This window comes from Bradyrhizobium sp. WYCCWR15520, from assembly GCF_056174665.1.
This window is the reverse complement of sequence record NZ_JBWBWM010000013.1, coordinates 112,283-166,508: the sequence shown is the minus strand read 5'-3', so window position 1 is coordinate 166,508 and position 54,226 is coordinate 112,283. Positions and strand designations below refer to the sequence as shown.

Sequence of the window (54,226 nt, the reverse complement as noted above, 5' to 3'; positions counted from 1 at the left end):
GGCGCGCGAGACGACACTGTCGGCGAAAGAGAGCAGGCCGCTCAACCTTGCCATCAGCCACTCGTATGGCTGCGGCCACAGCAACAGAACGCCAAAGCTGCCGAGCAGGATGACGGAGATCTTCCGCAAGGTGTCGTGCGACAAGCCAAGCACGGTCGAGAACGAGCCGAACAGGATCGCAAAACCGGAAAACGTCAGGACGAAACCGGCCACAAGGAAGAGCGGTCGCCGCCGGTCTTGCTGGCCAATGGAGGCGCCCAGCAAGACCGGCAGCAACGGCAGGATGCAGGGCGCTGCCACCGTCAGCAAGCCGGCCGCAAATGCCAACGCAATCTCAATCATCTCGGACTCTCCTCGTGGGCCGCGGCTATCACTTCACCAGCGTGAGGAGCGGCTTGCCCTTTTCGACGATGTAGGTGGCGAGCTCGCTCCCGGTGACGCTGCCGGGATTCCTGGCCGAATGGACCGTTCCGGCGGGAATGAAGAGCACGTCGCCGGCCTTCAGCGTGACGGGCGGCTTGTCCTCGATCTGATATTCGAGCTGGCCTTCCAGAACATAAATCACCTCTTCGCCGGGATGCGTGTGCTTGCCAAACGCCACCCCGGGGGCAAGGTCAACCTTGACCTGGATGGCCTCACGTCCGGGCGCGCTGAGATCGTGCCGCTGCAGATCGGTTCGCGTGACCCCGCTCTGCTGCGCTTGCGCGCCCAACGGCGCCAGAACGGCTCCAGCGACAAGCGCCGCCATCGCCATGAATTGCATTTTCTTCACCGTGGTCATGTTCAGCTCCTTGGTTTGAGGTCCGTCACCGGCGGGCTCGCCGCCGATGACGATGACAGCTTCCCTTGCTCATGCGGCCTGCTGCTGGCCATGCTGTTCGTTGACGATGTAGTCGGCGTACCAGTCCGGCCAGTTTTCATCGTGCTTGTCGCCGTTCCGCTTTTCGTATTCGCCATGGGCGGCGGCCGCCCGGCGGAATGCGGCGGCGAGATCGGCCGACGAGGTGAACGAGGTGCCGCTGCCGTCGATGCGTCCGGGCAATCGCGCGGTGACTTCCTGCAGCAACCAGCCATTGCCGTCGGGATCGCTGAACGAGGCATACGAACGGTAGCTGCCGCGTTCCGGATCCGGGCCGCTCAGCCGGACCCGGCCGAACAGATACGGCTCGTCCGAGCCAACGTGCACGTCACCGGCGGCGTGAAACGCTTCACTGATCGCGACGCCGCGGCCGAGCAATTCGCTGCGAGCGGCCTCGATGTCGGAGACGACCAGGTACAGGCCCTGCGCGGAGCCGGGCGCGGCAGAGGTGACGTTCTTGCCGAAGATGACCGAGGCGTTGGAGCCGGGCGGGGTGAACTGGATCACGCGGTAGTCGTCGGGGCCGACGAAATCTGCGTCGAGCCGCCAGCCGAGCTTCGCGTAGAATTGCTTCGCGCGTTCGACGTCGGAGACGGGGATAACGACGATTTCGAGCTTCAGGTCGACGGCCGGCGCTTTCGAGGTTTGGTTTGCAGTGGTGGTCATGGCGTTCTCCTTTGGTTAAATCGTGTACGATATATTCGTGTGCGTGCTATAAATGCCTGAATCGGCCGACTGTCAACCCTTCCGATTTAATCGGATACGATATATATGGGTGCGAGACTTCACATGTTCGTGTCGGAAAGGATGACCCCATGAAGCCCAATGATGCGCCTGGATCCGGCCCAAAGTCCGGTTCCAGGGACAATTCCCGAGACAATTCAAAGTCTACTGCGAAGCCGAAATCGCCCGGGGGTGACCGGCGCCTCGGCGACTTCCTGTGCTTTGCGGTCTATTCGGCCAACCTGGCCTTCGGGCGGGCCTACAAGAAGGGCCTGGACGAACTCGGCCTGACCTACCCGCAATGGATCGCGATCGTGGCGCTATGGGAGCAGGACGGCCAGACCGTGAGCGAACTCGGGGCGAAGATGTTTTTGGAATCCAACACGTTGACCCCGATCCTGAAAAAGCTCGAGGCGGCGGGCTATTTGCGCCGGCAGCGCGATCCGGCGGACGAACGGCAGGTGCGCATCAGCCTGACCGAATCTGGCCGGCGGTTGCGCGAAAAGGGCATGCACATGAACCTGGTGAGCGCGACCGGATTGAAGCCCGACGAGTTCGCGCGGTTGCAGGAAAACGTCGTCACGCTTCGCGACAATCTGATCAGGGCTACGGCAGAGTAGGCATGACAACGCGCTCGATCGGCGCTTCGATATGATCGAACGGCGGCGAGTGAAGGAGAACGTGCGATGAATGTTGCGTCACATGAGACTTCGCTTCGCGGACGTATCGCCGTCGTGGCAGGCGCGACGCGTGGCGCTGGACGTGGCATTGCGGCAGCGCTCGGCGAGGCCGGCGCGACGGTCATCTGCACGGGGCGCAGCAGCGCCCGCGCGGATGCACCAACGCGGTCGGACTATGACCGGCCGGAGACAATCGAGGAGACCGCCGAACTCGTGACCAGCCTCGGCGGCAAAGGCATCGCTATTCCCGTCGACCATCTCGAACCGGCGCAGGTCGCGGCGCTGGCTGAGCGTATCCGTGCCGAGCATGGCCGCATCGATGTGCTCGTCAACGACATCTGGGGCGCCGAAGTGCTGAAGGGCGGACCGCCGCAGTGGAATACGCCGATCTGGAAGCTCGACTTGCAGAAGGGCTTGCGAATTCTGCGGCTCGGCATCGAGACGCATCTGGTCACCTCGCATTACCTGCTGCCGCTGCTGGTCGCGCAGCCGGGAGGCCTGCTGGTGGAAGTCACCGACGGCACTGCCGATTACAATGCAACGCATTATCGCATCTCGGTGTTTTACGATCTCGTCAAGCAGAGTGTAAACCGGCTTGCATATTCGCAAGGTCACGAACTCGCGCCCCACGGCGCAACAGCGGTAGCGGTCACGCCCGGATGGCTGCGCTCCGAAATGATGCTGCAAAATTTCGGCGTCACTGAAACGAATTGGCGCGAGGCGCTGACGGAGCGGGGAGGCGGCAAGCACCAGGCGCCGCCGGATTTCGCGCTGTCGGAATCACCGCGCTATGTCGGCCGCGCCGTGGCGGCGCTGGCTGGCGATGGCGATCGCGCGAGGTGGAATCAGAAGTCAGTCAGCTCCGGCGAGCTCGCACGCCACTACGGCTTTACGGATATTGACGGCTCGCGGCCCGACATCTGGCGCTACACCGCCGAGGTGCGGGAAGGCGGCAAGGTGGCGGACCTCAGCGACTACCGTTAGGGTTGCATGCCATCGAGTACGAATGAAAGCAGCCTGATGTCCGTTCACAACAACTCCAGTCATCCCCTCGATCATCCGATCTGGACCGCACTGACGACCACGCAGCAGTCGTTGGCCGAAGGCGACGCCCGCGCGCGGCGTTATCCAACGGCCATCACGCCATTCGCCGACATGCCGGATCTGTCAGCCGAAAACTTCGCCGCGCTCGCGGCCATGATGTCGTCCACCGACATCGCCGTGCTGTTCACGCCGGAAGCCGTGAAACCGCCCGCAGAATTCAAGGTCGTGCTGGCTGATACCGGCGAGCAGATGATCGGGACGATCCTTGAAACGCCGGCCAACGGCGTCGACATCGTCACCCTCGGCGTCGACGACGTTCCGGCGATGATCGAGCTGACCGCGCTCACCAAGCCGGGCCCGTTCAGCACCCGGACCCATGAGCTCGGCACCTTCCTCGGCATCCGCGTCGACGGGCAACTCGTGGCGATGATCGGCGAGCGGATGAAGCCCGCGCAATATACCGAGATCACCGCTGTCTGCGTGCATCCCTCCCACCGCGGCCGCGGCTATGGGCAGATGCTGCTATCCGCCATCTCGCGCCAGATCGTGGAGCGTGGCGAAATTCCCTTCCTGCACGTGTTCACCCACAATCACTCCGCCATCGCGCTCTACCGGCGGCAGGGGATGGAAATCCGCCGCCGCCTGCACGTGACGGTGTTGAAGAAAGAGGATCGATAGTCCGGCGATGAAGGCCTCGACCGCTGCCATCCTTACGCGTTGCGCGTGCCGTTCGGGCCGCGATCGGGACCCGGATCCTGGCCGGCGGCAGCCAGCGTCAGCCTGCCAATATAGTGCGCCCATCCCTTGGCGTGGCTTGCCTGATGCGTCGCGCTGGGAAGGCCGCTATGGGTCATGCGCAGCAACGTGCCACCATCGTGCTCGATCAGGTCGATCTCGATCAGGCCTGATCCCGGCGGGACCTCATCATTGCCTTCCCAGCCAAAGCTGTAGGCGAGGCGATGTACCGGCACGACCTCGCGGAACGTGCCGCGCGCAGTGGCGCTGCCCACGCCCTTCAGGAGATACAGCCCACCGGGATGCATCTCCGTCACGGCCTCGCTACCCATCCATTGCACGATCTTCTCGGGGTCGGTCAGGAAGGCGAACACGCTGGCGCGCGGCGCGGCGATCTGGGTCTCGCGCTGGACCACAAACGACTCTGGCATCGAAAACCTCGCTGCTCATTGGCATGACGGATCGTGCAACCCGCACGAGAACATATGCCGGCGCGGGGATTTACCAAGTGCCGATGATGACGATCGATTGTTCTTGCCGGATGATCGGCCAATGCAGCTGAGCTCGACGCTGACATGGCTGGTCGATGCCGCCAGCGCTTCGCCGGGTGCCGAGCGGTTCCTCAGCGAGCTCGGCACGCGCCTGATCGCGGACGGCGTGCCGCTTGCCGGCGGGGCGCTGACGCTTGCCGTGCCGCATCCGATCATCGCGCGCCGTACATGGCTGTGGCGGGCCGCGAACGGAGAGGTGATCGAGGCGGTGGGATTTGCGCCGGCGGGATTGGGAGGGGCAGGGCGTTCATCCGGCGATGCGGGGCGGAGCTGGTTGGCGGGGCTCGCGGGCGGTGCGGTGCATGAAGACAGCGTCGGCGCGGGAGAAGGCGGACCGCTGCTCGGCTGGATCGGACCGCGCCGTTTCACGGAAGCGGAAGCCAATCGATTGCGCGAGGCCGCCCGCTTTGCCGCAGCGCCACTCGCCGCCCTCTCGGCGCGCGCAACGCTGTCGGTCGCGCTCGAGGCTTATCTCGGCCGGCGCAGCGCTGCGCGCGTGCTCGCGGGCCCGCTGCGGCGCGAAGTCGGCGAAACCATTCGGGCGGTGTTGCTCTTTGCCGACCTGCGCAGCTTCACCGCGCTGTCCGAGGCGGAGCCTGCAACTTCCGTCATCGAAGCGCTGGGCTCCTGGTTCGACTGCATCGCCGGCTCGGTTCACGCCTTCGGCGGCGAGGTGCTGAAATTCATCGGCGACGGCGTGCTCGCGATCTTCCCTGTCGGCGAGAGACCGCGCGACGCCTGCGACGCGGCCGTACGCGCCGTCGCTTCCGCCAAGGCCGGCATGGCGCATCTCGACGTCGAGCGGAAAGGGCAAGGGCTGCCCTCGCTGTCGTTCGGCGTCGCGCTGCATCTTGGTGAAATTCTGTGGGGTAATGTCGGTGCGGCTGACCGGTTGGATTTCACCGCGATCGGGCCCGCGGTGAATCTGGTCAGCCGACTCGAAGGGCTTTGCCGCCCGCTCGGCCGGACAGTTCTGATCTCAAGTGCGGTTGCGGCCGAAACCACGGCGACCCTGGTTCCGCTGGGAACACATGTGCTGCGCGGCATTGAAGCGCCCTGCGTCGTTTACACCGTGCCGGATAGCTAAAACCGGATCACGAAAACGTTAAACCGAACGGTTGACTGTTTGTCTCGCGCAGCTATATTAAACCGTATGGTTGAACAAAATCTCGACGCCGTTTTTCATGCCCTCGCGGATCCCACGCGGCGGGCGATGCTTGGACAATTGGCCGAACGCGAACGCACGATCGGGGAACTGGCGACGCCGTTCCACATGAGCTTCGCCGGCGCCTCGAAACATGTGCGGGTGCTGGAGAATGCCGGCCTCGTGAAACGCACGATCCGCGGCCGTACCCATCTGTGCCGGCTCGAAGCGGCCCGGCTCGCGGAAGCCGATGCGTGGCTCAGGCGTTATGAGCGTTTCTGGAGCGACAATCTCGACCGATTGGAAGCGCTGTTGCGGGCAGAAGACGGGGCGAAGGCCAGGAAGTGAAGGAGTGGACACCGATGAATTCAACGAGAAAGCCTGAAGCCTATGGCGAATTGCCCGAGCCCAGGACGCTGAAAATCCAGCGGCTCTTGCCCGGGCCGATCGAGCGCATCTGGGCCTATCTCACCGACAGCGAACTGCGCCGCAAATGGCTGGCCGCAGGCGATATGGATGCGAAGGTCGGCGCGCCCCTCGAACTCGTCTGGCGCAACGACGAGTTGACGGACCCGCCCGGCGAGCGCCCGGCCGGCTTCGGCGGCGGCGAGCATCGAATGCAGAGCCGGATTACCGAATTCGATCCGCCGCGAAAATTGTCGATCACCTGGAACAGCACCGGTGATGTCACGTTCGAACTGGAGCCGAAAGGCAAGGGCGTGCTGCTCACGATCGTCCATCGGCGCTTCCCCGACCGCGCCACGCTGCTCAAGCACATGGCCGGCTGGCACATGCATCTCGATGTCCTGGTCGCCCGTGCAAGCGGTGAAGAGCCGGCGCCGTTCTGGGATGGTTGGAGCGGCCTCATGAAGGAATACGACGCCCGTCTGCCGGCCTGATGCCGCAAATCGCACCACTCAAGCAACGAGCATCACAACAAACAGGAGGTTAGCCATGCAGATTCACACCGTTTCGGCGCAGGAATGGGAAGCGGCACGCCAGCAATTGCTCGCGAAGGAAAAAGAAGTGACCCACGCCCGTGACGCGCTCGCCGCCGAGCGAAGGCGGATGCCGTGGCTCGCGGTGGAGAAGGAATACAAGTTCGAGGGCCCCAACGGTGAGGCGAGCTTGCGTGACTTGTTCGAAGGCCGCCATCAACTGATCGTCTACCGGGCGTTCTACGAACCCGGTGTGTTCGGCTGGCCCGAACATGCCTGCCGCGGATGCTCGATGGTGGCCGACCAGGTCGCGCATGTCGCCCATCTCAACGCCCGCGACACCACGCTCGTGTTCGCCTCGCGCGCGCCGCAGGCGGATATCGCGCGGCTGAAGAAGCGAATGGGATGGGAGATGATTCCCTGGGTTACCGTCACCGACAGCTTCGATGCCGACTTCGGCGTGGACGAGTGGCACGGCACCAACGTGTTCTTCCGCAACGGCGACAAGATCTACCGCACCTACTTCATCAACAACCGCGGCGACGAGCAGATGGGAGGCACCTGGAACTACCTCGACATCACGCCGCTCGGTCGCCAGGAGGTGTGGGAGGATTCGCCGGAAGGTTATCCTCAGACTCCGACCTACAAATGGTGGAATTGGCACGACAGCTACGTTGAGGGCGCTGCGCCCGACAAGAGGTGGGTCGAGGTGTCGGATGCCGGAGAGGCCGCGTTCCGGAAGCAGAGCGCGAGTACAAAGACATGAGCCAATCCTGCTCCGGCGGGTCCGGCGGCGGCGCGCCCCGCCGGAACGAGGCTGCGCGGCAGGCGGCCAATGCGCTCTATCTCTCGGCCGCGCCGACCTTCGCGGCAATGGCGCTACTGACGGGCGTGCTGGGCGGCGGATCACCGGATGCGTTGTGTTCGACCGCGAGTGCATCACCTCTCGGTGGAATGGTCCCGATGTATTTGCTGATGAGTGCCTTCCATCTGGCGCCGTGGCTGAAGCTTATGTCCAGCCGCACGCGGATGTCGCAGAACGGCGTAAGCCGGGCATGAGACGCGCCGCGGCGCATTGGAAGGGATCGTGGTCCACCCGTGTTGTTTTATCGAAGGAGAAAGAACTTGAGCGACGCCTATACCGGCGGATGCGCCTGCGGTGCGATCCGATATGAAATCTCTGCCGAGCCGATTGAGATGAACGACTGCCAGTGTCGCCAATGCCAGCGCAAGAGCGGCACCGGCCATGGCTCCTATTTGACATTCCCACGACCAGCCGTGAAGGCCGACGGCGAGGCAAAACATTGGGACGTGGTCGGTGACGGCGGAACGGTCAAGTCCCGCGCCTTCTGCCCGACATGCGGCTCACCGGTCTATCTGACATTCCCCGGCATTCCCGAGATCTTCATCGTCCACGCAGGAAGCCTCGACGATCCCAGCCGATACAAGCCGCAAAAAGTGCTCTGGACTGCCGCCGGCCATCGATGGGACCATCTCGATCCGGCCGCCACGAAATTCGACAAGATGCCGCCGGGGTAACACGCGATGAGCGCAAAGATTTAAACATGGATGGACTTGTGGTTCGGCTGCGCGACGCCAATCTTAGCGGACAGTATCTGTTACCAACGAACGCGTGATGCCGGAAGTCAGGTTAATTCAATCCATCGAGCGCGCGGCCGCGATCCTCGAAATCATCGCCCAGGAAGGCGGCGCCGCGCGGCTGCAGCTTATTGCCGAGCAGGCGAAGCTCGGCAAGACGACCGCGCACAATCTCCTGAAAACGCTGGACGAGCTTGGTTACGTGCACCGCCGCGTCGGCGATGCGCGCTATTATCTCGGCGGCCGCATTCTGAATCTGGCGCGGATTGCGGGAGACGATGGCGCGCTTCGCAGCCGCCTGCGCCCGGCGCTTGAAGCCATCGCAAGGCGTACAGGTGAGATGGCCTATCTGGCGGTTCCGAGCGGTGACGAAGTCTATTATCTCGATGCGATTGAATCGTCTCACGCATTGAAGGCCGGTGCATGTCCCATCGGTGTGCGCGAGCGGCTGGAGGGATCGGCGGTAGGCCTTGTGTTCCTTGCCTTCATGCCCGGGCTCGGCAAGCGCGTGCTCGCCAGCCGTACCGACGCGCTCGGTCCGCAGATTTTATCCGAGATCAAGGCGGTGGCGACGCGCGGCTTCGCGCTCGATCTCGAGAATTACCGGCGCGGTCTCCATTGCGTTGCCATTCCCTGGCGTGAGGGTGGCGAGGTTCGGGCGAGCGTCGGGCTAAGCGGGCCGGCCGAACGCCTGTCACCGCAGGCGTTGACGGACATGGCTTGGACGATGATGAAGGAAGTCGAGCGTGCCTGAGTTCAGCATTGCTGAACATTTGGCGTTTTCAGATTTCGATCGTTCGCATTTGTAGAATTTGCCCACCATGTTGGGGCCAGCGCGCCGCGCCGTGCGTTTTCGCGAGGCCTCAACAGGAGCAACGTCTTGAGCAAAGTTCTAATCGTCCATGCCCATCCGGAACCGAAATCACTCACCACCGCTCTAATGAATCTGGCGGTCGAAACGCTCACCGGGCAGGGCCACGCGGTGCAAGTCTCCGATCTCTATGCTGCCAACTGGAAGGCGGTCGCCGATCGCGGAGATTTTTTCGAGCAGGCGCAACCCGACCGCCTCAGCTATGTCGCGGAGTCGCGTCATGCCTTCGCTACCGGCACTCAAACTCCGGATGTCGAGGCGGAGCAGCAGAAGCTCCTGTGGGCCGACGCGGTTCTCCTGAGTTTTCCGATGTGGTGGTTCGGCATGCCGGCCATCCTGAAGGGTTGGGTCGACCGCGTCTTCGCCTACGGCTTTGCGTATGGCGTCGGTGCCCATGGCGGCGAAAGATGGGGCGATCGGTACGGGGAAGGTACTCTAAGCGGGCGTCGAGTGACGATCGGCGGCCGCGCGCCGCACTATGGCGAGCGCGGAGTGAATGGGCGGCTCGACGACCTGCTGTGGCCGATACAGCATGGCATGCTCTTCTATCCGGGCATGGAGATCATGCCGCCCTTCGCCGTCTATCAGAGCGACAGGCTGACCGACGCCGAGTGGCCCGCCATCGCCGAGGCCTACAAGCGCCGTATCGTGGGCCTCTTCAGCGACCGGCCAATCGCATACCGCACCCAGAATGGCGGACATTATGACGGTCAGCAGGTTTTGAAGCCCGGTCTGGGCGCCGGCGCGAGCGGCACGCGCATCCACCTGGTTCAGCCGGGCGACCCAACGGAGATTCTTGATAACGCCAACCCTGCGGCGCGAGAAATGGAGACTGGTTCGATCCCATGAGGAAAGCTCGCTGATGGATCGGCTCGGCGCAGGCGGCCTTTCGGTCAGCGATTTATCGCAACGCCCTCGTCAGACAGGGGTAATCCGTTCGAAAAGATGCTGATAGCGAAGCACCAGGTCGCGCCTATCCAATTCGAGCTCCGCCTCAAAACCTGCCGAGACCCCGAGATCTACGTAACGTACCCGATCTGGACCGAGACGGTCGTATCGCTGACGGGAGCGCTGGATCGTCATGGCTGCGCCATCCACGAAGCAGGTATCGAGTGTGCGGCTCTGTCCGGCGCCGGCAGGTGTCCGGCGGATAGGGAAAGTGTTGCAGAAGGGGGTGACCGAAAGGTCGGGCTCCTCCGCGCCGTCGAGGTCGGGACGATGTTGGCCGTTAACGCGCCACCCGCTATCCGTCCGCTCAAGGGTGAGGTGAGCGTGCCCGACCGGGCCCCATCGCTCCACGTCCAACGATTGAGCCCGCCAGTCAGGCGTCAGTCTCCAGCGGTGGTCGAGGCGAAAGCCGCCGTCCTCCGCGCAGATTACGGTCGATTCCGCCAACACGGCATCAGCGGAAACGTGGAGCGCCAGCCGCTCCAGGCCGGTGACGTCCGTTCGGCGCCAGAATAGAATCTCGGATCCGTCTTGCACGATTGATCCTCGGATTGCACCCACACCGAGAACGGTTTTAGGCGATATCGGTTCCTGCAACGCACCGGTCGGTGCGGGTTGCATTCGGGCTAATCTTACTCCGTCTGTGCTCGCGTGAATCGTGAACGGCTGATATGTCTGTCACTTGAACGGAAACAGTATGGGAAAAGCTATGGCACGTGTGCGCTGTATCACCGAAATGGGCATGGGTGTCGACGTTCACGGTCGCGATGCCACCAAGGCCGCCAAGCGCGCTGTCTCGGACGCCATTCGCCACTCCAGTTTGGGCTTCTTCCGAATGCTGGGGAAGACCGCCAACGACATGTTCGTCGACGTCATGATCGCCGTGCCGGATCCGAGCGGAGTGGATACTGCGGCGGTCGCCAAGGAGTTGCCGTATGGCACCGTGAAAGTAACGGCGGTGAATGGTGGGCTGGAAATTCCGGCCGAGAGTGGCAGTGACTCCATCCTGATTGCGAATGCCGCCGTGATCGTCAGTTTTGACGACGGCAAGACTGCCTAACCTCGTTCAGTGCCAATCAGGCCGGACGCCGACGTCCGCGCATTCAATGAGAAGACCTGGAGCACGTCATGACAACGCAAGACAGCAGCACCTATTGGAAGAGAGGGCGGGTTGAGTTGCGCGCCGCCGGATTCGATCCGGATCGTGCAGCGCAGACCAATGCAGTGGTAACGATCGCCAGCGCCTGGACCAACGCCCATCGCTGCAACAACCGCGTTCGCACTATCGCCGATCTCCTGGTGGAAATCCTCGCCGAGCGCGGCGGGCAGGGGCTGGTCGTCGGTGCGCCGGCGGTATCTGATGCCTTGACCCAGGGCACGCCGACGGCGGGTTATAGTCTCGCTTCGCGCGACGTCGTCGCCGATTGCTTCGAGATCGGCCATTACGCTCATCACGGCGATGCCATGATCGTGATTTCCGGCTGCGACAAAACAGGAGCCGCCGCGCTGATGCCGCTGGCGCGCACCAATGCCTTCGGGCTTGTGCTCTATCCCGGCACCAGCACGCCCGGCCGCGTGTCGTTCGGGGCGTGGGCAAGCAAGGGCAACAATCTGACAATCATGGATTACGCCGAGGCGCGCGCCGCCAACGAGTCGGGCCGCCTGTCAGGCGAAGAGCTTTTGGAAGTCGAGCGCAACGTGATGCCCGGCAGCGGCACTTGCGGCGCGATGTTCACGGCCAACACCATGAGCACGATCGCGGAATCGATCGGCATGATGCTGCCGCGCGGCGCCTCTCATCCCGCCGATTACAACGCGGGCAGTGACATTCACGCCGACGTCCGCGCCCAGGCGCGCGCTTCGGTCGATGCGCTGTACCGGCTGATGGCGGCCGGCATCCGGCCGCGCGACATCATGACCGAGCGCGCGTTCGAAAATGCCATCACGACCATCTATGCGATGGGCGGTTCGACCAACATGTATCTTCATCTGCTGGCGGTCGCGCGCGAGGCCCAAGTGCCGATCACGATCGAACGCATCCAGGCGGTCGGTGAGCGCGTCCCGCTATTGGCCAACCTTCAACCGCACGGTCCCTTTGCGATGGGAAGCCTGCATGCGATTGGCGGCGTGCCCGTGGTCATGAAGGAATTGCTGCGCGCCGGCTTCCTGCATGGCGATGTCATGACGGCGACCGGCAAGACGCTGGTGGAAAATCTCGCGGATGTTCCGACGCTGGAGCAGATGCCGCCGCAAGGGATCGTTTCCCCGGTGTCGAAACCGCTCGCGCCGGCCAACAATCACATCAGCGTCCTCAAGGGCAATCTGGCGCCGGAGAGCTGTCTGCTGAAGCTCTCGGGCAAGACCCTCGAGAAGGGGCAGTTTCGCGGCACCGCGCGCGTATTCGAGTCCGAAGCCGATACGATGGCCGCGATCCGCGCCGGTGAGATCGTCTCGGGCAATGTCATCGTGGTGCGCAATGTCGGCCCGGTCGGCGGGCCCGGCATGCCCGAGATGGTGATGCTGACGATCCAGTTGCAGGGGCGGGGCCTCGGCGAGGACGTTGCACTGATTACCGATGGCCGTTTTTCCGGCGTCTCGCATGGCATCCTGATCGGTCACATCTCGCCGGAGGCCGCGCGCGGCGGCCCGATCGCGGCGGTGCGCGACGGCGACACCATCGTGATTGATCCCGGCGCCCGGACCCTTACTCTCGAGGTGCCGGCGGAAGAGATCGTGCGCCGCATGGCCGACTGGCGCGCGCCGGCATCGGTGGCGCAGGTGCGGCCCGGCTCGGTGCACGACAAATACATCCGCCTGGTGTCATCGGCGCATTACGGGTGTGTATTGTAAGATCACAGGAATTTGGCAAAGGTCAGTTGTATTCTTGCCTTGCTACAATCTTATGTTCATGATCTGTTCTAATTTATCATGGACAAGTTTGCAAGCTGTGGTAGTGGCCGGCTATTCCTCGCGACACTTCCGGACGCAGCCACGGCGGAGCGAATTCACCGGCTGGCCAGCGTGCTGAAGCGCGCTCATCGCTTTGACGGCAAGCTCATCGCATCAGACCGGCTGCACGTCTCGCTGTTCTCTCTCACCGGTTTGCCGGATCGCCAGATTTGCGCGGCGTGCGAGGCGGCGACCGATTTTCGGACGGAGCCGTTTGAGGTGTCGTTCGATCGGACGGCGAGCTTCCGGGGCGGGCCAGGCAATCGTCCCTTTGTGCTGGTCGGCGAGAAGGGACTACGCCGGCTGCAGTCATTTCGGCAGATGCTCGCTGCTGCGCTGACGCGAAGTGGTTTGAGACGGCTGGCCAACACGAACTTCACGCCGCATGTCACGCTGTTGTATGACGCGCGAAGCGTGGACGAGTACCCGGTCGAGCCGGTCGCCTGGACCGTCGCCGAGTTTGTGCTCGTCCATAGTATGAAGGGCCATCACCACCTCGAACGGTGGTGCTTGCGGGCATAACAGCCACCGGCTGCGAAGTGCGGCGGGAAGCTTCGCCCACCGCTAATTCTATGTGGCAAGCCGCTCGGTCATCTCTTCAATCGAGTTGAACAGATGCGTCGGTCCCGCGGCTTGCAGCGCAAAAGGGAGGGCATAGCCCCAGGCCACCGCGCCCGAATCCATCTCGGCGGCTTTCGCGGCCTCGATATCGCGGATTTCATCGCCGATGCAGATTGTCTCCGATGGCTTGACCCCAAGTTGCCGGGCGACGCGCCGGAATTTCCGGTGCTTGCCGAATATCGCGGCGCCGCAGTCGAAGCGGGTGACGAGAGTGGTGACGGGACCAAGCACTTGCCGGACAGAGGCCTCGCTGTCCGAGCTGACGATCGCGATCTGGATGCCGATGCGCTGAAGCTCGGCCAGCGTTTCCGGAATGCCTGAAAACAGCGAAGTTTCACCCGCCGCGGCGAGCTTGCGTTTTCGCATGTCGTTGACGATGGCCGGAAGCTGCCACGTGGATACGCCAAGCCGCGCCATGATTTCCCGCGCGGACAGCCCGCGCAAATCTTCTAGCTCCTCCGCCGTGACCGGTTTGAGATCGAAACGTGCGATCACGTCATGAAAGGAAGCGCGAAACCAGTGAAGCGTGTCGGCGAGCGTGCCGTCAAAGTCGAAGATGGCGAGGCGATAGCGTGTCATGGGAGATCGGCTTTCGGCGGGTTATTTGTCGTCGCCGCCGAAATAGGCTGGCTTGCCGGTGGTCCAGGTTTCGCCCCAGAGCTGGCCGCCGCCATCGACGGTCAGCGTTTCGCCGGTGACGAATTTGGCCGAAGGGCCGGCGAGGAAGGCGGTGGCTTCGGCGACTTCCCAGGGCGAGCCGACTCGCATCATCGGGTTCGAGCGCGGGTAGGCTGCGCGTGCCTCCGGCGTATAAACGCTCCAGCCCTCGGTCTCGATCGCGCCGGGCGCCACGCAGTTGACGCGGATGTTCAGCGGCGCCCATTCGACCGCGACGGCGCGCGACAGCCCGATCACGCCGCTCCGCGCCGCAATCGTGTGGGCGATGCCGTAGAGGCCGTGCGTCGTCACCACCACGATGTTGACGATGCTGCCGGGATGCTTGTGGTCGCGCCAGCGCTGCGCGGCGGCCTGCATCATGTACCAGGTGCCGTTCAGATTGGTGTTGATGACGGCATTCCAGCCCTTCACGGAAAAATCGATCGCAGCCTGCGGAAATTGTCCGCCGGCGCTGTTCACGAGGGCGTCGACGCGGCCTTGCGCAGCCCAGATCGCATCGAACAGGAGATTGACCGCATCGGGCTCCCTGATGTCCGCGACATGCGCTGACGCCTTGAGGCCACGCTCCGCCAACTGGGCCACGAGCGCATCCAGCTTGCCGCCGTCGCGCCCGACTACGGCGACATGCGCGCCCAATCGCGCGAATAACCATGCGATGGCGCGTCCTATGCCGCCGGCGCCGCCCGAGACGACGACGACCTGATCCATCAGCGCATCACTTGCGAAGACCGTCGGATGAACCGCAAGCTCCGCGTCGGTGAGGCCGAGCTTTGATGGTGATGGATGGTCAGTCATGGATCGGAGCAGGTCTTGTTATATGCGACATCAGCCGTACATTAGCCTGACAGCAGAAACCAAGCAAAAGAACGAGTTTAATGCCCGATCTCTCCGCTTTCCCAATCACCAAGCGCTGGCCCGCCAAACACCCCGACCGTCTTCAGCTCTACTCGTTACCGACGCCGAACGGCGTCAAGGTCTCGATCATGCTCGAAGAGATCGGCTTGCCCTATGAGGTGCATCTGGTCGATTTCGGCAAGGATGACCAGAAGACGCCGGAATTCCTGTCGCTGAATCCGAACGGCAAGATCCCGGCGATCCTCGATCCCGATGGGCCCGGCGGCAAGCCGCTGGCGCTGTTCGAGTCCGGGGCGATCCTGCAATATCTTGCGGACAAGACCGGCAAGCTTCTGCCTGGTGATCCGGCGCGGCGATACCAGGCCATTCAGTGGCTGCACTTCCAGATGGGCGGCATCGGGCCGATGTTCGGCCAGGTTGGCTTCTTCCACAAATTCGCCGGCAAGGAATATGAGGACAAGCGGCCGCTCGAACGCTACGTCGCCGAATCCAAACGTCTGCTCGATGTGGTGGAGACGCGCCTTGCCGGGCGGCAATGGATCATGGACGACGAATACACCATCGCCGACATTTCCATGCTCGGCTGGGTGCGCAACCTGATCGGCTTCTATGGTGCGCGCGATCTCGTCGCGTTCGATACGCTGAAGCAGGTGCCGGCATGGCTGGAGCGCGGGCTGGCCCGGCCGGCGGTGCAGCGCGGGCTCGAGATACCCAAGCGGCCTACTTGAGCAATTCGTAAACGACGGGGTTATCAGCGCAGGCGCCGAAGCCGCATTCCAGCAGTGTCGTTACCACGTTCGCTGCCGCCAGCGCGATCACGAGCCACACTGCGATCTAGGCGAACGCGCCGCCGGTGGGCGGCAGTACGGCGCCGTCGTCCTTGAACTGCCGGTCGAACAGCATGACGACGGCAATCAGGATGATCGCTGCAATGAAGCCGATCAGCGCCCAGGTGTAATAATGATAGCCCAGCAACGCCGAGCCATAGCCGGCGTCGCCGGGCAGGATGTGCAGCAGCACCTGCCGGGTCGACGCGACGGCGCCCGCGACCGCCGCCAGCAGCGACATCGCATAATGGCTGGGGCGCGGGCCGAAGCGGATATTGAGGATCGGGCCGACGGCGAGCGCCGCGAACAGGATTCGCTGCAGCAGGCAGAGCGGGCAGGGAAGCTCATTCAGGATGAACTGCGCCGCATAGGCCGCCGCCAGCACCAGCGCGACCGCGTAGAGGCCGAGTGCGTTCAGCGTGATGGCGCGGGTCTGGGTCATGCGTCCCTCAGAACGACAGTTTCAGCGTATCAGTCGCGTGGTGCAGATAGGTCGCGGCGCATGCGATCATGACCGCCCCAAACAGGCCGAGCGCCAAGGGACGCGACCCGCGCCAGGCGACCAGCATCACGATGGCCACAGCCAAAAATAAAAGGGTGAATTCCATTGGCGGACCCGGGTACGAGTGACGCCACAATCTATGATAGATTCGTCGGCGGGTTTGTAAAAAATCGATCTGCTTGGGACGAAATCGCCGCGGCGCTGGCGGCGACGCTTTCAGTCGTGCCCGACATACCAATCGAGTCGATCGCCATCTTGGTCGGGATAGACAAGTTCATGAGCGAGTGCCGGGCGCTGACCAACCTCATCGGCAATGGCGTCGCTGCGTCGTCATCAGCCGCTCGGAGGGCGAACTGGACAAAGACAAGCTGCACGAGACAATGGCTCATCCGATCGAACTGGGAGAGGCGCTCGAGCGGGGCGCATCCACGAGATAACGAATCACTGGATCAACTTTGGCGGGGCTGGAATGACAAAACCCATCACCATCTACGGCATCAAGAACTGCGATACCATGAAGAAGGCGCGCGCCTGGCTGGACGATCACGGCGTGGCTTACGACTTTCACGACTACAAGCTTGCCGGCATCGCCAAGGACACGCTCAAGCAATGGTCCGACGACATCGGCTGGGAAACGCTGCTCAACCGCGCCGGCACGACGTTCAAGAAGCTGCCGGAGAGCGACAAGGAAGGCCTGAACGAGCGCAAGGCGCTGGCGCTGATGCTGGCGCAACCTTCGATGATCAAGCGCCCGGTGCTCGATCTCGGCGGCAAATTGCTGGTCGGGTTCAAGCCGGATATCTACGCCAAGGAAGTGGCGGCGAAGTCGCGCGGACGGAAGGTCTAATCGAATTCGAGCACATCGCCGGACGGAATGCGGCCGGGGGCACGGTGGAACAGATCGCGGTCGATGATGGTGCGCAGCGTCGGCACCGGCAGCTTGTCATTGCCCCGAATGAGGTTCTTGATCTCGAAGCCGCCGTCTTCGCTGATGGTCTTCAGCGAAGCGATGATATGGCTGACGCTATCCTTGTCGGCGAATGGCAGTAGCAGCCGCTCATAGGCGACGAGACGCCCGTAGATATCGTTCATGTCGGCGATGGTGTAGGCGGGAAGGCGGCGGGCGATGCACTCATAATAAACCGGCATCACCATCGGAGCGAGCCTTGCGCCGAGATACTCGTCGAGATAGCGCCCCTTGCCGGTGTTTCCATATGCCGTCGACATCCGGGTGCCGTCGCTCTGGATGGTCAGGCGCGGCGGCCGTGACTGGGCATCGACGGTATAGAACACCAAGTCCGGAAATTCGTCCTCGATGCGCGCCGGCTGGTATTCGGACATGCGCGGGATCGACTGGTTGCGGGCGTATAGTCGCAGCCAGGTGTTGAGCAGGTCGCGCTGTTTGATCGATTTGACGACGGACGGTTGGGCGCTCTCAAATTCCAAGGCGGCAATTCCTTGCTGTCTAAATCGCGTGATGATGCGATTGCGGCGGAAATATTCTGGGAAAGCGGCTGATTGCAGCAGAACACCGTTAATGATGGCTTGCCGGGACGAAGATCACGGCTGAACGCTGGCGGTGCGCGGGCCCGAGCTCGGCGGCCGGCGCATTCGACTTATGGCGCATCCGGAACCAGGTCCCCGGCTTTTCCCCGTGACAGCTTTCCACCTTGCCTAATCCATCGCGTTGACGGCATATTCCGGCCCGGAGGCGGCGGGCTCGGTACGGATTCCTAGGACGTCCAGGAGAGCCCGCCCGAACAGGGAAAAAATGGCCGCGCGCGAACGGCTTCGCGGAGACGGCTTACGGGGGAATTTGTTTGGCTGATGAGTTTATTCTCGAAACCCACGGATTGACCAAGGAATTCGCGGGTTTCTTCGCCGTTCGCGATGTCGCCCTCAAGGTGCGCCGCGGCAGCATTCATGCGCTGATCGGGCCGAATGGCGCCGGCAAGACGACGTGCTTCAACCTGCTGACCAAGTTCTTGAGGCCGTCGGCAGGCCAGATCCTGTACAAGGGACAGGACATCACCGCGATGGCGCCGGCCGACGTGGCCCGCCTCGGGCTGGTGCGTTCGTTCCAGATTTCGGCGGTGTTCCCGCACCTGACCGCGCTGGAGAACGTCCGCGTCGCGCTCCAGCGCCAGCATGGATCTTCGTTCGATTTCTGGCGCTCCAAGAGCGTGCTCGATCGCTTCAACGGCCGGGCCATCGAACTCCTGAATGACGTCGGCTTGAGCGAGTTCGCCAATACGCCGGCGGTCGAGATGCCCTATGGACGCAAGCGTGCGCTGGAGATCGCAACGACGCTGGCGCTCGACCCGGAAATGATGCTGCTCGACGAGCCGATGGCCGGCATGGGCCATGAAGACATCGACAAGATCGCGGCGCTGATCAAGCGCATCTCGGCAAAGCACACCATCCTGATGGTCGAACATAATCTCTCCGTGGTGGCCAACTTGTCCGACATCATCACGGTGCTGACGCGCGGCCAGGTGCTGGCGCAAGGCAATTACGCCGAGCTCTCAAAGGACGAGCGGGTCAAGGAAGCTTATCTGGGAGCCGGTCATGCCTGAGTTGAAAATGGCGGAAGCTGCCGCCAAACCGGCCGGCGCCGAGGTGCTTTCCGTTTCCGACCTGCAGGCCTGGTACGGCGAATCCCACATCCTTCACGGGATCAACTTCAATGTGAAGGCCGGCGAGGTGGTCACGCTGCTCGGCCGCAACGGCGCCGGCAAGACCACGACGCTGAAGTCGGTCATGGGAATTATCGGCAAGCGCACCGGTTCGATCCGTTTCAACGGTCAGGACATCACGCGCGCCTCGTCCGACAGGATCGCACGCCAGGGCATCGCGTTCTGCCCCGAGGAGCGGGGCATTTTCGCAAGCCTCGACGTGCGCGAGAATCTGCTGCTGCCGCCCGTCGTGCGCAGCGGGGGACTGTCGCTCGACCAGATCTTCGAATTGTTTCCGAACCTGAAGGAGCGCCTCAACAGCCAGGGCACCAAGCTCTCGGGCGGCGAGCAGCAGATGCTGGCGATCGCCAGAATCCTGCGCACCGGAGCTCGCTTCCTGATGCTGGACGAGCCGACCGAAGGCCTGGCGCCGGTCATCATCCAGCAGATCGGCCACACCATCGCGCGGCTGAAGTCGGAAGGCTTTACCATCCTGCTGGTCGAGCAGAATTTCCGCTTCGCCTCCACGGTGGCTGACCGATACTACATCGTCGAACACGGCAAGGTCATCGACGGTTTTGCGAACTCGGAGCTGTCAGCCAATATGGACAAGCTCCACACCTATCTCGGCGTTTAATCGGTAATTTGGCTGCACTCTGGATTAATGGAGATACTATGAAACATCGGATTTCAGCTCTCTTCCTCGGCACCGCGCTTGCGCTTGCCGCAGGCAGTGGCGCCCTGGCGCAGGACAAGACCGTCAAGGTCGGCGTCCTGACCGACAATTCCGGCCTTTACTCCGACCTCGGCGGCGCGGGCTCGACTCTCGCCGCCCAGATGGCGATGGAGGATTCCGGCCTCGCGGCCAAGGGCTGGAAGATCGACATCGTCTCCGCCGACCACCAGAACAAGCCCGACATCGCCACAACCATCGCGCGTCAATGGATCGACGTCGAGAAGGTCGATATCTTCGTGGACGTGCTGAACTCCGGCGTTGCGCTGGCAGTCAACAATCTGGTGAAGGAAAAGAACGCGGTCATGATCAATACCGGCGCGGCGACGTCGGACCTGACCAATGCCCAGTGCTCGCCGAACACGATTCACTGGGTCTACGATACCTACATGCTCGCCAACTCTACCGGCCAGGCGCTGGTTAAGGCCGGCGGCGACACCTGGTACTTCCTGACCGCCGACTACGCGTTCGGTCATGCGCTTGAGCGCGACACAACAGCGGTCGTGGTGAAGTCGGGCGGCAAGGTTATCGGCACCGTCAAGCATCCGCTGAATTCGTCGGACTTCTCCTCGTTCCTGCTGCAGGCGCAGGCCTCCAAGGCCAAGATCATCGGCATGGCGAACGCCGGCGGCGACACCACCAACACCATCAAGCAGGCCGCGGAGTTCGGCATCGTCGCGGGCGGCCAGAAGCTCGCGGGATTGCTGCTGTTCATCAATGACGTTCACTCCCTCGGTCTCAAGGTTGCGCAGGGCCTGAACTTCACGGAAACATTCTACTGGGATCTGAACGATGGCACTCGCGCGTTTTCGAAGCGCTTCTCCGAGCGCATGAAGAACAAGGCGATGCCGTCCATGGTGCAGGCCGGCGTTTATTCGGGTCTGATCCACTATTTCAAGACGATCGACGCGATGGGCGGCAACCCGCATGACGGCGTCAAGGTCGTGGCAAAAATGAAGGAAGCGCCGACCGATGATCCGCTGTTCGGCAAGGGCACGATCCGCGCCGACGGCCGGAAGATTCATCCGGCCTACCTGTTCGAGGTCAAGAAGCCCGCGGAATCCAAAGGGCCGTGGGACTATTACAAGCTGATCGGAACCACCCCGGGCGACCAGGCCTTCCGGCCGCTCTCGGAAAGCGCCTGTCCGCTGGTCAAGAAGTAAGAACAACGGCCCGCGGGGCATTGCGCCCGCGGGCCACTTTCGCCCAACAACGAGATCGAGTGCCAAGCCGATGCAAGCTCTCTACGCCCAGCTCCTGGTCGGACTGATCAACGGGTCGTTCTACGCGCTGCTCAGTCTCGGGCTGGCCGTGATCTTCGGCATGCTCAACATCATCAACTTCGCCCATGGCGCGCTCTACATGATGGGCGCGTTTACCGCGTATTTTCTGCTGCATCTCACGGGAATTGGATACTGGTGGGCCCTGATCATCGCGCCGATTGTCGTCGGCATCTTCGGCATGATCCTGGAACGGACCATGCTGCAGTGGCTGGCGGGTCTCGACCACCTCTACGGGCTGTTGTTGACGTTCGGCATCGCGCTGATCGTGCAGGGCGTGTTCCAGAATTACTTCGGCTCCTCCGGCCTGCCGTACGCGATTCCTGATTATCCGGAGATCGGCGGCTTCCGCGGATTACAGGGCGGCATGAATCTCGGCTTCATGTTCCTGCCGATCTACCGCGGCTGGGTCGTTGTCTTCTCGCTGGTCGTCTGTCTCGCGACCTGGTTCCTGATCGAGAAGACGCAGCTCGGCGCTTACCTGCGCGCCGCGACCGAAAACCCGACGCTGGTGCGGGCGTTCGGCATCAACGTTCCCCGGATGATCACGCTGACCTATGGGCTCGGCGTCGGTCTGGCGGCGCTGGCCGGCGTGTTGTCGGCGCCGATCAACCAGGTGCGGCCGCTGATGGGCGCGGACCTGATCATCGTCGTGTTCGCGGTGGTGGTGATCGGCGGCATGGGATCGATCATGGGATCGATCATCACCGGCTTCGCGCTCGGCGTGATCGAGGGGCTTACGAAGTATTTTTATCCCGAGGCCTCCAACACCGTGGTGTTCGTCCTGATGGTGCTGGTGTTGCTGGTGAAGCCAACGGGACTGACGGGACGGACGGCCTGACATGAGCGCATTGACTGACGATACACTGCCGGTAACGCCGCGCGCGATGCGCGACGAGATGATCGTGTTCGCCGCGATGGCGGTGCTGCTGGGGCTCGTACCCCTGACGGGCATTTATCCATTCTTCGTGATGCAGGCGCTGTGTTTTGCGCTGCTTGCCTGCGCCTTCAACCTCCTGATCGGCTATGGCGGCCTGCTGTCGTTCGGCCACGCCATGTTCTTAGGCACCGCGGGCTATTGCTCGGCGCATGCGCTCAAGGTCTGGGGTGTAACGCCGGAAGTCGGAATTCTGGTCGGTGTCGCCGGCGCCGCGGCGCTCTCCGTCGTCACCGGCTTCATCTCGATTCGCCGGCAGGGCATCTATTTTTCGATGATCACGCTGGCGCTTTCGCAGCTGTTGTTCTTCATCTATCTGCAGGCACCGTTCACCCATGGCGAAGACGGAATCCAGGGCATTCCGCAAGGCTATCTGTTTGGAATCTTCAATCTGGCCAAGCCCACCGTGCTCTATTACGTCGTGCTGGCGGGCTTCCTTGCCGGCTTCCTGCTGATCTTCCGCACCATCAACTCGCCGTTCGGCGAGGTCTTGAAGTCGATCCGCGAGAACGAGCAGCGGGCGATTTCGCTGGGCTACAAGACCGACCAGTACAAGCTGCTCGCCTTCATTCTGTCCGGCACGCTTGCGGGCTTTGCCGGCTCGCTGAAGGTGTTCGTGGCGCAGAACGCCTCGCTCACCGACGTGCACTGGACGATGTCGGGTGAAATCGTGCTGATGACGCTGGTCGGCGGCCTCGGGACCATCTTCGGCCCGGTCGTCGGGGCCTTCGTCATCATCGCCATGCAGCAGTATCTGGCCGGGTTCGGCCAGTGGGTGACGGTGATCCAGGGTGTGATCTTCGTGGCCTGCGTGCTGACCTTCCGCCGCGGTATCGTCGGCGAAGTCGCGCATTATTTCCGCCGATCCCTGTAAAACGGCTGGTTTTCGCGCCGTTTTCGGCTTCACAAAGCGGTGGATGGCCCGGTTCCCGGGTCCCGCCGTGGCGCGTTTTTCCTGCGAATGGTCTATGACAGTTTTGTGACAGGCCGCTCCCCGCGGCTGTTTCTGAACGACGGAAAATACCCATGCTGCGCTGGTTTCGTGCCTTTTTGCCCAAGGAGGAGCGGTTTTTTGACCTGTTTGCCCGCCACGCCCAGACGGTCGTACAGGGCGCGCTGGCGTTGCAGGACATGCTGCGCGGCGGCGAGGAGACGCCGGTATTCTGCCAGCGCGTCAACCAGTTCGAAAACGACGCCGACGGCATCACCCGCGAGGTACTGACCGCGGTCCGCCGCACCTTCATTACCCCGTTCGACCGTGGCGACATCAAGAACCTGATCACAGCGATGGACGACGCCATCGACCAGATGCAGCAGACCGCGAAAGCGGTGGTGCTGTTCGAAGTCCGCACGTTCGAACCCCCGATGCGCGAAATAGCCACGCTGTTGGTCGAATGCGCCAATCTGGTCAGCCGCGCGCTGCCGCTGATGCAGTCGATCGGCAACAACGTCGCGATGCTGACTTCCATCACCGAGGAAATCGGAAAGCTCGAGGGCCGTATCGACGATCTCCACGACATCGGGTTGAAGGAGCTGTTTCTCAAGCACCGCAACGGCAATTCGATGGATTTCGTGGTCGGCGCCGAGATCTACAAGCATCTCGAAAAAGTGTCCGACCGCTTCGATGACGTCGCCAACGAAATCAACTCGATCGTGATCGAACAGGTATAGGGCAGGGCCAATTCAGTGGACGCCTCGCTTGGTCTTCCGATTCTGATCTTTCTGATCGCGGTCGCGCTGCTCTTCGACTTCCTCAACGGGTTGCACGACGCCGCCAATTCGATCGCCACGATCGTATCGACCCGCGTGCTGCGCCCCCAATATGCGGTGCTCTGGGCGGCTTTCTTCAATTTCATCGCCTTCCTCTTCTTTGGGCTGCACGTCGCCAATACGATCGGCAAGGGAATCATCGAACCCGATGTCGTCGATGCGGCCGTGATCTTCGCTGCACTGATCGGCGCCATCGTCTGGAATCTGATTACCTGGGGGCTCGGCATTCCCTCATCGAGCTCGCACGCCCTGATCGGCGGGCTGGTCGGCGCGGGCATGGCCAAGGCCGGGATATCAGCGGCGGTCTGGAGCGGTCTGTCGAAAACGCTGCTGGCGATCGTGCTGTCGCCGCTGGTCGGGTTCCTGCTGGCGCTGCTGCTGGTGGCGATCGTGTCCTGGCTGTCGGTGCGCTCGACGCCGTTTGCGGTCGACCGCGCCTTCCGCATCCTGCAATTCGTCTCGGCCTCGCTCTATTCGCTCGGCCATGGCGGCAACGACGCACAAAAGACCATGGGCATCATCGCGGTGCTCCTGTATTCGCAGGGCCACCTCGGGGCGGATTTCGCGATTCCCTTCTGGGTCGTGATCTCCTGCCAGGCGGCCATGGGGCTCGGCACGCTGATGGGGGGCTGGCGGATCGTCCGCACTATGGGGCTGCGGATCACCAAGCTGACGCCGATGCAGGGCTTTTGCGCTGAAACAGGCGGGGCGGCGACCCTCTTCATGGCCACCTATCTCGGGGTTCCCGTTTCCACGACCCACACCATCACCGGCTCCATCGTCGGCGTCGGTGCCGCGCGGCGGGTCTCGGCGGTGCGCTGGAACGTGGCAAGTTCGATCGTCTACGCCTGGGTGATCACCATTCCGGCGTCCGCGATTATCGCGGCGCTGACCTATTGGGCCGTGCTGCTGCTACGCTGATCCGGTGACGAGCTTGAGCCCGATGATGCCCGCGACGATCAGTCCGATGCACGCGAGGCGGGCGGCGGTCGCGGGCTCGCCGAACAGGAAGATGCCCAGGACTGCCGTTCCGACCGCGCCGATGCCGGTCCATACCGCGTAGGCGGTTCCAATCGGCAGCGCTTTCAGGGCAAGACCAAGCAGGAGGATGCTGCCGGCCATGCAGGCGAGCGTCAGGACCGATGGAATGAGCCGGGTGAAACCTTCGGTATATTTGAGGCCGATCGCCCAGCCTATTTCCATGAGGCCGGCGACGAACAACACGATCCAGGCCATGACAACCCTCCTGATAAGGCAGGGTCGTCCCCGCGGATGAGCTGTGAATGGAAGGCCGTCCTTCCGCTGCCGATATGGGACTGGAGAGCCGCCACTGCAACCACCAAATGAGGCTTGATTAGCCCCCCTTTCCCTGCCAAACGCTCGAGCCTCATGTCCGATATTGCTGCTACCGCCGAATCGCAACCCCGCACGCCGCTCTCAGATGAAGTGGCACGGCGGCGCACGTTTGCGATCATCTCCCACCCGGATGCCGGCAAGACCACGCTGACCGAAAAGCTCCTGCTGTTCGGCGGCGCCATCAACCTGGCGGGGCAGGTCAAGGCCAAGGGCGAGCGGCGCAACACCCGGTCCGACTGGATGAAGATCGAGCGCGAGCGCGGCATCTCGGTCGTGACCTCGGTGATGACGTTCGAATTCCAGGATCTCGTCTTCAACCTGCTGGACACGCCGGGCCACGAGGACTTCTCCGAGGACACCTATCGCACGCTCACGGCCGTCGATTCCGCCGTCATGGTGATCGACGCCGCCAAGGGCATCGAGGCGCGGACACGAAAGCTGTTCGAGGTGTGCCGGCTGCGCGACATCCCGATCATCACCTTCATCAACAAGATGGACCGCGAGAGCCGCGATACGTTTGAGCTCCTCGACGAGATCGAGAAGACGCTGGCGCTCGACACCACGCCGATGACCTGGCCGGTCGGCCGCGGCCGCGACTTTCTCGGCACCTACGACGTCGTCAATGGCGGCGTGCGGCTACTCGAAGGCGGCGGCGCCAAGACCGGCGCGACCGAGCAGATCGATATTGCCGATCTCGCCGGCCGCAACGCCAATCTCGACGTCGCCGAGATCAAGGATGAGCTCGCGCTGGTGTCGGAAGCCTGCAAGCCGTTCGAGCTCGAGGCGTTTCGCGAGGGCCATCTCACGCCGGTCTATTTCGGTAGTGCATTGCGCAATTTCGGCGTCGGCGACCTCTTGGAAGGTCTCGGCAAGTTCGCGCCCGCGCCCCGCGCGCAGGACTCGAACGTTCGTAAAGTGGAGGCTGCCGAGCCGCGCATGAGCGCCTTCGTGTTCAAGATCCAGGCCAACATGGATCCGAATCACCGCGACCGCATCGCCTTTGCGCGGCTGTGTTCCGGCAAGCTCAGCCGCGGTATGAAGGCAAAGCTGGTGCGCACCGGCAAGAACATGTCGCTGTCGTCGCCGCAGTTCTTCTTCGCCCAGGACCGCTCGGTGGCGGACGAAGCCTTTGCCGGCGATGTCGTCGGTATTCCGAACCACGGCACCTTGCGGATCGGCGATACGCTGACGGAAGGCGAGGACATCACCTTCGTCGGCGTCCCGAGCTTTGCGCCGGAAATCGTCCGTCGCGTGCGCCTCACTGACGCCATGAAGGCAAAGAAGCTGAAAGAGGCGCTGCAGCAGATGTCGGAAGAGGGTGTGGTGCAGGTGTTCCGGCCGCGCGACGGCGCGCCGGCGCTGGTTGGCGTCGTCGGCCCACTGCAGCTCGACGTGCTGAAAGCTCGCCTCGATGCCGAATATTCGCTGCCGGTGGAATTCGAGGTCTCGGAATTCCAGCTCGCGCGCTGGATTTCCTCCGACGACCGCAAGAAGCTCGACGCCTTCGTTGCCGCCAACAATTCCGGCATTGCCGACGATGTCGATGGCGATCCCGTCTTCATGGCCAAGAACGAGTTCTATCTCGGCTATACCCGCGAACGCGCCGAAGGCATCAACTTCTCCAACGTCAAGGACGTGAAGAAGAAGGCGTAGCGCTGTGTCCCAGCCTTCACTGTCGTCCTCCGCGAAAGCGGGGGACCCAGTACGCCGCGGCTTGTCCGTCAATCACTACCGTCCCTGGAATACTGGATCGCCCGCCCCAGTGCGCAATTGCGCACAAGGCGGGCGACGACGGCTGAGGCTGCGGCTCGCTGTTTGCCTCACATATGCATCCAGTGGATGCCCGCATGCATCCCGAGCCCGGACAAATCTCTTGCGCCGTCGAGCCGTGTCCGAAAGTATCCACTGGATGCTTTTAGAAACAACAGGGGAGACCGCCCATGACTGACCTCGCGACCTATTCCCGTTCGGGCCCGGTCGGCACCATCGTGATCGACGACGGCAAGGCCAATGTGATGTCGCTTGCCATGCTCAACGCCCTGCATGCGGCGTTCGACCGGGCGGAAAAGGACAAGGCCGTCGTGCTCCTGAAGGCCCGCGGCAAGCATTTTTCTGGCGGTTTCGATCTCGGCGTCTTCGCCAAGGGCAGCGCCGAGGACCAGTATCAGATGGTGAAGGCAGGTGCGGAGTTGGCGCTGCGCATCCTTTCGTTCCCGACGCCGGTGGTGGCGGCCTGTCAGGGCAACGCCTATCCGATGGGCGCCTTTCTCATCATGTCCAGCGACCATCGCATCGCCGCCGAGGGCGACTACCGGATCGGCATGAACGAGGTCGCGATCGGCCTCACCGTGCCGCGTTTCGCCATCGAGATCGCGCGGCAGCGACTAACGCCGGCCTATTTCAGCAGGGTGGTGATAACAGGAGAGATGTTCGGCCCCGCAGAAGCCGTCACCGCCGGCTTCTTTGACCGTGTCGTTCCGGCCGATACGCTGGAGCGCAGCGCCGAGGAGACCGCGCAAAAGCTCGCCACGCTCAATATGGCAGCCCATGCCGCCACCAAGGCGCGGGCGAGGGGGGCGGCGATCAGGATGATCCGCAGCATGATCGACGAGGACATTACGCCGCAATATGGCGAGGACCGCGTGGCCAAGCGGGCATCTGCGTGACGGAAAACGTCGGCGCCGGGCAGGGGCGTTGCGTCCCGTGGCTTTGTATGAAGGAGACATGACCGCGACGCCGCGCCGGGCGACCTATCGTCATGGCAATCTGAAGTCCGCAGCGCTGAAGGCCGCCACCCGTCTGGTGGCTGCGGCCGGCCATGAGCAGTTGAGCCTGCGCGAGGTCGCCGACGCCGTCGGCGTCGCGCATCGCTCGCTGTACAATCATTTTGCCGACCGCGAAGCGTTGCTGGATGCGGTCGCGACCGAGGCCTATACGCGGCTCGCCGCCATCCTCGTCAAGGCAGGGACGCCGCAGGATTACACCGCCAAATACGTCCGCTTCGCGCTGGCCAATCGCGCGCTCTACGCCCTGATGACCAGTCGCCCGCACGCCACCATGAGGCACAATCCGCCGCTACAGGCCGCGGTCCATAAGGTCATCGCCCAGGCCATGCGGATCTTCTGCCAGGATATTGAGAGCCCCGCCGAGCGTCGCCGGGCGGTGATGAAGGTCTACATCACGCTGTATGGCGGCATCTCGCTCTATACGGCCGGCGTCCTCGACCAGCCCAGCGAGAAGGCCCTGATTGCGGAACTGTCTGCCATGAACGCGGGGATGTGAACACGGCCCGTCTTGATAGCGGCCAGGACGTGCATCAATTTAATCGGGTCGTTCCAGGACCCCGCGCATGTTTCGGCTTGCCATCGTCTGCCTGATCGGCCTGTTCGTCGGGATCGGCGTCGCCGACGCCCAGTCGCGTCGCCAGATCGACGCCACGCCGTTTTCGCATGCGCCCTGCAGCGTGCTCGACGGGCAGCCCTGCACGCCGTCGTTCTGCAGCGTGTTCAACGACGGTCCATGCATTCCCGAGATCGACTATCCGTACGGCCAGAACCTGCAACTCACGATCGAATCCGCACCTTCACAGGATCAGGCCGCGAAATACCGCAAGCCGGACCATGATCTCGATACGATCGGCGACCTGTTCGCGGCGCTACGCTCCTGTTGGTCGCCGCCGCCTTCCGACGTCGCGCGCGCGGGCATGCAGATGTCGGTTCGCTTCAGCTTCAAGCGCTCGGGCGAGATCATCGCCACCCCGCGCGTGACCTATGCCACGGCAGGCGTTCCCGCGGATACCCGTTCGACCTACCTGAAGGCGATCAACGCGTCGCTTGCGGCCTGCACACCGTTGAAGCTCACCAGCGGACTTGGCGGCGCGCTTGCGGGGCGGCCGATCGCGATCCGCTACGTCGACAACCGCGATCTGGGCAAGCAGGCGGAGAAGCCGTAGGTGGTGGCCGCGTAGCGCATTGCGCACCAAGCCATTAAGATGATACGCGGGATATTCCGGAACACCAGCCGCGCAACGGGAGGGACATCATGGGACTGTGGGTGATGATCCTGGGCCTGGTCCTGTTCTTCGGCGTCCACACCCTCACCATCCAGCGCAAGTTGCGCGCGCAGGTCATCGCCGCAACGGGCGAGGGCGGCTACAAGATCGGCTATGCGCTGGCCTCGTTGGTCGGCCTGGCGCTGATCATCTGGGGCTTTGCCAAGTATCGTGCGACGGGCTGGATCGATGTCTGGAACCCGCCGGTGGCGCTCAAGCACATCACGGTGGCGCTGATGCTGCCTGCGGTCATCCTGGTGGTCGCTTCCTACATCCGTGGCCGGATCTATACGACGCTGAAACATCCTATGCTGACCGGCATCAAGCTGTGGGCGGCGGCGCATCTGCTCGCCAATGGCGATCTCGGCTCGATCATCCTGTTCGGCTCGTTTCTCGCCTGGGCGGTCTATGACCGTGTTTCGCTGAAGCATCGTTCCGACGCCGGCGCGCCGCCGATTCCCGTCGGAGGTCCCGGCAACGACCTGATCGCGATCGCGGTCGGCGTCGTCGCCTATCTGGCGCTCGCATTCGCGTTCCACCCGGTCGTGATCGGCGTCCCCGTGGTTGGAGCCTGACATGTCCGTTCAATCTGCCATCAAGCGCAAAACGGCGCCGGACATCCGCGCGCGAAAGCACGGCGAGCCGATCGTGATGCTGACGTCCTACCACGCGCACACCGCCGCGCTGGTGGATCGCCACTGTGACGTCATTCTGGTCGGGGACTCCCTCGGCAATGTCATGCACGGTCTCGAGACCACCGTGCCGGTGACGCTGGACATGATGATTCTGCAGGGGCGCGCGGTGATGCGGGGTTCGAAGCACGCCCTGGTCGTGGTCGATATGCCGTTCGGCTCCTATGAAGCCTCGAAGGAGCAGGCGTTTCATTCCGCGGTGCGGATATTGAAGGAGACCCATTGCGGCGCGGTCAAGCTCGAAGGCGGCGTGCGGATGGCGGAAACGGTCGAGTTCCTGTCCGAGCGGGGCGTGCCGGTTATGGGACATATCGGACTGACGCCGCAATCGATCAACACGCTCGGCTCATTTCGTGCGCAGGGCCGCGACGAGGGCAGTTGGGATCCGATTCTGAACGACGCCAAGGCGATTTCCGACGCCGGCGCCTTCTCCGTCGTGATCGAGGCAGTGGCCGAGCCGCTGGCGCGAAAGATCACGGAGACCATCGCCATTCCGACCATCGGTATCGGCGCCAGCGCGGCCTGTGACGGGCAGGTGCTGGTGCTGGAGGACATGCTCGGCCTATCGCCGAGGACGCCAAAATTCGTTCGCCGCTACGGCGAGCTCGGCCCCGCGATCGAAGCGGCAATCCAGGGCTACGCCAGCGACGTGCGTTCGCGCGCCTTCCCCGGACCCGAACACGTCTACGAGATGAAGAAGAGCTGACAAGGCGCGCCATGGACTGGTCGCAGCACTCCATTCCGGCGATGCGGCTCGAGCCGCGCTTCGGCGACCGTATCGTTCCGGTCTTTTGCGAACGGCCCAGGAGTATTCCGGCGATGGTCGCCGAAGCCGTGGCGCGAAACGGCGATGGTGAGGCGCTGGTTTGCGGCGCCACGCGAATGACATGGCGCGAAGTCGCGCAGCGATCGGCGCAAATCGCAGCTGGATTGCAGAACCTCGGCCTGCAGCGCGGTGATCGCGTCGCGGTGCTGCTCGGCAACAGAACAGAATTCGTGCTGACGATGCTGGGGGCGGCCCATGCCGGGCTGGTGACGGTGCTGCTTTCGACCCGCCAGCAAAAGCCGGAAATCGCCTATGTGCTCACCGATTGCGGAGCAAAGCTGCTGATCCACGAGGCCGCGCTGGCCGACCGCGTGCCCGATGCCGGTGACATTCCCGACGTGACGCACCGGATTGCCGTCGACGACGATCCGCGGCTCTCGCGCTTTTCCGATCTGGCCGATCACGCGCCGCTGACGGCGCCCGTCGAGGTCGGTGAAGAGGATACTGCCATGATCCTCTATACCTCCGGAACGACGGGGCGGCCAAAGGGTGCGATGCTCGCCCATTGCACCATCATTCATTCGTCGATGGTGTTCGTGTCGTGCCTGAAGCTGACAGCGGCGGATCGGTCGATTGCCGCGGTGCCGCTCGGCCATGTCACGGGCGTGGTCGCCAACGTCATGACCATGGCACGCGCCGCCGGCGCGCTGATCATCATGCCGGAGTTCAAGGCGGCGGAATATCTGAAGTTGGCGGCGCGAGAGCGTGTCACCTACACCGTGATGGTGCCGGCGATGTACAATCTCTGTCTGCTGCAGTCGGATTTCGACAGCTATGACCTGTCGAGCTGGCGGATCGGCGGCTTTGGCGGCGCGCCGATGCCGATTGCTACCATCGAGAAGCTCGCCGCGAAAATCCCCGGCCTGCAACTCGCCAATTGCTATGGCGCGACCGAGACGACCTCGCCCTCGACGATGATGCCCGGCGCATTCGTCGTGAGCCACATCGACAGCGTCGGGCTGCCGTGCCCCGGCGCCACCATCATCGCCGTCGATGCCGAGGGCCGCGAGCTGCCGCGCGGTACGATCGGCGAAATCTGGATTCACGGCGGCTCGGTCATCAAGGGCTACTGGAATAATCCGAAGGCGACGGCGGAGAGTTTTACCGCCGGCTTCTGGCATTCCGGCGATCTAGGTTCTATCGACGAAGCGAACTTCGTTCGCGTGTTCGATCGGCAGAAGGACATGATCAACCGCGGGGGCTTGAAGATCTATTCAGCAGAGGTCGAGTCAGTGCTGGCCGGCCACCCCGACGTGGTCGAGAGCGCGATCATCGCAAAACCGTGCCCGGTGCTCGGCGAGCGCGTACACGCCGTGGTGGTCACGCGTAACACGGTCAGGGCAGAGGCGCTGCGTGCCTGGTGTGCCGAGCGACTGTCCGACTACAAGGTGCCGGAAACCATGGATCTGCGCACGGACCCGTTGCCGCGCAACGCCAATGGCAAGGTGATGAAACGCCAACTCCGCGAGGCTTTCACAGCGGCCTGAGCGAGGAGCCGATCAAGTCGAACTTCTGTCGACGAATTCCTCGAGATAGGGGGGCACCTCACGCCCATCGATGTCGCATCGACAGCGGATTTCTCTCGCGACGTCCTTGGAAAGATCGTCGGTCCAGTGCTCCAGCGTGTTGAAGGCGACTACCTCGATCGGATCGTTGAATTGTCCCGACAGGAGATCGGCAATGACCGTCTCGATGTCAGCGCGCTCGGTTTGCCGAGCAATACCATGCTGCCCTGGACCTTCCACGACCAGATAGATCGTCTGATCGGCGCCATACGGCACACTCGGCGGAAATTGGCGCATTGTCCGATCCTCCATCGAACTTGGATTTCAATTGCAGCACAGGGGAAAGGTTCCTATCACGCGGCGGCATTTCAAAAACGCTGCGACGGTGACGATGCCCAATGCCGTCCCTCATTACCGCGCGTCGGCGCGCGACAGGACTAGAGCTTCGGCGCGCTGCCCTTGGGCATCGCGCTCTCGCCTTGCCCGGAGGTGAGTGCAGCGCTGTCGATCGCAGCGGCGCTGACGAGTTGCTTGACATCAAGCAGGGTGAACTGCGCGATGCCAACACGATCGGCCGGCGTGCCCGGAACGAGCTGCACGCTCAACACGCCGTCGCAATTGGCGCCCCTGGCCTCGGCGAGCATGGCGCGCGGATCCTTGGCTTTGGTCTGCGCGCGCTTGACGACCGCCACGCAACTGCCGCGGACGGTGTCGCCGTTGAGCTTGACGGCTGCCCTCGGGTCGAGCGGCTTGTCGATTGCTTCCAGCGCGGTCGCTTCCTTGTACTTGGCGCCGACCGACATGATCGAGCCCTTGCGGTAGATGTAGTACAGGTGCTGATCGCCCACGATGGTGGGCACGCCGTATTTGCCCATGATCTCCTTGATCATGTCGGCCTTCGACGGCTGCTGGTCCTGCGCGAAGGTCAGATTGCGCGCGAGGAAATAGGCGCGGTTGGCGCTTGCGGGCGAGGAGAAGCTGGCCGAGAGCATTTCGCCGTTCTGCTTCGGACCGGCGGGAAGATTGAAATTCAACGCGGCGACGTAGCCGGCGCCGCCATTGCCGAATTTCTGCTGCTGGATATCGGTCTTGGTGTCGGTCCGGCCCTTGAACAGCGAATCAAAGACGGCGCGCGCCGATTCGGCGTTTGATTCGGTTGACATGCCCAAAATGTCAGGGCGCAACTTGCCCGAGAACGCCGTCTCGGGCGTCTTAGGCGCATTGGGCTTGACGTCATCGGCCAGTGACGCTGCGGCCAGGGATACCAGGCCCATGGCAAGCGTCATCGAAACCAGCGCATGGCGAGGCATGAAACACCTGAAAAATCGGGTAGAGTCGAGAATTGCAACGGCCGGGATTACGCCAAGCTTTGAACCGCGATGTCAACATTGGCAGCCGGTTTCGGAGGTGCCTGGGAGGCGCTGTTAACGCTTTGATCCGCCTCGCTTTGCCTTGCCACCGCCATATCGATAGGCTACGCCCCGGCCATGCGGGGATCGGGTGCGCGATACGGCCGCCCAAGTCGCGGTTCCTCGGGGATGGGATATCTTTAAGTGTCTGAATTATTTGACGAAGTCGATGAGGAGGTACGTCGCGAACAGCTCAAAAAGCTGTGGGACAAATATTCGCTTCTGATCATTGCCGGCTTGATTTTGATCATCGCCGCCGTGGGCGGCTGGCGCGGCTACCAGTATCTGGAGGCCAAGAAGGCGGCCGAGGCGGGCGCTGCGTTCGACAAGGCGGTCGAGCTTTCGGAAGCCAACAAGCATGCGGAGGCTGAAGCAGCCTTTGCCGATCTGGCTGCGAAGGCGCCGTTCGGATATCGCGTGCTGGCACGGCTACGGATGGCCGCAGAAGTCGCCGAACGCGATCGACCGGCTGCGGCAAAGCTGTTTGACGAGATCGCCGCCGACCGCAGCGTCGGCGTGGCAGAACAGGATCTGGCGCGGATTCGCGCCGCCCAACTACTGCTGGAAACCGCCACCTATCCCAACATGAAAGAGCGCCTCGAAGCCGCTGCTGCGCCGGGCGCCACCTTCCGCCATACTGCACGTGAATTGCTGGCGCTGTCGGCCTGGCGTGCGAACGATACCGCAGCGACGCGGCAATGGCTGGACATGATCGCCAACGACGGCGAGACGCCGCCGAGCCTGCGCTCGCGTGCCGAAGCGCTGCAGGCCCTGCTGCCGCCGGTCGCCAAGAGCTGACACCAGCACAACGAGTTGGAAACTTGATATGCGCCGCCCGCAACGTTTGATCGCAACGGCCGTCCTCATCGCGCTTTCGGGTGCGCTGGCAGGCTGCGGCAGTACGGCCAATTTCGACCCAAGCGATCTGCTCGACTTCCTTGATACCAAGAAGAAGCTGCCCGGCGACCGCAAGCCGGTGTTCCCCGAGGGCGTGCCGGGCCTCGAGCAGGGCGTGCCGAAGGATCTCTATCGGGGCGCGCGTCAGCAGGCTGACGACCCGAACGCACAGGCGGCCGCTGCCCCTCCGCCGGCAGAGGAACCGAAATCCAAGCGTGGCGCCAAGTCCAAGGGCAAGCAGGCTGCCGCCCCCGCTGCCGTGGACCCCGACGCCGCGCCCGAGGAGGACAGCACCGCCGCAGCGCCGCCGGCGCCCAAGCCGGCCAAGATCGTGCGCAAGCGCACCACCGCGCCGCCGCCCGATCAATCGGCCGCGCCGGCACAATCCCAGCAATCGGCATTCCCGGCCCCGATGCCGAGCGGCAGTTTCACGCGCTGATTTCTTGTTTTCGTTCAATTGACACGCCCTTCAAAAAAGGGCGTTTGGATCATTTATGTCCTTCACGATCGCCATCATTGGCCGGCCCAATGTGGGTAAGTCGACGCTGTTCAACCGGCTCGTCGGGCAGAAGCTTGCGCTGGTGGATGACGAGCCCGGTGTCACCCGCGACCGCCGCGAGGGCAGTGCGCGTCTCGGCGACCTCGAATTCACCGTGATCGATACCGCCGGCCTCGACGAGGGCGCCAGGGGCTCGTTGACTGCGCGGATGCAGGAGCAGACCGAAACCGCCATCGGCCTGGCCGATGCGTTGATGTTCGTGATCGACGCCCGCGCCGGGCTGACGCCGAATGATCGCGCCTTTGCCGATTTCGCCCGCCGCGCCAACAAGCCGGTGGTGCTGGTCGCCAACAAGAGCGAGGGCAAGCACGGCGAACTCGGCGCGATGGAATCCTATGCGCTGGGGCTCGGCGATCCCATCCAGATTTCAGCCGAGCATGGCGAGGGCATGAGCGATCTCTACGACGCGCTCGCCGCGCTGATGCCGGAGCCGGCCGAGGAGCCTGAAGAGTTCGACGACGATGACATCATCTCGGACGAGGATCTCGCCCAGCGTCCGATCCGCGTCGCCATCGTCGGCCGCCCCAATGCCGGCAAATCCACGCTGATCAACCATCTGCTCGGCGAGGAGCGACTGCTGACCAGCGCCGAGGCCGGCACCACGCGCGATTCCATTTCGGTGGAGATCACCTGGCAGGGACGCGATTTCCGCGTGTTCGATACTGCGGGTTTAAGGCGGCGCTCGCGGATCGAGGAGAAGCTGGAAAAATTGTCGGTGGCGGATGCGCTGCGCGCGGTGCGCTTTGCCGAAGTCGTCGTGATGATGATGGACGCGCAGAACCGGTTCGAGGAACAGGATCTGCGCATCGCCGACCTGATCGAGCGCGAGGGGCGGGCGATCGTGCTCGCGGTCAACAAATGGGATCTGATGGAGCGCAAGCCTCATCTCATCTCGGCGCTGCGCAGCGATGCCGACCACTGGCTGCCGCAGGTCAAGGGCGCCCCCATCGTCGCGGTGTCCGGCCTGATGGGCGAGGGCATCGATCGCCTGATGACCGCGATCCAGGACGCCTACGCCGTCTGGAACAAGCGTGTGCCGACGGCCGCGCTCAATCGCTGGTTCGAGCAGGCGGTCGACGCCAATCCGCCGCCGGCGGTGTCGGGCCGCCGGCTGAAGCTGAACTACATCACCCAGACCAAGGGGCGTCCGCCGAGTTTCGTGCTGTTCTGTTCGCGCGCGGATGCGGTGCCGCAATCCTACTTGCGCTATCTCACCAACAGCCTGCGCGAAGCCTTTGATCTGCCGGGTACGCCGATCCGGATCACGCTGCGCGAAAAGGCCAATCCGTTCGCCCACAAGCGCAAGCGGCCATCATGAGCGAACAGGCGTCCACCGCTGTTGCCGACGACAGGCCGCCGGTACGCAGTGGCGCGGCGGCCTTCATCTTCGTCACCATCCTGCTCGACATGCTCGCGCTCGGCCTGATCCTGCCGATCCTGCCCAAGCTAGTGGAAAGTTTCGTCGACAACGATACCGCAACCGCTGCGCGGATCTTCGGGCTGTTCGGCACCGCCTGGGCGTTGATGCAATTCCTGTTCTCGCCGATCCTCGGCGCGCTCTCGGACCGCTTCGGCCGGCGGCCGGTGGTGCTGCTGTCGAATTTCGGGCTGGCGCTGGATTATGTGCTGATGGCGCTGGCGCCGTCGCTTGTGTGGCTGTTCATCGGCCGGGTGATATCGGGCATCACCTCCGCGAGCATCTCCACGGCCTTTGCTTACATCGCCGACGTGACGCCGCCGGAGCGGCGCGCCGCGGTGTTCGGCAAGATCGGAGCGGCGTTCGGCGCCGGCTTCATTCTCGGTCCCGCCGTCGGCGGCCTGCTCGGCGGCATGGACCCGCGCCTGCCGTTCTGGATCGCGGCCGGCTTAAGCTTTGCGAACACGCTTTACGGCTGGCTGATCCTGCCCGAGTCGCTGCCGCCGGAACGGCGCGCTCCGTTTCGCTGGAAAAGCGCCAGTCCGATCGGCGCACTGCATCTGTTGCGCTCGAACCGGATTCTCGCAGGCCTGTCGCTGGCAAATTTCTTCGGGCAAGTCGCGCATGTGGTGCTGCCGTCGACGTTCGTGCTCTACGCGACCTATCGCTATGGCTGGGATACGAAGACGGTTGGCCTTACGCTGGCGTTGGTCGGCATCTGCGCCATGGTGGTGCAGGGCGCGGGCGTCGGGCCGATCGTGTCACGCCTTGGCGAGCGCCGGGCGCTGCTACTCGGGCTTGCCAGCGGCGCGCTGGGATTCTTCATCTATGGCGCGGCGCCGACCGGGCCATTGTTCTGGGTCGGCATTCCCGTAATGGCGCTGTGGGGGGTGGCGGGTGCGGCGATCCAGGCGCTGACGACGCAACTCGTTACACCGGATCAGCAAGGCCAGTTGCAGGGCGCGACCAACAGCGTCAACAGCATCGCCCAGATGGCGGGACCATTTCTGTTCACGCTGACATTTGCCTATTTTATCAGCGATCAAGCGCCGGCGAAAATGCCGGGCGCGCCGTTTCTTTTGGCGGCGGCGTTGCTGGCGCTTGCGCTGGCGATCGCGTGGCGGACGCTGAAAAGGTAGGGTGGGCAAAGCGAAGCGTGCCCACCATTCGCGACGTGCATTCGGAGCGAGATGGTGGGCACGGCGCTTGCGCGCCTTTGCCCACCCTACGCGATCTGTTACGCCGTTACTTCTTCACCAGCGGGCAATCGCTGGCTTCGAGCGGCTTGGCGGCATCCTCTGGCGAGATCATGGCGATCTGCTTGTAATAATCCCACGGTCCCTTCGACTCTTCCGGCTTCTTCACTTCGAACAGATAAGCCGGAATGAGGCGGCGGCCGTCGGCGCGCAGCGGGCCCTTGCCGAACAGCGGATCGTCGGTCGGTAGCTCCTTCATCTTGGCGACGACCTTGGCGCCGTCACGCGGATTGCTGCCGAGCGCGTCCATCGCCTTCAGGTAATGCAGGATCTCCGCATAGAGGCCGGCGACGGTCATCGAGGGCATCGCGCCCTTCGGCGAGAGCTTCTGGAAGCGCTTCGACCATTCGCGGGTGTTGTCGTTGAGATCCCAGTAGAAGGATTCCGTAAACGTCAGGCCTTGCGCGGTCTTCAGGCCGAGCGCATGCACGTCGTTGATGAAGAGCAGCAGTGCGGCGAGTTTCTGACCACCCTGGACGATGCCGAACTCGGCCGCCTGCTTGATCGAGTTGGTGGTATCGCCGCCGGCATTGGCAAGGCCGATGACCTTGGCCTTCGAGGACTGCGCCTGCAGCAGGAAGGAGGAGAAGTCGGAGGTGTTGAGCGGATGTCTGACGGTGCCCAAAACCTTGCCGCCGGTCTGGGTGACCACGTTGCCGGTGTCGCGCTCCAGCGCATGGCCGAAGGCGTAGTCGGCGGTGAGGAAGAACCAGGTGTCGCCGCCGGCCTTGGTCAGCGCCTTGCCGGTGCCGTTGGCGAGCATGTAGGTGTCGTAGGTGAAAGAGATGGTGTTGGGATTGCAGGCCTTGCCTGTGAGGTCGGCGGTGGCGGCGCCCGAGTTGAGCAGCACCGAGTTCTTTTCCTTCACCAGATTGCTCACGGCGAGCGCAACGCCGGAGTTCGGCGTATCCGCGACCGCGTCCACCTTGTCGGCGTCGATCCACTGCCGCGCGATGTTGACGCCGATATCGGGCTTGTTCTGATGGTCACCGCTGACGACATCGATCTTCCAGCCCTTCTTCAACAGGCCGGAATCCTCGACCGCCATCTTGACCGCAACCACCGAATTGGGGCCGCCGATGTCGGCATAGAGGCTCGACATGTCGTTGAGCACGCCGATCTTGACGGTCTTGTCCTGGGCCAGTGCTGGCGTTGCGAGGGTAAGGGCGGCAAGCGCCACGGAGGCGGCGAAGCGCCGCGCAGTTCTAGTCGTCATGATACTCCTCCTCCAGAAATGGTTGTTCGCCGGCTCTCTTCTCGGAACCTGCCAGCGCTTTTGCGATAGTCCTTCTCGAAAGCGCGGGCAATGCACCTCGTAGCGCGTCCGAGGTCAGCTTGAACTTCTGGATCCGCTTTCCGGTGTCGACCTCGGCTGTATAGACATTGCCCTTGGCATCCACGGCCATGGCGTGAACCCAGTGGAACTGCCCGGCATTGCGGCCGCTGCGGCCAAAACTGCCGACTACGGTACCATCATCCCGTTTGAGCACCCGGATTTCATTATTCTCGCCGTCGGCGCTCAGCAGATAGGTCTGCTTCGGGTCGGGCCAGATCGCGATATCCCACACGGCGCCGTTGCCGCGCGTGGTCTTTTCGTAAAACCATTCCTTAACGAAGGTTCCATCTTTCCTGAAAACCTGGATACGGTTGTTCATGCGATCGCAGACATAGAGCAACCCGTCATTGGCGAGCTTCACGCAATGCACGGGGTTGGCGAATTGCTGCGGGGCCGGTCCATTGGGATCGTAGGGCGGCTGTTTTTCATCGCTCGGCGGTTTGCCGTAGGCGCCCCAGTGCCGCTTGTAGGCACCGGTGGTGGCGTCGAACACGATGACGCGGCGGTTGCCGTAACCGTCCGCGACGAAGATTTCGTTGGCGTCCTTGTCGACCGCGGTCTCGGCGGGCTTGCCAAGCTGCGTCGTGTCGCCAGAACCCTTGCTCGGTGCGATCTTGCCGATCTGCATCACGAACTTGCCGTCGAGCGTGAATTTCAGGATCGCATTGTCATTGTCGGCATTGCCGCCGATCCACACGAAACCTTTCTCGTCCACTTCGATGCCGTGCTCGCGGCCGACCCATTCGTAGCCCTCGCCGGGGCCGCCCCAGGAGCGCAAGAGATTGCCGTCGGCATCGAACTCCAGCACCGGCGGAGCGGAGACGCAGCATTTGGAACGGGGCGGGTTCAGCGCCGCGCCCTTTTCGTCGTCGGTCAGCGAGCGCGGACGGTGAATGACCCAGATGTGGCCTTGCGAGTCGACAGTGATGCCGCCGACCTGGCCGAGGATCCAGTTGTTCGGCAGCGGTTTTGGCCAGGACGCATCGACGGCGAAGGTCGGGATGTCGGCGGCGTGTGAGGATGCGGGTGCTATCAGAATTGCGGCGGCGAAGCAGGCGGAAATGGCTTTGGAAAGATAGTGGCGGGCGCGATTACGCGTTGGCGTCATAGGTGCCTCCCGATGATTTTCTTGGCGGGTTGTCCCGCTTGAGAATGCAGTCAATCGTGGGCAGGCGACCGAGTCAATCATTGTCACCGTCATTGCGAGGTCACCGTCATTGCGAGCGCAGCGAAGCAACCCATGTCTCGACAAGCGGCATGATGGATTGCTTCGCTGCGCTCGCAATGACGGAAGAGCGCGCGAGAGTTCACTCCGGTGCGCGGAAGCTCATCAACTTATGCGTCTTGTAGTCGTAGAGCTTGCCGGTCTCGTCCCACTCCGGCGCGCACATCGGCACGATGAACTCCGCGGCCTGCTCCGGCGTATCCAGCGTCATCGGGTCTTCGCCGGGAAATATGCTGGCGCGCATGCGGGTGCGGATCGGGCCGGGGCTGAACAGGTTGACGCGCAGCTTCGTGCTCACGGTCTCATTGGCCCAGGAGCGCACCAGCGTATCCAATGCGGCTTTCGAGGCGGCGTAGGGACCTTGGTAGGCGTTGGCCTTGCTGGCCGCGCCCGAGGTCACGAACACGGCGCGGCCGGCGTCCGAGACCCGGAGCAGCGGATCCATGCAGCGGATGAGCTGGAAGTTCGCGGTGACGTTCACCGCGATCACATCGTTCCAGGGTTTCAGTTCGATATGCCCGAGCGGCGAGGAGGGGCCGGCGATACCGGCGTTGCCGACGAGAATGTCGAGCTTGCCGTGGCGTTCATGCAGTGCCGCGCCAAGCCGCGCGATGCCGTCGAAATCGGTGAGGTTGAGCGGCACCAGCGTGGCGCTGCCGCCGTCTTTGCGGATCTCGTCGTCGAGTTCCTCAAGCCCGCCTTGCGTGCGTGCGATGGCAACGATGTGCGCGCCGGCACGGGCGAGCGCGCGGGCCGTGGCATAGCCGATGCCGCGTGAGGCGCCCGTGACGAGTGCGATCCGGGAGGCGAGGGGTTTGGTCATGATCTAAGCCTTCGTCATGCCCGGGCAGAAGCACGAAGTGCGTCTTCGTGCCAGACGTCCCGGGCATCCACGTCTTTGCGGCGGGGTATTACAGACGTAGATGGCCGGGACAAGCCCGGCCATGACGGAAAATTACCGGTTTATTGGCCGCAAACGCGGCCGTTAGCTTGCCTCCGCCAGCAGCGACAATTGCCGGGGCTGCGGCTCGACCTGGGTCTGGTCGGTGAGGTGGGTCGGGTAGGCGCCAGTGAAGCAGTGGTCGGAGAATTTTGGATTGGCGGGATCGCGGCCCGGTTCGCCCATGGCGCGGTACATGCCGTCGATCGACAGGAACGCTAGCGAATCCGCGCCGATGATCTCGCGCATCTCTTCCAGCGAGTGGGTCGCGGCGAGCAGGCCGCCGCGGTCCGGCAGATCGATGCCATAATAATCGGGATAGAGGATCGGTGGCGAAGCGAGACGGAAATGCACCTCGCGCGCGCCGGCGTCGCGCATCATGCGCACGATCTTTTTCGAGGTGGTGCCGCGCACCAGCGAATCGTCGATCAGGATGATGCGCTTGCCTTCGATCGCGGCGCGGTTGGCGGAATGCTTCATGCGCACGCCGAGCTCGCGAACGCTCTGGGTCGGCTGGATGAAGGTGCGGCCGACGTAGTGGTTGCGGATGATGCCGAGTTCGAAGGGGACGCCCGAATACTGGCTGTAACCGACGGCGGCGGGCACGCCGGAGTCGGGCACCGGCACCACGACGTCGACATCGGGATGGCTTTCGCGTGCGAGCTGTGCACCGAAGGCTTTGCGAACGTCATATACCGAGCGGCCGCCGACGATGGAATCCGGCCGCGAGAAATAGATGTACTCGAAGATGCAGGGCCGCGGCGGCTTCGGCGGGAACGGTTTGTGGCTGTTGGCGCCGGTCTCGTCGAACACGATGATCTCGCCGGGCTCGATGTCGCGGACATATTTGGCGCCGATCATGTCGAGCGCACAGGTTTCCGAGGTCAGGATCGGACGGCCGTCGAGATCGCCGAGCACCAGCGGCCGGATGCCGAGCGGATCGCGTGCGCCGATCAGCTTCTTGTTGGTCAGCGCGACCAGCGCGTAAGCGCCTTCGATCGCGCGCAGCGACTCGATGAAGCGGTCGATGAAACGGCTGCGCTTGGATTGCGCCACCAGATGCAGGATGACTTCGGTATCGGTGGTCGACTGCATCATCGCGCCGCCCTTCACCAGCTCGCGGCGCAGCGTCAGGCCGTTGGTGAGGTTGCCGTTATGGCCGACCGCGAAACCGCCGGCATTGAGCTCGGCAAACAGCGGCTGCACGTTGCGCAGGATAGTGGCGCCGGTGGTGGAGTAGCGGACATGGCCGACTGCCATGCTGCCGGGCAGGCGCTCGATCACCTCGCGGCGGGAGAAGGTATCGCCGACGAGACCGAGCCGGCGTTCAGAATGGAAGCGGCTGCCGTCGAAAGAGACAATGCCGGCGGCTTCCTGGCCGCGATGCTGGAGAGCGTGTAGTCCGAGCGCCGTGATGGCGGCGGCCTCGGGGTGGCCGAAAATGCCGAACACGCCGCATTCTTCGCGTAGCGTGTCGCCTTCGAGATCGTCCTGCAACTCGATGCCGTGATTCAGGTCGAGTTGGCCGGCGGGATCGGAAGGGTTTTGCATCGCGTCCATCGCCTCTCTATCTTGGCCAGAATTAGCGGCCCGTGGATTTCTCGATCTGCTTTTTAAGGCTGTCACGGGCAGGTTTACTGTAGCCATCGCCGGACCCAGGGGCTGCCTGGTCGGCGTCAGTTTGGTCGTCTTCCGGTTTATTCTTCTTGAATCGTTTTAAGATGGTGTTCTCGGGGTCATCCGGCAAGAGCGACATTAACCAATCCCCGGTTCCCTGCAGGACGACCCGGGATTTTGCACCGGTGATCCAGTCCGGCCGCTGCTTGTCCGGGACCAGCCAACTAAAGAACAGGAAAGCGACCACCACGATCAGGAGGCCGCGGCCGAGGCCGAACAGGAATCCGAGCGTGCGATCCAGCGCGCCGATCCGGGAATCCAGGATCATGTCCGAGATTCGCACCGTGATGACGGAGACCACGATCAGGGTGCCGATGAAGGTGCCGGCCACGACCACCACGGTCGCGATCGTATCGCTGCCGAAATAGGCCTTGGCGGACGGCATCAGCTTCGAGAAGGCATACAGTGTCACCAGCGCCGCCGCGCCCCAGGCCGCGATCGACAGGATTTCGCGCATGAAGCCGCGCACCATGGCGAGCAGGCCCGAAATCAGCATCACACCGAGCAGGACGAGATCGAGTATCGTTACGGGCATCGGCTGGTCAGGTCCGCTCGTCGGTTCTCAAAGCAGCGAATCGGCGGGTCAGGGCTCCCCCCAAGTGAGGGGCAGACGGCGCATCCCGCAAGGCCGGATATCGTGCCATCCCGGTCCGCCTTTCGCGCGCGTTGTATAGCGGCGAGGGCGGGGCGCGTCACGCCGCTTTAGCTGTTTTCACGACGGAATCGCGACGGTGTGGCATTTTTCTCCGTCACACCTTCGCGATTGGTCTCCCTGTTGCCTCTTGGCGTTCCGCGTGCCGCGATTTCGGCAACCAGGCTGGTCAGTCCGCCGACGCTGTTCAGCGCCAGACCTCCATCGTTGCCGATCTCGCCACGGGCCGATTCGGGCAGAACGGCGCGTCCAAAGCCCAGTTTGGCGGCCTCTTTCAAGCGCGCCGAGGTCTGCGCCACCGGCCGGACCGCGCCGGAGAGCGAAATCTCGCCGAAATAGACCGCATCCGTTGGTAACGGCGCGTTTACCAACGACGAAACCAGGGCGGCTGCCGCCGCGAGGTCGGCCGCGGGCTCCTGGATTCGCAGGCCGCCCGCCACGTTCAGATAGACGTCGTAGCCGGACAATTTGACCCCGCAATGGGCCTCCAGCACCGCCAGCACCATCGACAGCCGGCTCGGATCCCAGCCCACCACGGCCCGCCGGGGGGTGCCCAGCGTGGTCGGCGCCACCAAGGCCTGTAATTCCACCAGAACGGGGCGGGTGCCTTCGATCCCGGCAAAGACAGCGGTGCCCGGGCTGCCAAGGTCCCGTTCAGAGAGGAACAATTCGGAAGGGTTGGAGACCTCGCGCAGGCCGAGGCCCGTCATCTCGAACACCCCGATCTCGTCGGTCGGCCCAAAACGATTCTTCATCGCGCGCAAAATGCGGAAATGCTGCGAGCCTTCGCCCTCGAACGACAGCACCGCGTCGACCATGTGCTCGACCACGCGGGGGCCTGCGATCTGGCCGTCCTTGGTGACGTGTCCGACCAGGATGATCGCCGCACCGGATTTCTTGGCGAAACGAATAAGCGCCTGCGCCGAGGCGCGAACCTGCGTTACCGTCCCGGGCGCCGACTCCACCGTGTCGGTCCACATGGTCTGGATCGAATCGATCACGATCAGGCGCGGCACCGCGCCTTCCGACAGCGTCGAGACGATGTCCTCGACCGAGGTTTCTGCGGCGAGCTGCACCGGCGCATCCGCCAGCCCCAGCCGTTCGGCGCGCAGCCGCACCTGGGCCACCGCCTCTTCGCCCGAAATATAGACCGCGCGGTGGCCTGCGCGCGCCAACATGCTGGTGGCCTGCGTCAGCAGCGTCGACTTGCCGATGCCGGGGTCGCCGCCGACCAGCAGCACGGAGCCGCGGACAAAGCCGCCGCCGGTGACGCGGTCGAGCTCGGTCATGCCGGAGGACAGGCGCGGGGCGTCATTGCTCTTGCCGGTCAGCGATTCCAGCGCAAACGTCCGGCCCTTGCGCCGCGAGCGGACCGAGACCGGCATCGAGGTCGCGCCGGTCGTGTCCTCCTCGCTCAGCGTGTTCCACTCGCCGCAGGAGTCGCACTTGCCCTGCCAGCGATTATAAGCAGCGCCGCAGTTCTGGCAGACGAAGGAGAGGGTGGATTTGGCCATGATGGAGCAGACTCGGTGGAACGGGCGGCACTACTTAGCACGGAAAGATGCCATGTGGCGCGATGAGTGCCGATGCATCCATCGCACGCGTCGGGGCATCAGGAAGGGGTGCCCGCACAAGTCCATATGCCAACCGGTTGCTCGAGCCCACGAATGCTTTGCGCTGGCTGCTCGACGAGCAACGCGAAGTCGGCACTCGACTGGTTCGTTTCGGTGCGGGCCTGCTGGACCAGCGCGTCGCTGACGACGATGGCGCATCCGAATTCGCGGGTCAGCGCCTCGAGCCGGCTCGCCGCATTCACGGTGGTGCCGATCACGGCGAATTCGAGCCGGTTGAGGCCGATGTCGCCCAGCACGACTTGCCCGTAGTGCAATCCGACGCTGACCTGGATCGGCGGCTCGTTGCGATTCATCCGCTCTCCGTTCAACTCGGCAATCGAGGCGATCATGCCCCTCGCGCAACGCAAGGCGTTCAGCGCGTCGGAATCGCCGGCGAACGGCGTGCCGAACGTCGCCATCAGGCCGTCGCCGAGATACTTGTCGAGCGTTCCGCCGTGCTGGAACACTTCTCTTTCCATTCGCTCATGGAATTGTCGCAGCGTATTGATGACCTCGTTCGGGTCTCGTCCATCGGCGTAAGCGGTGAACCCCACGATATCTGCAAACAACACCGCGACGTCCTGGGTGCGAACCCGCGTGAGCGGCTCGTCATTGCCCGACAGTTCGTTGACGACGTTGGGCGAAAAATAGCGCGCCAGATTGGCGCGTTCGCGTTCGATCCCGGCGTGGCTGATCAGGAGCGCATTCGAGCGGCGCACCGCCAGCGCCAGGATCGCGGCCACGATAATGAACACCGTTACTTGCTGGAAGCGGGCACCGAAGCCGATCGACGAGGGATCGAGGATCTCGAACATGCGAATATCGGCGCCAATGGCTTCCTTGACACGCGCCGACAGTGCGGCATGGCTTTCCGGCTGCAGGTAGGCCCAGCCGACGGCAATGGCCCACAGGGCAGCGGTCCACCAGCCCATCGCGACGACTGTTCGCCACGAATAGGCGAGGGTGGCGGTGGCAAGGAAAATGAAGAAATAGATGAAGCTGTCGAACCGGAATTGCATCCCGACTGGCCAGTTAGCGTCGCTCCAGGGATTGGGTACCACGCTGAGGAAGGTCAGCAGCGCGAGATCGCAGATGATCAGGAAAACCTCGATCGGCGAACGACCGACCTTGCCGACCTTGAGTTGGGCCCAGCCGATCAGGGCGAAGAATCCCAGCATCAGGACGTAGTAGATCACGTCCCAGTTCGGATTGATGATCGGCAGGGTAACGGCCGTGACCGCCAGCGCGACCCAGCGGGCCCGGACAGCGAGCAGCAGGCCCTCGCGCTTGCTGTCGGTAAGGGCGGCTTCCGCGAATTTCAGGGTGTCTTGCCGGGCTTCGTTTCGTCCGGTTCGCTGGTCGCCCAGATAGGGGGCATCAGCAGTTTCCACCATCACGCTCAAGACGCACTCTCCCAGTCGAATCGAGCCGTGCAACTTGCACGATCTCGTCGATCAGAGTGGCACGTCTGAGATGGCGCGGCCACCGATCCACGGCGTCATATCTGATAAACGTTGCAGTAGTCAGGCCGTCGAGCAAATTTGAACATCAATTGCCCCGCGCGCCTCGATCCAGATCGGGGCCGATCCCGAACCCCAATGGCTACCGGTCCTTGGGAAGGTCGCTCTTGCGCTTGCAAAGCAAATAAGGCTTGCCGTCGATTTTGAGCGTGTCCTTTGGACCGGGTGACAGCCTGATCGTCACTTTCCGCCCGTTCGCGCCCTTGTTGTAGTCGTCCCAGAATTCAAAGCAGGTCGTCGACAGCACCAGGCCGTTGCCGGCCGGCGTCTTGCGGTCGACCCGGCAATGATTTTCGTATTGATCGACGAGCGGCGCCGGCTTGCCCTTGATCACGTTCTCGAGGTCGATGAACGTCTTGCTGTTCGGCCCGTCCTTGTCGCGGCAATCTTTCCTGCTCGTTGCCCAGAGTCCATCAAACGTCGGCGCGGCGTGCGCCGACGTTTGCGCAGCGAGAGCGGCAACGACGCTCGCGAGCGTGATGAGAACGACTTTCCGCATGATTGGTCTCGAATGTGGGGACGTCATGTGGCGGCGTCCGAGATCATCCCGGCAGCCGCCACGCGACAAACTGCAGCTTTATTTCACCGACACGAACGGCACGGCCGAGCCCGGCACCATCGTGGTCGGCAGCACGCCGTTCCAGCGTTCGGCCTGCACGAGCGTCACGAGGTTGGGGTTGGTGCCGAGCGCCTTGGCGCGGGCCTCGATGGCGGCGGCTTCAGCTTCGCCGGTGATCCTGATATTGGTCGCCCGCGCCTCGCCGTTCAGCCGCAGCGCATCGGCGGCGGCCTGCGCCTCGGCGCGGACGGCGTTGGCCTTGGCGGTCGCCTGCGTCACGGTGATCTGCGCCTGCACCTTTTCGCGCTCGGCGTTCTGCTGCAGCTTCTGCACCTCGACCTCGGCCAGCATGCGCTGCTCGATCGAGTGCAGATAGTTTGCGCTGAATTCGATGTTTTCGAGCTGGACGCTCTCGATCGTAATCATGGAGTCGTCTTTCAGCGACGCCGTGATGGCGTCCTTGATCGCGGAATTGAGCGCGCCACGCTCCTGAATCGCCTTCACGGCGGTGTAGCGGCCGAACACGATCTTGACCTGCTGGTTCACGGCCGGGCTGACGACCTGTTTGACCGCGGTGTCGAGGCCGCCGAACTTGGCGTAGAGGTCGGCCACCTTGTCCGGCGAGGCGCGCAGGGTGACGCTGATCTTGAGATCGGCGGGCTGCTGGTCGTAGGAATATGAGTTCATCTTGTCCCAGGCATAGGTGAAGGTCTTGACGCTGACTTTCTCGACGCTGTCGATCAGCGGGACCTTGAAGCCCAGGCCCGGCTGCGCGGTGCCGATGACCGCGCCATAGCGCAGCTTCACGCCGCGCTCGGTCTGATCGACGGTGTACCAGCTTCCCGCGGCGATGATGGCAATGACGACGACGGCGACGATGGCGCCGATGGCGCCGATGATTCCCCTGGGCATTTCGGTCTCTCCAGACGTGGGTGATGCGAATCCATGCCCGGCATCGATCTGTGGTCACTTGCCGAATGGATGTGACACGCGTCACTTGGTCGGCGGTTGCTGGCGAATGGTTCAGGCGGTCCGCGCCGAATCCTTACGCAAAAGCGGTCCACAGCAGGGTGAGACCGGCGGCCAGCATGATGCCATCCATCAATAGTCGAAAGACGTCGGGCTGAAGATGGAGCACGAAACGCTTGGCGACAAAGGCGCCGAACATGAGCGAGGAGCCGGCGATCAGGCCTTTCAGCGCGATATCCGGCGTCAGCGCGCCGAAGCGTTCGAACGTGACCGACTTGCTCAAATAGAGTCCGAGCGAGCTGGCGGCTTCGGTGGCGAGGAAGGCGCCCTTGGTCAGCCCGTAAAACAGAAACAGCGGCACGCTGAGCGGGCCGGTCGATACCACGATGCCGGTGAGATAGCCGATGACCGCGCCACCGATCGCAAGGTGCCAGAGCTGTGCCTTGAGCTGATGGCGGGCGAGCCAATGCCGCACCGGCACCATCGCGATGAGAAACAACCCGATCGTGATATCGACGGCGTGCGAGGGCAGCACGAGCAACGTTCGCGCGCCAAGCGCGGCGGCGGGAATCCCCGTGGCCGAATAGGCAAGGCAGGCGCGCCAGTCGGCCTCGCGCCACCAGGCGAGGATGCGCGAGAAGTTCGCCATCACGGCCGCCACCGCCATGATAGGCACCGCTTCCTTCGGCCCGTATTGATAGACCAATACCGGCATCAGCATGATCGACGAACCGGTGCCGACAATACCGGAGATCGTGCCGGCGAGCAGGCCGACAATAAGGACAAAAAGGAAGCCCAAGGGTGCTGTCTTTCACGTTTCTCTGATGCTGACACTATGGTGGCAGCAGGATCAGGTTACGACGTCCAGGCGCTACAGGGAAAGGAGCCGATCGTGCCAATCAAGGGAAGCTGCCATTGCGGCCAGACGCAATTCGAGGTGAGCGAGCCGCCGGCGGAGATGACACGCTGTACCTGCTCGCTATGTTCCAAGCGCGGCGCATTGTGGGCTACACGCCGGCGCAATTCCGCCTGACTTCGCTGCTGGAAAATGTCGCGACCTATCTTTGGGGCAGCCGCACCGTCAAACATCATTTCTGCGCCAGTTGCGGCTGCGGCACCTATTCGGAATCGCCCGACTGGTCGAGCGGCAAGCCGGACTTCGACAATCCCAAGGTTGCCGTCAATTCGCGGCTGTTCGACGATTTCGATCTCGACGCGGTGCCGGTGACGGTGATCGATGGCAAAAATCTCTGGTGAGACCGGCGTCGGCCGGTTGCGCTAGGCGGCGTACAACTCAACCGGTGCGTCGAACCCCTTGAGCTGGAATGCTTTCGAAGAGCTGCCTTTCAAATCCGGTTGGGCGCGGTCAAACACTGCTTTCGTCACCAGGATCTGGTCGGCTTCGGCCACCGACTGGGCCCGCGAGGCGGTGTTGACGACGGTGCCGATCGCCGTCAGGTCGCGATGCGAGCGACCGAACTCGCCGAAGCTGAGTTCGCCGGTATGGATGCCGATGCCAATTCCGAGATCGCTGGAAGAGAGACCGTGCGCCTGGACAAGGCTCTCGCGCCGATCGCGCCAGTTGGCCTGGATATCGCGGGCGGCGAGCACGGCGTTTCTGGCGTGCTGCTCCCGCTTCAAGGGAAAATTGAAGACCGCCATCACGGCGTCGCCGATGGTCTTGTTGAGGAGTCCCTCGTGCTCCCAGATCGCGTTGGCGCATTCATCGTAGAATGCGTCGAGCAGTCCGGAAACCGCGTCCGGCGATTGCGACTGCGACAGGCTGGTGTAGCCGCGCAGATCGGCAAACATGATGGTGGCGTCGATAGTGATCTTGCGGGCCCGCATTACCTTCGTGAACATCAGCTCGCAGATGGTGCAGGTATTGGGATTCATCCGGCTTGGACGAATGCCGAACGCACGAAATGGCGCCGAGACCACGCCGCGAAGCGGCACCGGCACATGCATCTGCTCCCAGCATCCCTTGCAGATGAACGATTGTTGCAGCGCCGCCATTTTCAACCTCGATCCACGAGCGCGGCAGGGTATGGCGATCCTATAACCGGCGGTGGGTACGAGCAAGACAGCGTCGCCGCAGCGCACACCTGGCGGCTGGCGGCGAGAGGCAAAGCTGCTAGGATCGCGTCAAAACAGCAGAACGGAGGATCGCCATGGACGCCGTGACGAAGGGCGCGCAGACCGCAGACACGCATTCCCATCTGGTCCGCCCCGACAGCATGGAATGGCAGAAGACCCGTTTTCCCGGTTGCGAGGCCAAGACGCTGCTGTTCGATCGCAAGACCGGCCTGATGACCGCGCTGATGCGGTTCGCGCCGGGCGCGGTGTTGCCCGACCACGAACACGTCAACATCGAGCAGACCTACGTCCTCGAAGGCTCGCTCGTCGACAAGGAAGGTCCAGCGCAGGGCATCGAATGCAAGGCCGGCGAATTCATCTGGCGTGAGGAAGGCAGCCGACACGTTGCGTGGTGTCCACAGGGCGGGCTGATGCTCGCGATCTTCCAGGTGCCGAACAAGTTCTTCGAGGCCGATGGCCGCGTCATCGATGCTGCGGGCGAAGACTGGGACGCGGCGTGGGGGCACACACGAAAGGGCTGACAGCCGTCGTCCTTCCCGTCAAGGCGACGTTTACCATGACGTCCCCCGCCCCCAGCTACCGGTTAAGCCTTGTTTAGGGGCGGCTCGATACCGTGCCGGAATTGACGTGCCGGGGATATCGATGTCGCTCTTCCATGCTTCGGGCCGGATATTGCCTGGCCGCGATCGGCAGGCGGCAGACATCCGGCTGTTACCGCTGCTCTACGGGCTGACGCTGTTCGTCTCGGCGCTGCTTCTGTTCTCGATCCAGCCGATGTTTGCGAAGATGGTGCTGCCGAAACTTGGCGGCGCGCCGGCTGTGTGGTCGGTCGCGATGGTGTTCTTTCAAACGACCCTGCTGGCAGGTTATGCCTACGCTCATGCGCTGAACCGCCTGCTGCAGTCTCGTCGGGCTGCGATGCTCCATCTGGCACTGGTCGGACTCACGGCGATGGCGTTGCCAATTGCCGTCGCGCCGGGATGGTCTGCGCCGCCGCCGGACGGGACGGCGCTTTGGCTGTTTGGATTGTTTGCGGTCTCGATCGGCCTTCCATTCTTCACGCTGTCAGCCAGCGCGCCGCTGCTGCAAAGTTGGTTTGCCGCGAGTGGACACAGGCAGGCGGGCAATCCCTACGTGCTCTACGCCGCGTCCAATCTCGGTTCGTTTGCCGCTCTGTTCGCTTATCCCGTCGCCATCGAGCCGTTCCTGACGCTCAAGGCGCAAACCGCGGCCTGGTCGTTCGGATTTGCGCTGTTTGTCCTGCTTCTGGCCGTCACCAGCCTGTTCACCTCTGGCGCAGCACGGGTCGCCGCGCAGACCCCGCCGCCAGATGAAGTGCGTGCGAATGCGATAGAACGAATGCGCTGGGTCGCGCTCGCAGCGGTGCCATCCGGCCTCGTTATCGCGGTCACAGCGCACCTGACGACCGACATTGCTGCCGCGCCGTTCCTGTGGGTGGTTCCGCTGGCGATATATCTGCTCACCTTCGTCGCCGCGTTTCGCGAAAGGCCGTGGATCGCCCATGCCAACGTGGTCCGATTTGTTCCTTTCGCCGTGGCGCCGCTCGCGGTGAGCCTGATCGGTGGCGAGAAGGTGTTCTGGGTGACGATGATCGCCCTCAATCTCGTCGCGTTCGCGCTCCTGACGCTGATGTGTCATGGCGAACTCTATGGGCGCCGTCCAAGCCCGCAGCGGCTGACGGAGTTTTACCTTTGCACTTCGTTCGGCGGGGTGATTGGCGGAGCGTTTGCGGGCCTGCTGGCGCCGCAGATATTCAACGGCAATTACGAATATCCGATCCTCGTCGCGCTGGCGGTGCTGTGCATGCCGGGATTCTTCGCCGGCGGCATCCGCAAGGCAGCGACTGAACTTTGGCCGTGGCTTCTGCCTAGCGCGGTCCTGGCACTCATTTGGTATTTCACTCGGCTGCCGTTATCTGCGACCCTGGAGCTGCCGTTTCAAGTGGTGCTCGTGCTGCTGGCGGCCGCGATGTTGTTTCTGCGGCAGCGGCTGATGTGCTTCTTCGCACTCGTGGTCCTGAGTTTTACCGTCACCGGCCTGTGGCGCCCCGGAATAGCGCCGATCGAAACGGCCCGCAGTTTCTTCGGCGTCCACAGGGTGGCCGAAGTTTCCGAGGGCAGGGTTCGTATCCTCTATCACGGCACCACGATCCATGGCGCTCAGCGGCTGCGCAACGAGCACGGAACGCTGGTGGGTGGCTCGCCGAGGCCGCTGACCTACTACTACCCGGAAGGTCCGCTGGCCGAAGCGATCAATGCCGCCCGCGCCGCCCATGGTGCTCTCGGGCGTGTCGCCGTGGTCGGGCTCGGTACGGGATCGCTGGCCTGCCATCGCAAAGCCGGGGAGCACTGGACCTTTTTCGAGATCGATCCGGAAGTGATCCGCATCGCGCGGGATCCGCATCTTTTTTCGTTCTTGTCGAGTTGCGCGGCCGATGCACCGGTCGTCGCCGGCGATGCGCGACTGACGCTGGAGGCCTCGCCCGGCCGTTATGACCTGATCGTTCTGGATGCTTTTTCGTCCGATAGCATCCCGGCGCATCTGCTGACGCGCGAAGCGCTGGCGGGATATCTCGCGAAACTCTCGCCCCGCGGCGTGATCGTCGCGCATATTTCCAACCGTTACCTCGATCTCACCCCGGTGGTGGCCAACGTCGCCCGGTCCCAAGGGCTGGTCAGCTTCCTTCGTGAGGATGACAGTGCGGGCGATTTCATGACGACATTCGCGTCCAATGCCCGGGTCGTCGCAATGGCGCGCGCAGCCGGAGATATCGGAAGCGTCGCGGAAAGATGGACCGTATTGCATCCGGATTCCAACAGCGCGTTGTGGACGGATGACTATTCCAACATTCTGGGCCTCATGCTGCGCCGGAAATTCGGCGGGTAGAGGCTGCGCGAGCAGCTACTTCAGCACAATCCACGCCGGCGCATGGTCACTGGCGCCTGCCTCGCCGCGGATCTTGCGATCGACGCCGGCCTTGATCAGGCGCGGCGCGATGGCGGGGCTGAGAAGCAGGTGATCGAGCCGCAATCCGGCGTCGCGCGGCCAGCGGTTGCGCTTGTAATCCCAGAACGTGAACATCGGCTTTGACGGGTGCAGGGTCCGGATCGCGTCCGTCCAGCCCTGGTCTACCAGCGCCTTGAATGCTGCACGGCTCTTGGGCTGGATGAGGGCGTCCTTGTCCCAGGACTTGGTCGGATAGATATCGAGGCCAGTCGGCGCCACGTTGTAGTCGCCGGCCAGCACCACGGGGATATCCTGCTTGAGCAGTTTTGCGGCATGCGACCGCAGCCGTTTGAACCAGTCGAGCTTGTAGTCGAATTTCGGCCCGGGCTGCGGATTGCCGTTCGGCAGATAGATGCTGGTGACGAGGATGCCGTTGACGGCGGCCTCGATGTAGCGCGCCTCGTCATCGTTGCGATCACCGGGCAGGGCGGTGCGGGTCAACACTGGTTCGGTCTTTCGCGCCAGAATGGCAACGCCGTTCCAGGTCCTCTGCCCACGCCATATCGCGCCGTAGCCGGCCTTCTCGATAGCCATAATTGGGAACTCGGCGTCGGTCGATTTCAGTTCCTGCAGACAGACGACATCGGGCTTGGCTGCGCGCAGCCAGCGCAACAGGTTGGGCAAGCGGCGGTTGACATTATTAATGTTGAAGGTCGCGATCTTCATGTAGAGCTAACCGGCATCACTATGCTTCGCCTGACACCTGGAGACTCCATGTCGAAAT

Annotated in this window: 61 protein-coding genes and 3 pseudogenes (2 of these 64 cut by a window edge); 39 read left to right on the top strand and 25 right to left on the bottom strand. The window is 63.2% G+C overall.

Going from position 1 to position 54,226, the window contains the following annotated elements:
• The 3 genes from AC0QUY_RS16915 to AC0QUY_RS16905 all read right to left on the bottom strand — a co-directional run.
• Nucleotides 1-342, bottom strand: the start of a protein-coding gene (locus tag AC0QUY_RS16915; protein ID WP_475387631.1) for a cytochrome c biogenesis CcdA family protein. It extends 360 nt beyond the left edge of the window; 342 of the gene's 702 nt are visible here — the first part of the coding sequence; the start codon lies at nt 340-342; the stop codon falls past the left edge of the window.
• A 28-nt stretch (nt 343-370) separates the two neighbouring features.
• On the bottom strand, nt 371-772 hold the full coding sequence (locus tag AC0QUY_RS16910) for a cupin domain-containing protein (protein WP_475387678.1): 402 nt from the start codon (nt 770-772) through the stop codon (nt 371-373).
• Between the two features lie 78 nt (nt 773-850).
• A complete protein-coding gene (locus AC0QUY_RS16905; RefSeq protein WP_475387630.1) occupies nt 851-1,525 on the bottom strand; it encodes a VOC family protein in 675 nt (224 codons plus the stop codon).
• Nucleotides 1,526-1,674: 149 nt separating this feature from the next.
• On the opposite strand from AC0QUY_RS16905, the gene AC0QUY_RS16900 reads away from it, so the two are divergent.
• The 3 genes from AC0QUY_RS16900 to AC0QUY_RS16890 all read left to right on the top strand — a co-directional run bounded on the left by AC0QUY_RS16900 (nt 1,675) and on the right by AC0QUY_RS16890 (nt 3,984).
• Nucleotides 1,675-2,202, top strand: coding sequence for a MarR family winged helix-turn-helix transcriptional regulator (locus tag AC0QUY_RS16900; protein WP_161854138.1), 528 nt, complete (start codon nt 1,675-1,677; stop codon nt 2,200-2,202).
• 66 nt (nt 2,203-2,268) lie between these two features.
• The gene (locus AC0QUY_RS16895; protein WP_475387629.1) at nt 2,269-3,246 is read left to right on the top strand and encodes an SDR family oxidoreductase; all 978 of its coding nucleotides are present in this window, start codon (nt 2,269-2,271) and stop codon (nt 3,244-3,246) included.
• A 36-nt stretch (nt 3,247-3,282) separates the two neighbouring features.
• Nucleotides 3,283-3,984: a GNAT family N-acetyltransferase gene (locus AC0QUY_RS16890; RefSeq protein ID WP_475387628.1), complete on the top strand. Its 702-nt coding sequence runs from the start codon at nt 3,283-3,285 to the stop codon at nt 3,982-3,984.
• 32 nt (nt 3,985-4,016) lie between these two features.
• On the opposite strand, the gene AC0QUY_RS16885 is transcribed toward AC0QUY_RS16890, so the two are convergent.
• The gene (locus AC0QUY_RS16885; RefSeq protein WP_161854141.1) at nt 4,017-4,472 is read right to left on the bottom strand and encodes an SRPBCC family protein; all 456 of its coding nucleotides are present in this window, start codon (nt 4,470-4,472) and stop codon (nt 4,017-4,019) included.
• 121 nt (nt 4,473-4,593) lie between these two features.
• On the opposite strand from AC0QUY_RS16885, the gene AC0QUY_RS16880 reads away from it, so the two are divergent.
• From AC0QUY_RS16880 to AC0QUY_RS16845, 8 genes are all read left to right on the top strand, one after another.
• Nucleotides 4,594-5,679 (top strand): adenylate/guanylate cyclase domain-containing protein, encoded by a 1,086-nt coding sequence (locus AC0QUY_RS16880; protein WP_475387627.1) that lies wholly within the window; start codon nt 4,594-4,596, stop codon nt 5,677-5,679.
• A gap of 66 nt (nt 5,680-5,745) precedes the next feature.
• The gene (locus tag AC0QUY_RS16875; protein WP_161854143.1) at nt 5,746-6,084 is read left to right on the top strand and encodes an ArsR/SmtB family transcription factor; all 339 of its coding nucleotides are present in this window, start codon (nt 5,746-5,748) and stop codon (nt 6,082-6,084) included.
• A 14-nt stretch (nt 6,085-6,098) separates the two neighbouring features.
• Nucleotides 6,099-6,635, top strand: a complete 537-nt coding sequence (locus AC0QUY_RS16870) for an SRPBCC family protein (RefSeq protein WP_475387626.1) — start codon at nt 6,099-6,101, stop codon at nt 6,633-6,635.
• A 55-nt stretch (nt 6,636-6,690) separates the two neighbouring features.
• Nucleotides 6,691-7,440, top strand: a complete 750-nt coding sequence (locus AC0QUY_RS16865) for a DUF899 domain-containing protein (protein ID WP_161854145.1) — start codon at nt 6,691-6,693, stop codon at nt 7,438-7,440.
• Nucleotides 7,437-7,733 (top strand): hypothetical protein, encoded by a 297-nt coding sequence (locus tag AC0QUY_RS16860; RefSeq protein WP_475387625.1) that lies wholly within the window; start codon nt 7,437-7,439, stop codon nt 7,731-7,733. Before AC0QUY_RS16865 ends, AC0QUY_RS16860 begins: the two co-directional genes overlap by 4 nt.
• 66 nt (nt 7,734-7,799) lie before the next feature.
• Entirely contained in the window at nt 7,800-8,213 is a 414-nt protein-coding gene (locus AC0QUY_RS16855) for a GFA family protein (protein WP_161854147.1), read from the top strand.
• 97 nt (nt 8,214-8,310) lie between these two features.
• Nucleotides 8,311-9,027: an IclR family transcriptional regulator gene (locus tag AC0QUY_RS16850; protein ID WP_475387624.1), complete on the top strand. Its 717-nt coding sequence runs from the start codon at nt 8,311-8,313 to the stop codon at nt 9,025-9,027.
• A 126-nt stretch (nt 9,028-9,153) separates the two neighbouring features.
• Complete coding sequence (locus AC0QUY_RS16845) at nt 9,154-9,993, top strand: NAD(P)H-dependent oxidoreductase (RefSeq protein WP_475387623.1); 840 nt, start codon at nt 9,154-9,156, stop codon at nt 9,991-9,993.
• A gap of 69 nt (nt 9,994-10,062) precedes the next feature.
• Here AC0QUY_RS16845 and AC0QUY_RS16840 read toward each other — a convergent pair whose 3' ends face one another.
• Nucleotides 10,063-10,629, bottom strand: coding sequence for a putative glycolipid-binding domain-containing protein (locus tag AC0QUY_RS16840; protein WP_475387622.1), 567 nt, complete (start codon nt 10,627-10,629; stop codon nt 10,063-10,065).
• A gap of 172 nt (nt 10,630-10,801) precedes the next feature.
• Here AC0QUY_RS16840 and AC0QUY_RS16835 point away from each other — a divergent pair, with 172 nt between their 5' ends.
• The 3 genes from AC0QUY_RS16835 (at nt 10,802) to AC0QUY_RS16825 (ending at nt 13,563) form a co-directional block, all read left to right on the top strand.
• Nucleotides 10,802-11,152 carry a Lin0512 family protein gene (locus tag AC0QUY_RS16835; RefSeq protein ID WP_475387621.1) on the top strand — a complete coding sequence of 117 codons (351 nt, stop codon included), beginning with the start codon at nt 10,802-10,804 and terminating at the stop codon, nt 11,150-11,152.
• A gap of 68 nt (nt 11,153-11,220) precedes the next feature.
• A complete protein-coding gene (locus tag AC0QUY_RS16830) occupies nt 11,221-12,942 on the top strand; it encodes a dihydroxy-acid dehydratase domain-containing protein (protein ID WP_475387620.1) in 1,722 nt (573 codons plus the stop codon).
• 78 nt (nt 12,943-13,020) lie between these two features.
• On the top strand, nt 13,021-13,563 hold the full coding sequence (locus AC0QUY_RS16825) for a 2'-5' RNA ligase family protein (RefSeq protein WP_161854152.1): 543 nt from the start codon (nt 13,021-13,023) through the stop codon (nt 13,561-13,563).
• Between the two features lie 48 nt (nt 13,564-13,611).
• Here AC0QUY_RS16825 and AC0QUY_RS16820 read toward each other — a convergent pair whose 3' ends face one another.
• Both AC0QUY_RS16820 and AC0QUY_RS16815 read right to left on the bottom strand, forming a co-directional pair.
• Entirely contained in the window at nt 13,612-14,241 is a 630-nt protein-coding gene (locus AC0QUY_RS16820; RefSeq protein ID WP_475387619.1) for an HAD-IA family hydrolase, read from the bottom strand.
• Between the two features lie 21 nt (nt 14,242-14,262).
• Nucleotides 14,263-15,135 (bottom strand): SDR family oxidoreductase, encoded by an 873-nt coding sequence (locus tag AC0QUY_RS16815; RefSeq protein ID WP_475387618.1) that lies wholly within the window; start codon nt 15,133-15,135, stop codon nt 14,263-14,265.
• A gap of 80 nt (nt 15,136-15,215) precedes the next feature.
• On the opposite strand from AC0QUY_RS16815, the gene AC0QUY_RS16810 reads away from it, so the two are divergent.
• Nucleotides 15,216-15,923 carry a glutathione S-transferase family protein gene (locus AC0QUY_RS16810; RefSeq protein ID WP_475387617.1) on the top strand — a complete coding sequence of 236 codons (708 nt, stop codon included), beginning with the start codon at nt 15,216-15,218 and terminating at the stop codon, nt 15,921-15,923.
• Between the two features lie 106 nt (nt 15,924-16,029).
• Here the strand turns inward: AC0QUY_RS16810 and AC0QUY_RS16805 are convergent, their stop codons facing one another.
• Nucleotides 16,030-16,464: a disulfide bond formation protein B gene (locus AC0QUY_RS16805; protein ID WP_475387616.1), complete on the bottom strand. Its 435-nt coding sequence runs from the start codon at nt 16,462-16,464 to the stop codon at nt 16,030-16,032.
• A 7-nt stretch (nt 16,465-16,471) separates the two neighbouring features.
• Nucleotides 16,472-16,630, bottom strand: coding sequence for a DUF5993 family protein (locus tag AC0QUY_RS16800; protein WP_475387615.1), 159 nt, complete (start codon nt 16,628-16,630; stop codon nt 16,472-16,474).
• 95 nt (nt 16,631-16,725) lie between these two features.
• Here AC0QUY_RS16800 and AC0QUY_RS16795 point away from each other — a divergent pair.
• Nucleotides 16,726-16,961: pseudogene (locus tag AC0QUY_RS16795) on the top strand (dicarboxylate/amino acid:cation symporter); the annotation flags it as partial.
• 32 nt (nt 16,962-16,993) lie between these two features.
• Nucleotides 16,994-17,371 (top strand): ArsC family reductase, encoded by a 378-nt coding sequence (locus AC0QUY_RS16790; protein WP_161854158.1) that lies wholly within the window; start codon nt 16,994-16,996, stop codon nt 17,369-17,371.
• On the opposite strand, the gene AC0QUY_RS16785 is transcribed toward AC0QUY_RS16790, so the two are convergent.
• Nucleotides 17,368-17,970: a PAS domain-containing protein gene (locus tag AC0QUY_RS16785; RefSeq protein WP_475387614.1), complete on the bottom strand. Its 603-nt coding sequence runs from the start codon at nt 17,968-17,970 to the stop codon at nt 17,368-17,370. The genes AC0QUY_RS16790 and AC0QUY_RS16785 overlap by 4 nt on opposite strands.
• A 374-nt stretch (nt 17,971-18,344) precedes the next feature.
• Between AC0QUY_RS16785 and AC0QUY_RS16780 the strand changes: the two genes are divergently transcribed.
• The 7 genes from AC0QUY_RS16780 (at nt 18,345) to AC0QUY_RS16750 (ending at nt 24,840) form a co-directional block, all read left to right on the top strand.
• Nucleotides 18,345-19,100, top strand: a complete 756-nt coding sequence (locus tag AC0QUY_RS16780; protein WP_057857739.1) for an ABC transporter ATP-binding protein — start codon at nt 18,345-18,347, stop codon at nt 19,098-19,100.
• On the top strand, nt 19,093-19,836 hold the full coding sequence (locus AC0QUY_RS16775) for an ABC transporter ATP-binding protein (protein ID WP_161854161.1): 744 nt from the start codon (nt 19,093-19,095) through the stop codon (nt 19,834-19,836). The genes AC0QUY_RS16780 and AC0QUY_RS16775 overlap by 8 nt, the downstream gene beginning before the upstream one ends.
• 38 nt (nt 19,837-19,874) lie before the next feature.
• Nucleotides 19,875-21,095 carry an ABC transporter substrate-binding protein gene (locus AC0QUY_RS16770; RefSeq protein WP_161854162.1) on the top strand — a complete coding sequence of 407 codons (1,221 nt, stop codon included), beginning with the start codon at nt 19,875-19,877 and terminating at the stop codon, nt 21,093-21,095.
• 70 nt (nt 21,096-21,165) lie between these two features.
• Nucleotides 21,166-22,053, top strand: coding sequence for a branched-chain amino acid ABC transporter permease (locus tag AC0QUY_RS16765; protein WP_475387613.1), 888 nt, complete (start codon nt 21,166-21,168; stop codon nt 22,051-22,053).
• 1 nt (nt 22,054) lies between these two features.
• Nucleotides 22,055-23,023, top strand: a complete 969-nt coding sequence (locus AC0QUY_RS16760) for a branched-chain amino acid ABC transporter permease (protein WP_161854164.1) — start codon at nt 22,055-22,057, stop codon at nt 23,021-23,023.
• Between the two features lie 152 nt (nt 23,024-23,175).
• Nucleotides 23,176-23,820 carry a DUF47 domain-containing protein gene (locus AC0QUY_RS16755; RefSeq protein ID WP_057836192.1) on the top strand — a complete coding sequence of 215 codons (645 nt, stop codon included), beginning with the start codon at nt 23,176-23,178 and terminating at the stop codon, nt 23,818-23,820.
• Nucleotides 23,821-23,835: 15 nt separating this feature from the next.
• Nucleotides 23,836-24,840: an inorganic phosphate transporter gene (locus AC0QUY_RS16750; RefSeq protein WP_475387612.1), complete on the top strand. Its 1,005-nt coding sequence runs from the start codon at nt 23,836-23,838 to the stop codon at nt 24,838-24,840.
• Here AC0QUY_RS16750 and sugE read toward each other — a convergent pair.
• The gene (gene sugE / locus AC0QUY_RS16745) at nt 24,832-25,155 is read right to left on the bottom strand and encodes a quaternary ammonium compound efflux SMR transporter SugE (protein ID WP_161854166.1); all 324 of its coding nucleotides are present in this window, start codon (nt 25,153-25,155) and stop codon (nt 24,832-24,834) included. The two genes, AC0QUY_RS16750 and sugE, sit on opposite strands and share 9 nt — an antisense overlap.
• Nucleotides 25,156-25,308: 153 nt before the next feature.
• Between sugE and AC0QUY_RS16740 the strand changes: the two genes are divergently transcribed.
• The 7 genes from AC0QUY_RS16740 (at nt 25,309) to AC0QUY_RS16710 (ending at nt 32,331) form a co-directional block, all read left to right on the top strand.
• Nucleotides 25,309-26,928, top strand: a complete 1,620-nt coding sequence (locus AC0QUY_RS16740; RefSeq protein ID WP_475387611.1) for a peptide chain release factor 3 — start codon at nt 25,309-25,311, stop codon at nt 26,926-26,928.
• A 287-nt stretch (nt 26,929-27,215) separates the two neighbouring features.
• Nucleotides 27,216-27,941 carry a crotonase/enoyl-CoA hydratase family protein gene (locus AC0QUY_RS16735; RefSeq protein WP_475387610.1) on the top strand — a complete coding sequence of 242 codons (726 nt, stop codon included), beginning with the start codon at nt 27,216-27,218 and terminating at the stop codon, nt 27,939-27,941.
• Between the two features lie 58 nt (nt 27,942-27,999).
• Complete coding sequence (locus AC0QUY_RS16730; protein ID WP_475387609.1) at nt 28,000-28,557, top strand: TetR/AcrR family transcriptional regulator; 558 nt, start codon at nt 28,000-28,002, stop codon at nt 28,555-28,557.
• Between the two features lie 67 nt (nt 28,558-28,624).
• Entirely contained in the window at nt 28,625-29,227 is a 603-nt protein-coding gene (locus tag AC0QUY_RS16725) for a hypothetical protein (RefSeq protein ID WP_161854170.1), read from the top strand.
• Between the two features lie 89 nt (nt 29,228-29,316).
• Nucleotides 29,317-29,901, top strand: a complete 585-nt coding sequence (locus AC0QUY_RS16720; RefSeq protein WP_161854171.1) for an NnrU family protein — start codon at nt 29,317-29,319, stop codon at nt 29,899-29,901.
• 1 nt (nt 29,902) lies between these two features.
• Nucleotides 29,903-30,724, top strand: coding sequence for a 3-methyl-2-oxobutanoate hydroxymethyltransferase (gene panB, locus AC0QUY_RS16715; protein WP_161854172.1), 822 nt, complete (start codon nt 29,903-29,905; stop codon nt 30,722-30,724).
• Nucleotides 30,725-30,735: 11 nt separating this feature from the next.
• On the top strand, nt 30,736-32,331 hold the full coding sequence (locus AC0QUY_RS16710) for a class I adenylate-forming enzyme family protein (RefSeq protein WP_161854173.1): 1,596 nt from the start codon (nt 30,736-30,738) through the stop codon (nt 32,329-32,331).
• 12 nt (nt 32,332-32,343) lie between these two features.
• Here the strand turns inward: AC0QUY_RS16710 and AC0QUY_RS16705 are convergent, their stop codons facing one another.
• Together AC0QUY_RS16705 and AC0QUY_RS16700 are read right to left on the bottom strand one after the other, a co-directional pair.
• A complete protein-coding gene (locus tag AC0QUY_RS16705; protein WP_161854174.1) occupies nt 32,344-32,646 on the bottom strand; it encodes a hypothetical protein in 303 nt (100 codons plus the stop codon).
• A 140-nt stretch (nt 32,647-32,786) separates the two neighbouring features.
• Complete coding sequence (locus AC0QUY_RS16700; RefSeq protein WP_475387608.1) at nt 32,787-33,659, bottom strand: hypothetical protein; 873 nt, start codon at nt 33,657-33,659, stop codon at nt 32,787-32,789.
• A 243-nt stretch (nt 33,660-33,902) separates the two neighbouring features.
• Here AC0QUY_RS16700 and AC0QUY_RS16695 point away from each other — a divergent pair, with 243 nt between their 5' ends.
• Genes AC0QUY_RS16695 through AC0QUY_RS16680 form a run of 4 tightly spaced genes read left to right on the top strand, consistent with a single transcriptional unit; the run spans nt 33,903 to nt 37,770 of the window.
• Nucleotides 33,903-34,556 carry a tetratricopeptide repeat protein gene (locus AC0QUY_RS16695; RefSeq protein ID WP_161854176.1) on the top strand — a complete coding sequence of 218 codons (654 nt, stop codon included), beginning with the start codon at nt 33,903-33,905 and terminating at the stop codon, nt 34,554-34,556.
• A 28-nt stretch (nt 34,557-34,584) separates the two neighbouring features.
• Entirely contained in the window at nt 34,585-35,094 is a 510-nt protein-coding gene (locus tag AC0QUY_RS16690; RefSeq protein ID WP_161854177.1) for a hypothetical protein, read from the top strand.
• A 55-nt stretch (nt 35,095-35,149) separates the two neighbouring features.
• On the top strand, nt 35,150-36,532 hold the full coding sequence (der, locus tag AC0QUY_RS16685; protein WP_161854178.1) for a ribosome biogenesis GTPase Der: 1,383 nt from the start codon (nt 35,150-35,152) through the stop codon (nt 36,530-36,532).
• Nucleotides 36,529-37,770 carry a TCR/Tet family MFS transporter gene (locus AC0QUY_RS16680; RefSeq protein WP_161854179.1) on the top strand — a complete coding sequence of 414 codons (1,242 nt, stop codon included), beginning with the start codon at nt 36,529-36,531 and terminating at the stop codon, nt 37,768-37,770. Before der ends, AC0QUY_RS16680 begins: the two co-directional genes overlap by 4 nt.
• 106 nt (nt 37,771-37,876) lie before the next feature.
• Here the strand turns inward: AC0QUY_RS16680 and AC0QUY_RS16675 are convergent, their stop codons facing one another.
• From AC0QUY_RS16675 to AC0QUY_RS16630, 10 genes and pseudogenes are all read right to left on the bottom strand, one after another.
• Nucleotides 37,877-39,103, bottom strand: coding sequence for an ABC transporter substrate-binding protein (locus AC0QUY_RS16675; protein ID WP_161854180.1), 1,227 nt, complete (start codon nt 39,101-39,103; stop codon nt 37,877-37,879).
• A 97-nt stretch (nt 39,104-39,200) separates the two neighbouring features.
• Nucleotides 39,201-40,331: pseudogene (locus AC0QUY_RS16670) on the bottom strand (NHL repeat-containing protein); the annotation flags it as partial.
• A gap of 199 nt (nt 40,332-40,530) precedes the next feature.
• Complete coding sequence (locus tag AC0QUY_RS16665) at nt 40,531-41,271, bottom strand: SDR family NAD(P)-dependent oxidoreductase (protein ID WP_161854182.1); 741 nt, start codon at nt 41,269-41,271, stop codon at nt 40,531-40,533.
• A gap of 162 nt (nt 41,272-41,433) precedes the next feature.
• Nucleotides 41,434-42,939: an amidophosphoribosyltransferase gene (gene purF / locus AC0QUY_RS16660; protein ID WP_161854183.1), complete on the bottom strand. Its 1,506-nt coding sequence runs from the start codon at nt 42,937-42,939 to the stop codon at nt 41,434-41,436.
• A 31-nt stretch (nt 42,940-42,970) separates the two neighbouring features.
• Entirely contained in the window at nt 42,971-43,600 is a 630-nt protein-coding gene (locus AC0QUY_RS16655; protein WP_161854184.1) for a CvpA family protein, read from the bottom strand.
• Nucleotides 43,601-43,767: 167 nt separating this feature from the next.
• Complete coding sequence (gene radA / locus AC0QUY_RS16650; protein WP_161854185.1) at nt 43,768-45,231, bottom strand: DNA repair protein RadA; 1,464 nt, start codon at nt 45,229-45,231, stop codon at nt 43,768-43,770.
• A gap of 98 nt (nt 45,232-45,329) precedes the next feature.
• Entirely contained in the window at nt 45,330-46,724 is a 1,395-nt protein-coding gene (locus AC0QUY_RS16645; protein WP_475387677.1) for an adenylate/guanylate cyclase domain-containing protein, read from the bottom strand.
• A gap of 208 nt (nt 46,725-46,932) precedes the next feature.
• Nucleotides 46,933-47,349, bottom strand: coding sequence for a hypothetical protein (locus AC0QUY_RS16640; RefSeq protein ID WP_475387607.1), 417 nt, complete (start codon nt 47,347-47,349; stop codon nt 46,933-46,935).
• A 78-nt stretch (nt 47,350-47,427) separates the two neighbouring features.
• Nucleotides 47,428-48,321 (bottom strand): prohibitin family protein, encoded by an 894-nt coding sequence (locus AC0QUY_RS16635; RefSeq protein WP_475387606.1) that lies wholly within the window; start codon nt 48,319-48,321, stop codon nt 47,428-47,430.
• Between the two features lie 133 nt (nt 48,322-48,454).
• Nucleotides 48,455-49,177, bottom strand: a complete 723-nt coding sequence (locus AC0QUY_RS16630) for a sulfite exporter TauE/SafE family protein (protein WP_475387605.1) — start codon at nt 49,175-49,177, stop codon at nt 48,455-48,457.
• A gap of 93 nt (nt 49,178-49,270) precedes the next feature.
• Here AC0QUY_RS16630 and AC0QUY_RS16625 point away from each other — a divergent pair.
• A pseudogene (locus tag AC0QUY_RS16625) lies at nt 49,271-49,635 on the top strand (GFA family protein).
• Nucleotides 49,636-49,656: 21 nt separating this feature from the next.
• Here the strand turns inward: AC0QUY_RS16625 and AC0QUY_RS16620 are convergent.
• A complete protein-coding gene (locus tag AC0QUY_RS16620; protein ID WP_161856645.1) occupies nt 49,657-50,385 on the bottom strand; it encodes an adenylate/guanylate cyclase domain-containing protein in 729 nt (242 codons plus the stop codon).
• Between the two features lie 164 nt (nt 50,386-50,549).
• Between AC0QUY_RS16620 and AC0QUY_RS16615 the strand changes: the two genes are divergently transcribed.
• Nucleotides 50,550-50,996: a cupin domain-containing protein gene (locus AC0QUY_RS16615; RefSeq protein WP_161854190.1), complete on the top strand. Its 447-nt coding sequence runs from the start codon at nt 50,550-50,552 to the stop codon at nt 50,994-50,996.
• A gap of 121 nt (nt 50,997-51,117) precedes the next feature.
• A complete protein-coding gene (locus AC0QUY_RS16610; RefSeq protein ID WP_475387604.1) occupies nt 51,118-53,382 on the top strand; it encodes a spermidine synthase in 2,265 nt (754 codons plus the stop codon).
• A 15-nt stretch (nt 53,383-53,397) separates the two neighbouring features.
• Here AC0QUY_RS16610 and AC0QUY_RS16605 read toward each other — a convergent pair whose 3' ends face one another.
• Nucleotides 53,398-54,168, bottom strand: coding sequence for an exodeoxyribonuclease III (locus tag AC0QUY_RS16605; RefSeq protein ID WP_161854192.1), 771 nt, complete (start codon nt 54,166-54,168; stop codon nt 53,398-53,400).
• 48 nt (nt 54,169-54,216) lie between these two features.
• Here AC0QUY_RS16605 and AC0QUY_RS16600 point away from each other — a divergent pair, with 48 nt between their 5' ends.
• Nucleotides 54,217-54,226: the beginning of a cysteine rich repeat-containing protein gene (locus AC0QUY_RS16600; protein ID WP_161854193.1), read on the top strand. The gene runs 212 nt beyond the window's last position; the window shows 10 of its 222 coding nt (coding positions 1-10); the start codon lies at nt 54,217-54,219; its stop codon lies off the right edge, out of view.

Excerpts from the sequence above, each read along its gene's own strand:
- AC0QUY_RS16615 (WP_161854190.1), top strand. The coding sequence starts at position 50,550 with ATGGACGCCGTGACGAAGGGCGCGCAGACCGCAGACACGCATTCCCAT.
- purF (WP_161854183.1), bottom strand. The coding sequence starts at position 42,939 with ATGCAAAACCCTTCCGATCCCGCCGGCCAACTCGACCTGAATCACGGC.
- AC0QUY_RS16890 (WP_475387628.1), top strand. The coding sequence starts at position 3,283 with ATGTCCGTTCACAACAACTCCAGTCATCCCCTCGATCATCCGATCTGG.
- AC0QUY_RS16665 (WP_161854182.1), bottom strand. The coding sequence starts at position 41,271 with ATGACCAAACCCCTCGCCTCCCGGATCGCACTCGTCACGGGCGCCTCA.
- AC0QUY_RS16885 (WP_161854141.1), bottom strand. The coding sequence starts at position 4,472 with ATGCCAGAGTCGTTTGTGGTCCAGCGCGAGACCCAGATCGCCGCGCCG.
- sugE (WP_161854166.1), bottom strand. The coding sequence starts at position 25,155 with ATGGCCTGGATCGTGTTGTTCGTCGCCGGCCTCATGGAAATAGGCTGG.
- AC0QUY_RS16825 (WP_161854152.1), top strand. The coding sequence starts at position 13,021 with ATGGACAAGTTTGCAAGCTGTGGTAGTGGCCGGCTATTCCTCGCGACA.
- AC0QUY_RS16740 (WP_475387611.1), top strand. The coding sequence starts at position 25,309 with ATGTCCGATATTGCTGCTACCGCCGAATCGCAACCCCGCACGCCGCTC.
- AC0QUY_RS16905 (WP_475387630.1), bottom strand. The coding sequence starts at position 1,525 with ATGACCACCACTGCAAACCAAACCTCGAAAGCGCCGGCCGTCGACCTG.
- AC0QUY_RS16790 (WP_161854158.1), top strand. The coding sequence starts at position 16,994 with ATGACAAAACCCATCACCATCTACGGCATCAAGAACTGCGATACCATG.
- AC0QUY_RS16640 (WP_475387607.1), bottom strand. The coding sequence starts at position 47,349 with ATGCGGAAAGTCGTTCTCATCACGCTCGCGAGCGTCGTTGCCGCTCTC.
- AC0QUY_RS16735 (WP_475387610.1), top strand. The coding sequence starts at position 27,216 with ATGACTGACCTCGCGACCTATTCCCGTTCGGGCCCGGTCGGCACCATC.
- AC0QUY_RS16675 (WP_161854180.1), bottom strand. The coding sequence starts at position 39,103 with ATGACGACTAGAACTGCGCGGCGCTTCGCCGCCTCCGTGGCGCTTGCC.
- AC0QUY_RS16765 (WP_475387613.1), top strand. The coding sequence starts at position 21,166 with ATGCAAGCTCTCTACGCCCAGCTCCTGGTCGGACTGATCAACGGGTCG.
- AC0QUY_RS16875 (WP_161854143.1), top strand. The coding sequence starts at position 5,746 with ATGGTTGAACAAAATCTCGACGCCGTTTTTCATGCCCTCGCGGATCCC.
- AC0QUY_RS16610 (WP_475387604.1), top strand. The coding sequence starts at position 51,118 with ATGTCGCTCTTCCATGCTTCGGGCCGGATATTGCCTGGCCGCGATCGG.
- AC0QUY_RS16680 (WP_161854179.1), top strand. The coding sequence starts at position 36,529 with ATGAGCGAACAGGCGTCCACCGCTGTTGCCGACGACAGGCCGCCGGTA.
- AC0QUY_RS16870 (WP_475387626.1), top strand. The coding sequence starts at position 6,099 with ATGAATTCAACGAGAAAGCCTGAAGCCTATGGCGAATTGCCCGAGCCC.
- AC0QUY_RS16755 (WP_057836192.1), top strand. The coding sequence starts at position 23,176 with ATGCTGCGCTGGTTTCGTGCCTTTTTGCCCAAGGAGGAGCGGTTTTTT.
- AC0QUY_RS16690 (WP_161854177.1), top strand. The coding sequence starts at position 34,585 with ATGCGCCGCCCGCAACGTTTGATCGCAACGGCCGTCCTCATCGCGCTT.
- AC0QUY_RS16720 (WP_161854171.1), top strand. The coding sequence starts at position 29,317 with ATGGGACTGTGGGTGATGATCCTGGGCCTGGTCCTGTTCTTCGGCGTC.
- AC0QUY_RS16850 (WP_475387624.1), top strand. The coding sequence starts at position 8,311 with ATGCCGGAAGTCAGGTTAATTCAATCCATCGAGCGCGCGGCCGCGATC.
- AC0QUY_RS16705 (WP_161854174.1), bottom strand. The coding sequence starts at position 32,646 with ATGCGCCAATTTCCGCCGAGTGTGCCGTATGGCGCCGATCAGACGATC.
- AC0QUY_RS16865 (WP_161854145.1), top strand. The coding sequence starts at position 6,691 with ATGCAGATTCACACCGTTTCGGCGCAGGAATGGGAAGCGGCACGCCAG.
- AC0QUY_RS16900 (WP_161854138.1), top strand. The coding sequence starts at position 1,675 with ATGAAGCCCAATGATGCGCCTGGATCCGGCCCAAAGTCCGGTTCCAGG.
- der (WP_161854178.1), top strand. The coding sequence starts at position 35,150 with ATGTCCTTCACGATCGCCATCATTGGCCGGCCCAATGTGGGTAAGTCG.
- AC0QUY_RS16700 (WP_475387608.1), bottom strand. The coding sequence starts at position 33,659 with ATGCCTCGCCATGCGCTGGTTTCGATGACGCTTGCCATGGGCCTGGTA.
- AC0QUY_RS16775 (WP_161854161.1), top strand. The coding sequence starts at position 19,093 with ATGCCTGAGTTGAAAATGGCGGAAGCTGCCGCCAAACCGGCCGGCGCC.
- AC0QUY_RS16605 (WP_161854192.1), bottom strand. The coding sequence starts at position 54,168 with ATGAAGATCGCGACCTTCAACATTAATAATGTCAACCGCCGCTTGCCC.
- AC0QUY_RS16895 (WP_475387629.1), top strand. The coding sequence starts at position 2,269 with ATGAATGTTGCGTCACATGAGACTTCGCTTCGCGGACGTATCGCCGTC.
- AC0QUY_RS16815 (WP_475387618.1), bottom strand. The coding sequence starts at position 15,135 with ATGACTGACCATCCATCACCATCAAAGCTCGGCCTCACCGACGCGGAG.
- AC0QUY_RS16835 (WP_475387621.1), top strand. The coding sequence starts at position 10,802 with ATGGCACGTGTGCGCTGTATCACCGAAATGGGCATGGGTGTCGACGTT.
- AC0QUY_RS16860 (WP_475387625.1), top strand. The coding sequence starts at position 7,437 with ATGAGCCAATCCTGCTCCGGCGGGTCCGGCGGCGGCGCGCCCCGCCGG.
- AC0QUY_RS16805 (WP_475387616.1), bottom strand. The coding sequence starts at position 16,464 with ATGACCCAGACCCGCGCCATCACGCTGAACGCACTCGGCCTCTACGCG.
- AC0QUY_RS16770 (WP_161854162.1), top strand. The coding sequence starts at position 19,875 with ATGAAACATCGGATTTCAGCTCTCTTCCTCGGCACCGCGCTTGCGCTT.
- radA (WP_161854185.1), bottom strand. The coding sequence starts at position 45,231 with ATGGCCAAATCCACCCTCTCCTTCGTCTGCCAGAACTGCGGCGCTGCT.
- AC0QUY_RS16760 (WP_161854164.1), top strand. The coding sequence starts at position 22,055 with ATGAGCGCATTGACTGACGATACACTGCCGGTAACGCCGCGCGCGATG.
- panB (WP_161854172.1), top strand. The coding sequence starts at position 29,903 with ATGTCCGTTCAATCTGCCATCAAGCGCAAAACGGCGCCGGACATCCGC.
- AC0QUY_RS16725 (WP_161854170.1), top strand. The coding sequence starts at position 28,625 with ATGTTTCGGCTTGCCATCGTCTGCCTGATCGGCCTGTTCGTCGGGATC.
- AC0QUY_RS16710 (WP_161854173.1), top strand. The coding sequence starts at position 30,736 with ATGGACTGGTCGCAGCACTCCATTCCGGCGATGCGGCTCGAGCCGCGC.
- AC0QUY_RS16820 (WP_475387619.1), bottom strand. The coding sequence starts at position 14,241 with ATGACACGCTATCGCCTCGCCATCTTCGACTTTGACGGCACGCTCGCC.
- AC0QUY_RS16800 (WP_475387615.1), bottom strand. The coding sequence starts at position 16,630 with ATGGAATTCACCCTTTTATTTTTGGCTGTGGCCATCGTGATGCTGGTC.
- AC0QUY_RS16880 (WP_475387627.1), top strand. The coding sequence starts at position 4,594 with ATGCAGCTGAGCTCGACGCTGACATGGCTGGTCGATGCCGCCAGCGCT.
- AC0QUY_RS16830 (WP_475387620.1), top strand. The coding sequence starts at position 11,221 with ATGACAACGCAAGACAGCAGCACCTATTGGAAGAGAGGGCGGGTTGAG.
- AC0QUY_RS16645 (WP_475387677.1), bottom strand. The coding sequence starts at position 46,724 with ATGGTGGAAACTGCTGATGCCCCCTATCTGGGCGACCAGCGAACCGGA.
- AC0QUY_RS16810 (WP_475387617.1), top strand. The coding sequence starts at position 15,216 with ATGCCCGATCTCTCCGCTTTCCCAATCACCAAGCGCTGGCCCGCCAAA.
- AC0QUY_RS16730 (WP_475387609.1), top strand. The coding sequence starts at position 28,000 with ATGACCGCGACGCCGCGCCGGGCGACCTATCGTCATGGCAATCTGAAG.
- AC0QUY_RS16635 (WP_475387606.1), bottom strand. The coding sequence starts at position 48,321 with ATGCCCAGGGGAATCATCGGCGCCATCGGCGCCATCGTCGCCGTCGTC.
- AC0QUY_RS16655 (WP_161854184.1), bottom strand. The coding sequence starts at position 43,600 with ATGCCCGTAACGATACTCGATCTCGTCCTGCTCGGTGTGATGCTGATT.